This is a genomic window from Streptomyces sp. NPDC103540, assembly GCF_055584445.1.
In genome coordinates, this window is sequence record NZ_JBVJMA010000021.1 from 1 (window position 1) to 55,316 (window position 55,316).

Below are 55,316 nucleotides of genomic sequence, written 5' to 3' on the forward strand. Positions count from 1 at the left end.
TACCACGCGCATCCAGTGACAGAAAGCGCTGCGATCCCGCGAGAGCGTCTCTGGTCGGAGGGCATCACCGGTGACAACTATCGCTGCACGTCACAGCAGATGTGCCGGGACACGACAGTTGCCACCTGGACACGGTTTCTGTCACCGCGAGCGGCGGCGCGCGGAGGGCTAGGCCATCGGCGCAGGTCGCCGTCACCGGCTCGGTGACAGATGCGCTGTCCACGAAGCCCGTGGTGCCAAGAACTGCGTCCCGCTGGTGACAAGCATCGTGTCCCGGGCGCAGTCGAGCACCAGGTCGAGGACGTCGCTCGGTGACAACTACCGTGTCCCTGCACACCAGTTCCCGCAGCGCGCCGGACAGGCCTGCTCCTACCTACCGCCGGCGGTGGTAGCAAAGGTCGTGGCGGCCGGGCAGGCGAGGCCGAGCAAGGCGATCATCCAGTCCCCGATCGCGACGGTCGTCCCGCAGTTCCCGAAGTGGTCAACGACGAGCAACAGCGTGCCGTGGGCACCTCGACCACGGCGCCGTGGCCCACTTCAGGGCCGGCCAGGGCCCCGGTGGCCCTCGGCCGCGGTGTCCAGGTCGGCGAGGTGCTCGCGGGCCGGTACAAGATGGCGCTGCGGGACATGCGCGCGTCCACCGGGTTCCTCGCCAACGTCGACATGGGTTCGGGGTGCCGCAGGACGTGGCCGGCTGGGCAACGATCCTGCACGCTCCGCACAGCGCCTGACCGTTCGCCGCCGCCGGGGTCCCGCCGGATCAGGGCCCGGCCCGTATGTCCGCCGAACCCCCGCTCTGTGCTGCGGGCAGGCCTCCTGAGCTGGTGTTTCACAGACTGGGCAAGCCTGGCTGCCTCATGGGCAAGCCATGGGTGGACCGTCCTGGGCAAGCCTGCGGGTGCGGTGGGCAAGCCACGTTCGGTGGGCTGGGAGCCGGTCGGTCCTGGGACGGGGCCTGCGGGGAGAAAGCAGGTGTTGGTGGGCATGCCGGATCCGTGGCCTGGACTGTCCTCGGAGGGGGCCGGTGGGCGCGCGCAGGGCTCAGGGGTCGGTGATGCCGAGCTCCTGGGCGGCGGGGCAGATCGAGCAGGTTTCGACCTGGGGCTGGCGGAGCGCGTCGAGTGCCTGCTCGCGGGTTGTGGGCCGCGTCCGGCCGGAGGCGAGGCGGCAGTCGGCGGTGTGGAGGAGCATGCGCCCTTCCCTGCCGATGGGGTGCTCCAGCTTCCATTCGTTCAGCGGGGTGACGGCCGGCCGGTTGCGGGCCGCCTCGGTGACGCGGTCCCGGCGTTCGATCTCGGCGATGCGGCCGCGGATCAACTCCAGCAGCACCAGGCACCAGCGCTCCAGCGTCCGCAGTCGCTCGACGTCGGGCGGCAGAAGCCAGTCCAGGTCGCGTCCGGCGGACATCGCTACGCCTCCCCGTGGGGCCGGAGGCCTTCCGCGGGAATGCCGGTCCCCGCGGCCGCCGACTCTGTGCGGCCCTCGGTGCGTCCGGGGCACAGGCTGGGCAGGGTTCTGTAGATCACCTCAGCATCGTACCTCTGTTCGAATCTCTCGTTCCGCTTCCCGAGGTGCTTGTTCGAATAAGTTTTCGATACGGTGGCTATGGGAGGTGTCGCCGTGGACGACGAGCAGAGGGAACCGGCAGGCGCCGGCTCCTCCATGCTGCATCTGCGCTGCCCCGTGGACGTGGACCCGGTGATCTACCGGATGCTCTGCGGCCTGGTGGCAGAGGTGACCCCCGTGGTCCAGGCGATCCCGCCATCGGTGCTCGTGGCGGACGTGTCGGGGAGCATCCGCTTCTTCGACCGGAACCCGGCCGAGCTCGGGCGGATGATCAGGACCCGGGCCATGGCGCTGTACGGGCTGCCGGTGGTGATCGGCGTCGGCCCCACCTGGTCGGTGGCCGCGATGGCCTCCCGGGACGCCCTGCGCACCGGGTTGGTCGCCGTCGGGGCCTCGCCGGAGCAGGTGGCCGCCTTTCTGCACCACCGGCCGGTCGGGGAGCTCTACGGCATCGGGCGTACCCAGGAGCAGCGCCTGGTGCAGTTCGGGGTGCACACGATCGGTCTGCTGGCGCAGCTGCCGGAGGCGACCGTGCAGCGGGTCCTCGGCGGGCGGGCGGGCCGGGAGCTGCGCGAGGTGGCCCGCGGCATCGACCGCCGGGTGGTGGTGCCGACCGAGCTCCCGCACAGCACGGCCGCGCAGCGGCGGTTCGCCCTCGACACCCTCTCCCCCGAGGCGGTCCGTGCCGCGCTGCTGTCACTGGCGGTCGAGCTCGGCGACCGGCTGCGCACCCGGCGCCAGGCGGCGAGAACGATCACGATGACCGTCACCCTGGCCGACCGGTCCCAGGTCCACCGAAGCCGTCAGCTGCCCGGCGGCCCGAGCGCGCACACCGAGGACCTCCGCGACACCGCGTACGAGATGTTCCGGGCGCTGGGGTTCCAGCGGGCGCGGGTGCGCGGCATCGCGCTGCGCTGCGAGCAGTTGGTCGACGCAGCCGCGGTTGCCGAGCAGCTGTCCTTCGACCAGGGCCGCGAGCGCAGGCTGCGGGCGGAGAAGGCGATCGACTTGCTCAATGCCCGGTTCGGGTCCGGCACAGTGGGGCCCGCGGCCAGCTACCGGCAGGCCGGCTGACGCCCTCGTCCCTCCGTGCCGTCCAGGCGCACACCGCCGTCGCGCTCGGGGAAGTACTTCTCGTACATCCTGAGGTGCCGGCAGTGACCGTGGAGGGTGACCTGGAGCGCCTCGGGTTCCTCTTCGTGCGGCATGGCCTTCCCTCAGCCCTCGCTGTTGACCTCGTCCGTGCCGGCCTTGGGGCGCTTGGCGCCCTTGCGGCCGTCGCGCAGTGCGGCGAGGAGTTCCTCGGGCTCGGGCCGCAGTCCGCTGCCCAGGTAGCGGATTCCTTCGCCTTCGGGTGCGGTGTCGGTGTCCTTGCCGATGGGGTGCCGGCGGCTGGTCGAGGTGCGCCATCCGTAGCGGGAGTCCCACACTGCGGCGGCGGCCGACTGGTCGGTTTCGAGCATCACGGCGGCGGCCACGGCGCCTCCGTCGAGCTGGCGCATCTCGACCTGGGCCTGCTGGGCGATGCCGGCGGCGGCCAGGACATCGGCCGTGTGCTGCAGGTAGGGCTGGGCGCCGCGGGCGCGGAGCTCGCGCTCGGCGAACGTGATGGCGGCGCGGTGGGTGATGGCGGGGTAGCCCAGTTGGAGGGCGGCGTCCTTCAGGTCGAGGCCGCGCTGCTGCTCGACGAGGTCGGCGATGCGTCGGCCGCGGAGGGTGGCCAGGCCGGACTGCGCGGTGGGGAACTTGGTGATGCCGAGGGTGTCGGAGACGGTCTCGACGGTGACGGCGGGGTCGGCCTCCAGGAGCTCGGCGATCCGCGGCAGGATCTGGTCGCGGGGGATCATGTCGCCGCTGCCCGAGGGGCGGCCGCCGCCGGCGCCTCGACCGGGGCGCTTGTCCTTGTAGGCGAGCACGAGGTGCAGGGGCCAGTGCTCGGTGCCCTTGGGGCCTTCGGGCACGAGGACCATGCCGTCGACAAGTTCTTGGTCGCGCTTGTAGGTGTTCCAAGTCACGGGTTCGATGCCGAGTACCTCCGCGGCTTCGTGGCGGTCCAGCAGGTCCTGCGGGTCGACCTTCGCGGGGAGCGTGGGTACCGGTTGGCCGGCGTGGAAGGCCTTGACCTGTTCGCTGTCCCACAGGAGGTTGCGAGCGGAGGGTGAGCTGATGGGCCTGGGGTGGCCCTCGACCCGGTGCATCTGTCGGCTCCGGAAGTAGCCCTCCGACTTGCCTGCCGCCTTGGCCAGGTCGGAGATGGTCCAGACGTACTGCAGGCGTCCGGCGCGGATCATGTTCTTCTCCTTGATCATGGGGCGGGGCGCGCGGGCGCCCCGCCGATCGGGGTGGTCAGTCGTTCGAGGGGTCGGACAGGCAGTTCGGGTTGCACGGCCTGTGGGCCTCGGCACCACATCCGTCGCAGGGACGGGCGGCCGCCTCGATGAGCGGGCGGAGGTAGGCGAAGGCGCTGTCGGCACCGGTGTGCGCCGTGATGCTGCCCGCGCCGATGACATACAGGGCGTGCGGCGGGCGGCTGGTGGTGCGGACTCGGATGCCGGTGGTGTCGCCCGGGCCGGGGGCGAGTCCGGGGATCGCGAGGGTACCGGTGGCAGGGACGGTGGTGATGCCGGCTTCTGCCAGGAGCCCGGCGAGGCGGACCAGTTCGGCTTCGGCGGCCGCCGCGGTGACCGGCCATTCGAATGCGGCGCCCGCGGTCTGCGTCGGGCTGCTGGCGGGGTGTGTCAGGGAGAGGGACACGGGGCCTCCAGGATGCTAAGGGGTGTGCGTTCGGTGCTGCGGGCTGCCACCACCCGCGAAGCAAGAAAACATTACCTAGCTTACATAACTTCTGGCAAGTGCGTTGTTTCCGCAACGCCGCGGCGTGCGGATACACTCAGAGACGAGATACGCCTCTCGGGTCTCCCGGAGTGTGTGTTTTCGGTAGGCCGGCGCCCTTGCCACCCGCTTCGGCGGAAGTGGGCGCCGGCCGCTTTCGTTTCCGCCGGCTTTGCCCACGCACCGGCCAGGCCGCCCTCCCGTGTCCGGCTTCCTGGCTCCGACGCAGTGCTCCTGCGCTAGCCTCGTTGCAGCGTCTACGACTTGGAGACCACGATGCGGATCGTCTTCGAACCGGCCGAACAGGAGGCCCTGCGGGCCGACGCGCGCGAGATGGCTGACAGCGACCCGCGGATGGCCTACGTCCTGGAGCGCCTGGCCGGCGAGGGCGTCGACCTGAACAGCGTCACCTCCTGGGATGACCTGCGCGAGAACCTCGGGCAGCCCCCGCTCGACGACTCCTCCCCCACCTCCAGCGTCGCCTGATGGGGCGGCACGGTGGCCCCAGGCGCGCCCGCATCGTCTTCTACGACGTGGCGCAGGAGCAGATCGAGCGAATGACGGAGGCCGAGCGCCTCCGACTGGACCCCGCTCTGATGACCATCTCCAGGAATCCCGAGATCGGCATCCCGTCGAAGCACGGTGCCATCCGCGAGCACAGCGAGGACGGTGTTCGGATCGTGTACGTGCCGACGGTCTTGGGCACGTTGATCCTGGTCGCCTACGTCGAAACGGACTGACTCCCCAGATACCGAATCGACGACCGCAGCAGAGCCCCGGACTCCCACACCTGCCTGTTTCTGATCTTCGAGCCAGGGCTTCAGCGGGCCGCCCCACCCCATCGGTCAGTCGTCAGGGAGGTGGGGACATGATGGCCTCGTGACCAAAAGCTCGCAGACGCCTCCGGACCGGATCCCGGGCTATGACGGTGGCCCGTTCCGCCACCAGCCCGAACTCCTGGACGAGCACCTGTTCTGGCAGGTCCACCTGCCTCTAGGAGCCACACAGGACCAGGAAATGGGAGCGTTGCTGTCCCAGCTGCTGGGAGGCGATACCTGGCCCGTGTTCACCGTGCCGCTCGCCGGTGACCACCACCTGCATGTGGTCTACCGCGCCTTGGAGGGGGAAGCCGGCATCGACTACCTCGTGCACCACCCTGACTGGGTCGAGGCCGAGACCTTGGCTCAAGACGATGGGCACTTCATGGGACCGGGCCTGTCCTGGGCCGAGCTGACCACCGCGGCCGACAACGGCCTACCCGGCGGCAGCACCACTGACCCAAACGCCCGACTCCTGCTCCTGCTCCCGGCATTCGGCGACGATGCCATACCGGATGACGCTGCCGAGCGCCTGACCGCCGCACTGCGTTCCCGCACCCGCGTTGAGGAGCCCGAGCGGCTTGCTGCGACACTCCTTGAGCATCAGGGGCAGTGTGGCCCCGCACGATGGACGACGGCCGAGGGCGGCTACCTGATCAACGACGGTGGCTACTCCTTCCGTAACCCTGCCAACCACTTTGCCTGGCCGACCGCCCGCCTGACCCAGGTCGCATCGGCACTGACAACTCCCTACCCTTAGGTGTCAAGGGGGGAGGGTATGGCTGCGCGCGGCCCGGCGGTGCGCAACGCTGCGGACTGCTGACGACCGAACCGCAGAACGGGAGCACCCCATGCCGCGCACCTTCCCCGTGTCCCTCGCCGAGGCGTTCCCGACGGTGGCCGCGACCTGGCACCCCACCCGGAACGGCTCTCTCACTCCGGACCGTGTCGGCACGGGCGGCCCGATGATGTGGTGGCTGTGCCCGGCCGGTCACGAGTGGGAGGAGACTGTGATCAGCCGGCGGTCCATGCCGAAGTGGAAGGCCGGCGACATCGCCGCGTGCAAGGAATGTGTCGGGTTCAAGACGCGGCGGGTGTTCCCGGGGTGCGGGTGCGTGAAGACGGTCCGGATCGGCACCCGGGAGGCCGAACACGCCAAGTGCTTCAACTGCCGGAGCCGGGAGTTCGAGGAGAGCGCGCCGCGCGTCAAGGCGGAGTTGTCCGCCGCCGCGAAGGCCTCCGCCAGCCGGGCCGGGGAGCTGCTCGACGCGGTGCGACTACCGGACGGCATGCCGGAGGGCCTGGTCTTGGAGTGGCGCTACTGGGCGGCGAAGCACCTGCAGTACGCCATCGCCGGTGAGCAGGTCCTCGGGAAGGCCGGCGAGACCGACCGGACCGTGGAGCGGGTCACCGCAGCCGCCGGGCGTGCCGTCCCGACCCTGAACGCCTGCGCGGAGGCGGGGCTCCGGGACGGGGTACTGAAGATCTTCGGTCGCGCCCACTGGGCCGACGGCTGGTGGCACGCCCTCGGCGGGGAGCCCGGCCCCGTCGCGTCGGCCGAGGAGCTGAAGGAGTTCACCGGGGTGTTCTTGACCGTCCTGAAGTTGTGGGCGGAGCGCTGGCCGGCCGGCCGGCCGGTGCCGGGCACCACGGCCGAGGTGACTCGGGCCCTGACCCTGGAACTGCGCGGCCTGCTCCAGAAGCTGACGGGAGAGGGTGGGGCGGTCTACGCCGAGTTGCAGGTACCGGTCATCCCCGAGGGTGCGGGCCGGTACGGGCGCGTGGACCTGTTGGGGCGGGCGGGCACCGGATGGTCGGTCGTGGTGGAGATCGACTCCCGGCCGAACTCGGCATCGGCGCAGAAGCTGGAGTTCGTCCGGGACGCGGGCGCGGTACCGGTGTGGGTGCGGTTCGGGGCCGGGCCGGTGCAGGATGTCGACGGGGTGGCCGTCGTGGACGCCCGAGCGCTCGTCCGGTCCCTGACGGAGCACGGCTGACATCAGCAACGGGGGGGCTGCCCGTGATCCTGGCGCTCCGCGACGCAGCGCGGGCCGCGGCGAACGTGCCCGCCGACGCCCGTAAATGTCGGCTCGATGCCCGCTCCTGGTACCGGGGGTTGAGCGGACATCGGTGTCGGATCGTGCGGCAGCGGTCCGGCGGGGCGGGGCGACAGGCCATCACGCCGCGCGGGCGGGGCGGAGGCTCGTGGAAGATGTCACCCCTGGCGACGTGGCTCGTTCTCCGGGGGGAATGGAGATTCGCATGGGCCTGGTGCCGGAGTACGTACAAGGGGTCGATCCCGAGCGCGCGTTGAAGTTCGCGATCAGCCGGATCCGGGGATCCCGGGTGGAGATCATCGAGGGCGACATCGTGCCGGTGACGCCCGGTTGGGGTCATGAGCTGGTGGTGGACGCGGTTCGTGACCGGATCCGTCCCCGTGTGCGTGAGATGGCATGCGTGCTGGGGTCCGGGGACCTCGACCTGCCGGGATCGCCGAACTGGTACTCGCCGGACCTCGCGGTCGTACCCGCCGCGCTGGCGAGAGGCGCCGGCGCCCTGCGCCCCGACCAGACCCTGTTGATCGTGGAGGTCACCGTCCCCGGCGATGGGGAACCCGACCGGATCATCAAGATCGCGCGGTACGCCGAGCACGCAGCTCCGCTCTACCTGCTGGTCGACTCCGAGGAGCGTGTCGTCACGCTGTATTCCGAGCCCCGGCCGCACGGGTATGGCCGTGTCGAAGGCCCTCACCCGTTCGGCTCGTCGATTCGACTGCCCAGGCCGTTCGACTGCTTCTTCGACAGCGTCGACCTCGATCGCCTCATGCCGTGACGCACCGCGGGTCCGGCGGTGATCTGTGGGTCGTCCCACGAAGGGTTCCGCCGCCGGGACCGGCGCGCCGCAGGCATCGCGCAGCTTCGGGGCGGGGGTCACGGTGGGGTCGGGTCGGACGGGATCCGCGGGGGCTGCCGCGCGGCGTACACGTCCGTGGGGGACCATCGGTAGGCGTCCAGGTCGGCTTCCAAGGTGTTCGCGGGGTTCAGGGCGGTCACCGCCTGTGCGGCGGCGCGGAAGTCGTTGTTCATCCGGTACTGGCGGACCACCCATTGGGGTGTGGTGTTCACCTTCTTCGCGGCCTCGGCGAGGTTTCCGCCGGCGGCCAGGACGGACAGGACGATCTGCCGGGCCCGTGCGTCGCGGTCGACGATCGGCATCGGCGTTCGGGGCGCCCGCTTGGGTCGGCCGATCTCGGCGGCTGCCTTGATGCGGTCGGTGCTCTTGGGTACCAGCCTCGCCGCGGCCGCGAGGCTTTTGCGGTCCAGGCGCAGTTGCCGTAGCGCCGCTTTCTGGGTCTGTCCTTCCTCAAGGAGGCGGCAGAAGTCGTCCAGGTGGCGTTGTGCCTGTTCGATCCGCTCGGCCCGTGTCCTGCGCCATTCCTCCAGGGCCCGTTCCTGGGCCTCATCCACGGTGGCTTTGGGTGTTTCGCGCTTGAGACTGCCGGCCTTTCGGGCGTCATTGAGCGACCGGTTGAAGGCCCGTTTCTGTTGCAGGTGTTGGACCCACTCGTAGTTGTGGCCCAGGGCCTTGGCCGCGTCGATGATGCTCTGGCCGTCGGCGACCGCTTCAAGGAGCGCCTGGCCGTCGAGGTCCGTCCGGGTCGGCTGGGCGGGTTTGCGGGCGGTGGGCCGCGCGGGGGTGTCGGCCGGGGCCGGTTTGGGGCGGTTGGTGGCCGTGGGGGCCCAGTCGATGCCGATGCGTTCCAGCAGGGCGATCTGTTCGTCGGTGAGCTGTCCCCGGCGGTGGGCGGTCCGTTGCCGCGAGATCCAGTTGACGAGGCTGTCCCACTCGTCGGTCCGTCGGCGGGGGACGTTGAGGTGTCCGTGTGCTTCGGCGTAGCGGGCGGCCTCGGCGAACCGGGCGTGCCAGCGCGGTGGGGTTCGGTGGCCGCCGGTGTTGCCGCGCGGGACCTGCCACTGCATGTCGAGGGCGTCGAGGTCGGCGATCTGGGCCTTGGTGAGGTTCCCCTCGCGCCACAGGGCGCGCTGGCGGGTGACCCAGGCTGCCAGGTCCACGCCGTCGATCGTCTCTCGGCCGGTGGGGCGCAGGTGGCCGTGTCGGGCGTGGTAGGCGCGTGCGGCCGCCAGGCAGCGGGCCCAGCGCGGGTTGGTTTGCCAGTCGATGCCCAGGGCCTCCAGGGCGGCGGCGATGTCCGAGGGGAGTTTGCCGGCCCTGTGCTTCACGCGGCAGCGGGTGATCCACTGGCCGAGGGTGTGTCCGTCGGGGGTGACGTAGTCGCCCGGGACCGCGAGGTGGCCGTGTTCGCGCCGAAACGCCTGGGCGGCTTCCAGGCGTGCGGGGATCGTGTCGGGGGCCTGCCAGCGGATGCCGAGGGCGTCCAGGGCGGCGGTCCGGTCTGCGGGCAGGGCGGCGCGGCGGCGCATTTGGCGGCAGGTGTGAAGCCATCGGTGCAGGTCGACGCCGTTGACGGTTGTGCCGGGCGTGGTGTCGAGGTGGCCGTGCTCGGCGTGGAAGGCGCGGGCGGCGGCCAAGGCCCGCACGAAGGGGTTCGGTACCTTCCACAGCATGCCTGCGGCTTCCAGGCGTCGGATGTGCTCGGCGGGCAGCTTCCCGGCACTGTACTTGGCGCGCATCTGGCCGACCCACGCGCCCAGCCGGGTTCCGTCCGCGGTGATGTGGCTCTGGGGTACGAGGGTGTCGCCGTGTGCGGCCCGGTAGGCGTCCAGCTGTTTCAGGTGCCGGTCGAGGGAGGTCGAGCGGTGTGCTTCCCACAGCATGCCCAGGGCGTCGAGCGCGGCTTTGCGGGTGTCGGGGAGCGTGCCGGCGCGGTGGGCGGCGCGCTGCTTGCCGATCCAGGAGCCGAGCGCGATGTCGGCTTCGGTGGTGTTCGAGGGGATGTCGAGGTGGCCGTGACGGCGCTGCCAGTCGGCGGCCACGGCGAGGGTCTCCCTCCAGCGGGCCTCGGCCGGGTCCCAGACGATGCCCAGGGCCTCCAGGGCCGCGGCCTGCGAGGCCGGCAGGACACCCTGGCGGCGGTACTGACGCTGTTTGACCAGCCAGTGCCCGAGACGGAATCCGTGCTCGGCGATGTGGCGCAGGGGGATGTCGAGGTGGCCGTGGGCTGCGTGGAAGGCGCGGGCGGCGGCCAGCGCCTCCCACCACGGTGAGGTGCTCTGGCGTACCAGCATCAGTTCGACCTGGTGCAGGACGGCATCGGAGGTGCCCTCGGGCATCTCCACGATGATCTTCTGCGGAAGTTGCGGGGCGGGGCTTGCGCCCGGGGTGGCGCGTTGGGTGTCCAGGGCCAGGCCGAGGGGTTCGTCGTGGGCGCGCAGGGCCCTCACGACGTGCCACAGGGTGGCGTAGTCGCCGGGGTCGAGGTCGCCGATCTCGCCGTCCTCGTCCGGCACGATCAGGGGGACGATGACGAGGGAGGGGCCGGGGTTGTCGGGGGCCAGGCGCAGGGCGCGGCCGACGGCCTGGACGATGTCGACGACGCTGGTCTTGGCGTGGGCGAACAGGACGGCGCCCAGGCCCGGCACGTCCACGCCCTCGCCCATGCAGCGGGCGTTGGAGACGCAGGCCCAGGTGCCGGCGGGCGGGTGGCGCAGGGTGTCGAGGACGCTCGCGCGTGTGGCGTGGTCCATTCGGCCGTGGACGTGGGCGGCGGCCGGTGGGGGCATGTCGGGGGCGATGCGGCGGGCCGTGTCGGGGAGGGTGGCGGCGAACTCCTGCGCGGCCTGGACCCGGTGGTGGAAGGTGACGGCGCGGCGTACTCCGTGTTCGCGTGCGGCGCGCAGCAGGGCGGCCTGCGCGACGAGGGTTTGCAGGGTGGGGGTGCCGGGCCGGCGCTCGATGTACTCGTGTTCGGCGTCGGCGAGCATGGCGCGGGCCTGGCTGTCGCGGATGCCGACCACGTAGAGGCGGTAGTCCTCCAGGTAGCCCTCGGCGATGCCGCGGCTGAGGGGGTAGTCGTACAGGACGGGGCCGAAGACGCTGGTGTCGTCCATGGAGAGGTGGCCGTGGCGGGCCGCGGCGGTCGCGTCGACGCGGGGGGTCGCCGTCATGTAGAGGCGGCGTCGGGCGGGCAGGACGTTCGGATCGACGAGTTGCGCGTTTTGGCCGTCGGGGCGGCCGCTGAGGTGATGGGCCTCGTCGATGATCAGCAGGTCCAGGGGGGTGCCGTGGGCGGTCAGGGCCGCGCCCAGGCGCAGGGCCGACTGGTGGGTGGAGACGATGATGCGGTGGCCGGGGCGGGGGTGGGCCAGCCAGTCGCCGATGACCTGGGGGTCGGTGGTGGTGGGGGCGGGGACGTCGGCTTCGCGGATCGCCTCGTCGTCGCCGATCACCGAATCGTCCGAGCACACCGCCAGAACCGACACCTCGGGGTCCCGCTCGCGCCAGGTGGTGATGATCTGCGCCACCAGTGCCAGCGACGGCGCCAGGATGGCCACGGTGCCCTCGGGGACGAGTTCGTAGGCGGCCTGGCGGGCCATGAAGGATTTCCCGGATCCGCACGCGGCGTGCAGTTGGCCGATGCCGCCGTCGGTGAGGCCTTGGGTGATGGCGGTGATGGCCTCGACCTGGTAGGGGCGGGGGGTGAACGCGACCGGGCTTGCGGGTCCCGGCCCGGGGTGCCGCGGCCTGGGCAGCACGCTGTCGGCGGGACGGACCGGTGTCATCGCGGTGTTGCCTTTCGTCGAAGCAGTCGGGTGTGGATCCGGTGGGTGCACGCTTACCAGCGCAGCCCCAGCAGGTCCAGCAACCGGATGCGGTCGGCGCTGATGCCGCCCTTCTTCACCCGGTTGCGCAGTTGCCGTTGGTGCAGGACCCAGGAACCGAGCCTGCTCCCGTCCTCGGTCCTGTAGGCGTGCGGTACGCGCAGGTGGCCGTGGACGCGATGGTAGGCCTGGGCGTGGGCGTACATCTGGCGCCAGCGGGCGTCGTCGCGTTCCCACACGATCCCCAGTTCTGCGAGCTCGGTCGTGAGCGCGAGCGGCAGTGCGCCCTTTCGGTGTTTGACCCGTTGGGTGTTGAGCCAGTCGCCGAGCCGGTGCCCGTCCTTGGTGCGGTACTCGCGCGGCACGTTCAGGTGCCCGTGCTCGCGGTGGTATCGGCGGGATGCCTCGATGCCGGCCCGCCACGCTTCCACGGCCGGTGTGAGCTCCCACAGCATGCCGAGCCTGTCCAGGGCCGCGACCCGGTCGGCCGGCAACCGTCCGGTGCGGCGCAGGGATCGCTGCCGTATCACCCAGGCGCCCAGGCCCACTCCGTCGGTGCTCCGGAAGGAGTACGGCACCCGCAGGTCGCCGTGCTCGGCACGGTAGCGGGCGGCGGCGGCGAGGTTCACGGCGAAGGCCTCGCCCGACGGGTCCCACGGCATGTCGAGCGCATCGAGCTGCCGGATGCGGTCCTGGTGCAGCAGGCCGCGCCGGTGCTCGTAGCGCCGTTGGGCAAGCCATCCTCCGAGGCGAAACCCGGTGGCGGTTCGATGGTCGGCGGGCACCGAGAGGTGGGAGTGCTCCTCGTGGTAGCGGACGGCCTCGCGATACCCCTCCCACCAGACACTGGTGGTCTGGCGCACCAGCAGCAGCTTCAGATCGGTCAGGAACCGGCTGGTGCCGGGCGGCATCACGACCGTGATCTTCGAGGGCAGCCGCGGGTCTTCTGCCGAGCCGGTGTGGCGGTGGTTGTCCAGGGCCACGCCCAGCGACTCGTCGTGAGCGCGCAGGGCCCTCACGACCCGCCACAGCGTGGCGTAGTCCCCGGGATCGAGGTCGCCGATCTCGCCGTCCTCCTCGGGTACCACCAGCGGCACGATGATCGTGGACGGCCCCGGCACCCGGGGATCACGACGCAGGGCCCGCCCGACCGCCTGGGTGATATCGACGGCCGACCGTTTCGGGTGCCCGAACAGCAGCCCGTCCAACGCCGGCAGGTCGACGCCCTCGCCCAGACAGCGGGCGTTGCTGACGACGGTCCACCCTTCGTCACCGCGCTCCAGGTGGCTCAGGACCTGATCCCGAAACCTATGCTCCATCTCCCCGTGCACATGGGCGGCGTGAAGATGTTCCACTTCGGCCGGCGCCGTACGGGCGAGGGTGCGGTGCAGGGTCCGCGCGAACTCGGCGGCCGTCTCGACCCGGGCATGGAACGTCAGGACCCGACGGATCCCGAACTGCTCGCGGGCCCGCCCCAGAGCGACCTGGGCGACGACGGTCTGGAGGCTGGGCGCCCCGAGCGCGTCCACGTACTCGGTGCCCGTCTCGGCCAACAGCCGGCGCGCCTCGCTGTCGCGAACGCCGATCACCGCGATGCGGTAGTCCTCCAGGTAGCCCTCGGCGATGCCCTGCGCGAAGCGATAGGCGGCGAGGACCGGACCGAACACGTCGACGTCGTCCATGCCCACCGTCAATGCCGCGTCGTCGTCCGCGTGGAAGCGGGCTCCGATCCGCGGGGTGGCCGTCATGAACAGGCGCCGGTGCGCGGGCAGGTACGCGTCGTCGAGCACGCGGCGGATCACCGCGTCGACGGATCCCGCCAGATGATGTGCCTCGTCGAGGATGGCCAGGTCCGCCGTGCGGCCGGCCTCACGCAGTGCCTCGGCGAGACGGCGGGCGGACGCGTAGGTCCCCACGATCAGGTTGCGCCCGCCTCCGATCGCGAGCCGCGCTCGGATCACGGCGACGTCGGTGGTGGTCGCGGCGTCGATGTCGGCGAGATGGGCGGGTGCGTCCTCGACCACCGTCTCGTCGCCACACACGGCCAGCACCGAGTCCAGGCGGGCGTGGGCCCGCCAAGTGGCAAGGGTCTGCGCGACCAGCGACAGGGAAGGCGTGAGGACGACCAGCAGCCCGTCCCCGGGCACCAACCGATTCGCCGCGATCACCCCCATCACCGTCTTGCCCGACCCGCACGCGGCATGCAGCTGCCCGCGGCCGCCGTCCACGAGCCCTTCGTGGATGGCCGCGACGGCTTCCTCCTGGTAGGGCCGTAACGCGATGGTCGCCGTGCTCATGTGCGAGATCCTCCGAAACGCGGGCTGGGACAAGGCAAGCGGGAAGCGCGGCGGCCCGACCCCGGGCACGCCGCGCACCCCTTCTCTACGGGCGGGTCGGCAGGTTTGCCTCGTCCTGTCCTCGGCGCAGCGCCTCCAGGACGGCAATCGTCTGGACGCGGCTCCACGAGCGGATCGCTCGGGCCAGTTCGGCTCGGTCGACGTCGCCGTCGTCGAGGTCGCAGTCCTCCACCTCGCCCGCCAGGAGTCCGGCCGGGTCGTTCAGCCAGGTGACGTCCACGATCGTGCCGCGCACCAGCCATCCCACCGCCTGCCACTGACGTTCCGTCAACGGCGTGATCTCCGCCAACTCCATCTCCAGGAGACGCTCGCCGAGGTCGAGGGGCAGGTAGCCGGGGCGCTCGGCGCCGCGGGCGCGGGCGATGGCTTTGTCGACGGCTCCGACCCGAGTGCCCAACACGGCGGCGACCGCGTCGCGGCCTCCTCGGCCGGCCGCCTTCACGCCGCGGTCGATGGCCAGGGCCCGCCGGTCGGCGATCTGTTCCGACTCGCGGTGCAGCCGGCCCAGCGCCCGGTCCGCGTCGTGGACCTCCCGCAACCAGTCGGGCATCTCGTCGGGTGTCGTGGTCATCTGTGTCGCTCCGAAAGGTAGGGGTCAAGGGGGCGCCGACCCGTCCGAGCCGGCGCCACGTCGGCAGGGGCGGTCAGTCCTCGTCGCGGGCGAGCTCGTCGCGCAGGGTGCGCAGGTAGGACGTCAGCCCGTGGATCTCGACGTGCGGGTACTCCCCCGTCGCCTCGTCGGGGTCGTACTGGCCCTCGGTGAACTCGCGGATCAGGACGGCCTCGATCCCCACGAGCTCCTCGTCCGTGGTCTCGGCGGTGACGCCCGCGTCCTCGGCGCTCCACAGGTCCCCGATGCTGTCGGTGGACCACACCTTGAGGCGGTCCTCGTCGTCGTCCTGACCCTCGTTCAGCAGGTCGCAGCGCGCGCTGATCTGGTCGAACGCGTCCATCGCGTCGTCGGAGAGGATGCGCCCGACCTTGTTCCTGCCGTCCCACTCGATGTCGGAACCGTCCAGGACACGCTGGGCCAGCGGGACGAGTTCCTCCAGCAGGTCGTTGGCGGCCGCCTGGGTCAGGACCGGGATCGCCCACCGCCGGTCGATGCCGTGGTAGACGCTCCCCGGGGTGGAGCGGATCATCGAGTCGTAGGAGGCGAGCAGGACGCCGTCCTCCAGCCCCAGCTCGACGTAGGCGGGCTGGGCCTCGCTCTGCCCCTGGAAGTGGCAGTACAGCCCGTCGGGCTCGTCGACGAGACGCAGGTTGACCTTGAGGTTCTCGGACATGTCGGTACCCTCTCGACGTGGCCCCTCCGGCGCTCCAACGCCGGTAGAGACGGGGCTCGCTGTGCCGGATGACCCCGGCACGAAAGACACTACCCCCCGGGGGATAGTTTTTCTATCCCCCGGGGGGTAGTTGTCGAATCGAACCTTCGTTCATCACGTCGTTCGAGCGGGCGGGCGACCGGTGTTGGGACAGGCCAGGGGGTTCAAGGGCTGGGCGTGGTGCCCGGCGACGTCTTCCGGTGCTGGGTTTTGGAGAGCCGTACGGGGGTCAGCCCCATGTTCCGCGCGCGCAGGTGCAGGCCGAAGTCGTTGCTCAGCACCAGAGTCGAAACGCCGAGCCGGTCCAGCTCGGCAGCGCACAGCAGGATCTCCATGTCCGGGTCGCCGCGGCGGTGCCCCGGCTGGTCGAGGCGGACCTCCAGGGTGGCATCGTCCCGCACGTCCGCCGCCTCGCCCGGAGCAATACCGTCGAGTGTCTTCTCCAGGAAGCGGATGGCGTTGCCGGCCTTTTCGCTCAGGGCGTTCTTGCCCCCCTTCTGGAGGTCGAGCTCGTCGATCACCACGAGCGGGACGACGAGTCGGGCGGTTCGACGACCGAACCCCTGCTCGCGCAGGAACTGGGACCAAATCACCTGATCCGGGCGCTCCCAGTGGTTGAGGGCGTTGGTGTCGTACACGATCGCCACACCGGGCCGCTCCGCGTATCGACGGAGCTCCGCTATGCCCTCCTGGGCCCGCTCGATCGCGGTGATTTGTCGCCTCACCTCACGCACCAGCGTGCCGTGGAGCAACGGAGAATTGCCCGCAGGCGTCGCCAGCTGCCAGTAGTGGCCCGCGTAGAGGCCCTCGCCGAGGTCGGGCTCGGCCAGCGACTGGGCGAGCTGATTGTGGGTATCGGTGACCGTTCGCAGGTAGCGCTCCCACAACCCCTCCTGGTTGTCGATGAGGTTGCGCCACTTCCCCAGCGCGAGAGCGAGGTCCTTCTCGGCGACGTCCAGCGTGTAGCCCGGCTTCAGTCTCATGCCGGCGATCCTCGCAGGGCCGGCCTTCAAGCGGGGGCCCCTTTCCGGCAGGACGGCCGACGTCCTCTTCTCCGTGCTCCGCGACGGAACCTTCTACGACTCCCGGCCAGCCGCAGCAGCCTGACCCTCAGCAGCCTCGCCGCACACAGGGCAGTCACGCTCGTCAACCGAGTCGATCACGACCGGATGACCACAGAAGTCGCACGGACGCATGCCCTCACCCACCGACTCCCCAACAGGCACGTCATCACTCGTGACAGCCACACTGCCACCGACCACCTTGACCAAAGACATGGGGGCCCCGGGCGCGCAGGGATTCCTTCCGGTCGGTTCGACGGGGATCAGTGGTCGTCGGCGACGAGGGCGAGGGCGGCGGCGGCCGTGGCGGTCAGGGTGGTGCACACCGGCACGCCGTGGCGGCGGGCCACGTAGATCAGGTACCGGTTCCGCTCGGGGTTGGGGCAGTCGGGCGGGCAGCCCAGCACCGCCCGGCCCGTCGACACGTCCAGACCGAACTCCACGTTGGTGGTCATGGCGGGCATGGTTCTGAGGTCGCGGGGGATCCAGAAGAGGATCGCGCTCGCCGCGGCGCGGGCGTCGGTCTCCCAGTCGACCTGGGTCTCGTAGCGGTCGGCGCGCCGGCCGTGCCGGGACTCGGGGCTCAGGACGGTCAGCGGCTGGGCGCCGGTCCACTGGGCGGCCAGGGCTTCGACGGCGGCCGGCCGCCAGGACGGGACAGGTGCACTCTTGTCCGGGGTGGGGCCGGCGAGGAAGACGGACGGGCCGGCAGGGATGGGCTCGCGGGCCATGACGAGGCTGATGCCGATCACGAGGACGCTCCGTTCTGCGCGGCGGCGCGGGCGGTGTGCTGCGGGGTCCAGGGCAGGGGCAGGTCGTCGCCGTCCTGGCGCGGCACGACGTGGACGTGGAGGTGGAAGACGGACTGGGTCGCCGCGGCGCCCCTGGAGGTGATGAGGTTGGCGGCGGGGAGCTCGGCCATCAGCTCGGCGGCGCGGCGCATCACCGCGGCGGTCACCTCCGGGTCGGTGCCGGCGTCGGCGACGTGGACGCGCGACAGGACCATGACGTGGCCCTCGGTCACCCCGCCGGTGCGGGGGCGGATGGCGAGGGCGTCGGGCCATTCCCGGACGATGGCGGCCGGGGCCTTGCCGGCGGCGATGGAGCAGAAGGCACAGTTCTGCACGGCGGGCCTCTCCTGGTGGGTGGTCGATCGGGTCTCGTGCGAGGTGGTCAGATCCAGCGGAAGATGCCGCGGATCTCGCTGGCCGCTCCGCTGAGGTTGTCGGCGGGGAGGCTGTAGTCGATGTCGTAGGGGTCCTCGCTCTCCCCCATCACGGCCTGGGCGGCGGCCGCCAGGACGTCGGCGAAGGCGTCGTGGACTCCCGCGTCCTTTAGGGCCTGGACGATGTCGTCCTGGTTGGCGTGGCCGCGGGTGATGGCGTCGGCGAGCAGCCGGAGCGCGGCCGCTGCGGCCGGGGCGAGGTCGGCGAGGTCTCCCCCGTCGGCGGTGAGGCTGGTGCGGGTGGGGGTCTCGATGCCGGTGATCTGGGCGAGGCGGTGCGAAGCGGGGATCTTCTCGGTCACTGCGACTCCTCGGAGTTGGGGGCGGTGCTGAACTGGAGGGTGCCGGGACCGGTGTGCAGACCCGGGTGGCCCGACCCCACAAGAACGCCAACTTCGAGTTGGCGCGTCAGCATGAACTTGGCCAACTAATCATTTGCATGATCGGCTGGTGGTAGACAGCCGCCCCGGACCTGCGGTTACGCGGTCGGGGGCGGTGAGGGGTTCGGCCGGGCCGGCCGCTGGGGTGATACGGGTCCGGCCCAGCCGTGTAGCACCCGGGTGCCGGCCTGCCTCAGGAGTTCGGAGTCACGGCAGCGCCGATGATGTCGGCGTGGTCGAAGGCCAGCTTCTCCGGCAGGTTCGTCACCGGCCACCAGCAGGCGGTGCGGGCGTCGCCCCCGGCAACGACTGCCGTGCCGTCGGGGACGATGACCATGTACGCGAAGGTCACGTACGCGCCGCGGCCAGTTCGCGGGCGGCGGCCACGAACGGCGCTTCTTTGGCTTCGACTCGGCCGCCGGGGAGCGCCCAGGCCCTTTCGAAGGGCGGCCTGCTGCGCTCGACGAGCAGAACATCCCCTCCGGGCGTCAGGGCCACCACGTCGGCGGTGTAGATGGGCTCGGTCTCGCTGTCGGTGGCGGCGGCGAAGGTCGAGGCGCGGTGGTCCATGATGAGTGTTCTCCTCGGTTCCGCTCTGGACGGGGAGCCCCGGGGGCGGCCGTGCCTCTTGGCCGATGCTGCGGCCGTCCCCGGGATCTGCGGCGCCGGCCTACTGGTCGGCGGTGTAGCGGTTGACCTGGTTGCGGACGTGCTCGCGGCTGAAGTCGAGGTGCTCGGCAACGGCTTTCTGGGTCAGGTTCTTGGCGTCCATCTCGGCCTTGACCGCGGCCCAGTAGGCGCGGTGGGTGGTCTCGATGGCCTTGTCGCGGGCCTCGGCGGCCTTGTCGAGGCGGGCCTTGGCGGCGGTGGCCTCGGGGGTGTCGGGTCTGGTGGGGGTCATGGTGATCAGCTCCGTGACGGTTGAGGGACGATGTAGCTGCCCCGTGCTCCGGTTGAGAACGGGTTGGGCTGGCCCGGGGCGGGGCGGCCTGGTTGGTAGCCGGCGTGCCGCCCGTCCCGGGGGGTCAGAGCGCCTTGGGCCGGGGCTTGCAGGCGTGCGCGAGGGCGATGTCGAGGATGGGTCCGACGCGGTCGGGGTGCTGAAGGGCGAGGGGGAGGCTGAGGACGGTCAGGAGCGCCGACGCCTTGGCGTCGGTCCTGCCCATCTCGGCGAGCACCTCGGTGGGGGCGGCCTGCGGTAACCGCTGGGTCAGCTCCATGGTTCGATGCCTCCGGTCGTCGGTGCGGGTCTTGCCCACACCCAAGAATGCCAAGTCCGAATTGGCACGTCAATACAAACTTGGCCAACTAAAAATTGCCAACCGTGGGTGCCGCCCGCCCGGTATGGAGCAGGCGGCCCAGGGGCCTACTCGTCGTCGAGGCCGGCCCGCAGCATGTCGTCGTATGCCGAACAGGCCCTCTTCCACAGGTCGCTCGCGTGCGCCTCCGACTCCTGGGCGCACAGGCGGGCGAAGAGGTCGGGAAAGTTGCGGCCGGTGCCGTCGCCGTCGGGGTCGTCGTCCATGGCGGCGGCCAGCGCGTACGGGTCCCTCGGGACCTTCGGGTCGAGGTGGTCGAGGTCGGGGCGGAAGGCGCCGGTGGTAATGACGGTGCCCTTCACGTGCGATGTGTGGTGCAGCTGCCGGCGCAGGCCCGCGGCGATCTCCTCGGCTCGGCTCTCGTGTTCGTACGGGCCGATCCGTACCGGGTCCAGTCCGGGCCGGTCAAGGACGACGGCGTGGCCGACCGGGTCGGTGTAGCGGACGGGCCGGCCGAGCTGGTGCGCGTACGCGATTTCGGCGCGGGTGGAGTCGCCGACGTAGCCGTCGACGTTGACGACCAGGATCTCGTCGCAGGCCCGGATCTTCCAGCGGTGCAGCGCGTCGAGCGCCGTCTTGAGCTCCTCGGCGGCCGCGGGCTCCTCCCACAGCGGATGGGCCTTCTTCATGTCGCAGCCAGGGGCCAGAACGGCGTGACCGGCGACCGTCTCACGGAAGTTGGCCTCGGCGAGCTCGCGCCAGAAGCGGGTGGAACCGCAGAGGGTGACGACCTTGGGCCGGTCGGTGGAGGTGTCGAAGGGGTTGAGCAGCCGGTCGGAGGCGGCCGCGATGAGGCCAGCGGCCTGGAGGTCTCGGTGGTGTTCGGGGTTCATCGGCATTTTCTGCTCCTTCAAGATGGGCGGGCGCGGTCGGCGCCGGGCGGGTGGGATGGCGGGCCCGGGGGTGCATGCCCGCAGTTCAGGTGATCGCTCCGAGGACGGCTGGAGCTTGGTGTGAGGGGTGTTCAGGCGTCGACCTGGCCGGAGTGGAGGCAGGCTCGGAGGCGGGTGCCGATCCATTCGCCGACCTGCGGGGAGACGGCGTTGCCGTACCCGTCGACCTGGTCGCGGGCGGAGCCCCAGACCTTGAAGGTGCCGTGGCGGTCGGCGAAGGGGACGTCGAAGCCGCAGCCGCGGCCGACTTCGTAGTCACGCATCATGCGGAAGAAGCACTGTTCCAAGGGCAGTTCGGCGAGTGCGGCGCGCCACTCGGCCATGAGCAGCGCGGTGGTGTCGAGCGCGGTGAGAGCACCGAGTGGGTCGGTCGGCGGGGGCGGCACGGTCCGTGTCGCAGCCGGCCGCTTCTGCCTGTCCCAGGCAGCCGTGAGCAGCCCGGGGATCTGGTCGGAGGTCACGGTCGGCATCGCTTCGCCGTGCACGGTGGGCACGGTGTGCTGCCGGAAGGGGATGATCCCGGAGGACACGATGGCGAGGGTCTCCGAGCCGACCTGGGTGGGCAGCGGGGTGGTGGCACCGCGCGGGCCGCCCTGGTAGTTGTCGATCGCGAGGGCGATCGGCGCGGTGGTCGGGCTCGTGGTGTCGGTGGCCGGCGCCCACAGCGTCTGACCGAGGCCGTGGGGGGTCCGGCAGCTGGACGTGGGCCGCTCGGTGGCGTTCCACATGGTGGCCATGCTGGCGCCGGAATTCGTGTTCGGTCGGACGTGCTGATCGGCCTGCGTGACCATCGACGGCCAGGGATGCCGCCCGAATCCGTGCGCGGCCTTGGTTGGAGTCAGCACTGCGGGGAATTCCGCGAACCGCTGACGGCAGCGCTCGGCGCGCGCCATCGTCGATGCGGCGAGCGGCCTGGCGCGGTCTCCGATTCGCGTGCCGAGGTCGGTGAGGTCGAGTGCAGCCAGCGAGGGTGTCATCGGCGGGACGACCGCCCGGTGGCAGGAGGGGCACCGGTACTCGTACTGCTTGCCGTAGCGCACCGACCCGGTCGGCGGGATGCCGGTGCGCCACGTCCACACCGCCTTGACGTCACGGTCGCAGTGGTGGCAGCGGGAGACGGGCCGGTGTTCCAGGTCGGGGGCGGGCAGGGACCGGTCCCAGAGGGCGATGTAGAGCCGGTCGCGGGACTGCGGAACGCCGAAGAACTGACTGTTCAGGTAGAGCACCTTGTGGTCGTAGTTCAGCAGGTCGAACTGCTTGAGCCACCACCGGTAGGTGGTGCCGTCGCCGACCTTGGCACGGCCCGGCACGGCGTGGCCCCAGGAGGTGAGCTCGGTGGTGCACTCGACGAGGATGAGGCGGGGGTGGTGTTGGGCGGCGTAGTGCAGGACGCAGTTCGCGGTCGCACGGTCCCGCTCCGAGCGGGTTACGCGCGCCTCGTAGTCGGGGTCCGCGAGCTCGAAGAGGGTCATGCCGTGCTCGTAGGCCCTGACCGTGTTGGCCTGCGAGTGGTTGACGCAGCTCACCCCTGCGGCCAGGAGGTCGGCCGGCGGGAGGTCGCGAGCGGAGTGGTAGTCGGCCGCCGCGGGGTCGACCAGGTCGGCGATCCAGTGCTCGGCATCGGGGTGGTTCGCCTCGTGGACCTCGACCTTGTAAGGGTTGTGGTTCGCCGCCATGATCGTGGTGAATCCGGCGCGCTTGATGCCTTCGGTCAGACCTCCGAAGCCGGAGAACAGGTCGACGGCGACGTACTCGTCGTGCCGGAACCGGCGCCGCCGCGTGGCTGGCCGGTGTGTGGCGGTGCGGGGGAGCTTCCGGGACGGCTGAGCCATCAGGCAGCGCTCCCTTCCGCGCGGCTCGCGCCGGCGCCGCACCGGGCGCGCTCCTCGCGGAGCTGGCGTCGGTCGCGGAGGGTGATGCCGGCCCAGATCGCGGCTCCGGCGCGGCTCGGGTGGTCCAGGGCCCAGGCGAGGCACTGCTCGCGCACGAACTCGGGGCACTGGCTGAGGCAGGCCTCCGGGCCCTTCCTGCGCCGAGTAGGGGTGTTCCCGGTCCAGTCCTCGGGGTCGGCCCCGGGCGCCCGGCACGGCTCGTCGCCGGTCAGCCGCGGCCAGGGGGCGAGGTCGGTGGTGCTCACTCCCCCACCCCCGTGGTCCCGGCCGCCGGGACGGCGGCGGTGGGCAGCAGGTGTTCGAACGGCTTCCAGGCCGTCAGGGCGTACAGGTTCAGCAGGTCGACGCCCACCACGGCACCCTGCTCCTCGTCTCCGAGGCGAGAGTGCTGCGGTTGCAGGCCGCCGGTCTGGTTGGCCTGGGGGTCCTCGTCGAGGTCGAGGTCGGCGACCACGATGGTGTCCCCGGTGCGCTCCAGGACGTAGAGGCGCCGGACGGGGGCGTCGTTTTCGTCGGTGTCCGCTCGGCGCTCCCAGGTCTGGCGGGTGGCGGCAACGGCCCAGGCTTCGCCGGCGTCGGCGGCGTCGGTGACCGCGGCGCAGGCCTGCGCGTACTCGGTTCCGGCATCGACGAGTTCTTTGACGTGGGCCACGATGTGGTCGCTGAGGGCCTGGGTGCCGATCAGCCAGGTCAGGGAGGCGAGGCAGGTCACGACGCCGCTCCCGTCGGGGCGAGGGTGCGGGAGATCTTGGTGGGGGCGAGGTGGTGGTGGAGGGCGGAGCCGTGGTGGTGGGAGGAGAAGGTGGCGGGCAGGCCGCAGCTCCCGCAGTCGGCCTCGTCGCCGCGCCAGGCGACGGCGCAGCGGCCGCAGACGAACGCGTGGTCGGCGAGCAGGGGGTTGGCCTTGGCCACGGGCTTGAGGATGCGGCCGGCGATGGTCAGCCTGCGGGGAGTGGAGGTGTGGTGCTGCTTGTGGCGGGTGGCGTGCATGATGGTGGTCTCTCTTCCGTCTTGGCGGGTGAGGGGCCCGGGGCGGCCGGCGGTTTCTCAGGCCTTGACGGCCGTCCCGGGGTGGAGCTATCGGTCGATGCCCTTGTGCGTGGCCTGGTCCCAGCGCAGGTACCAGCCGGGGCGCAGTCCGCGGGCGGACCAGTCGGTGCGGTGGGCGGCGGCGGGGACGTCCCGGCCGGCCAGGGTGTGGAGGAGGGCCGTCTCCCAGGCGCGCTGCGCGGCCTTTCGGGCGTCGCGGCCGCTCTCGGCCAGGCCCGTGAAGATGTGCACGCCCCGCTCACCGGTGCCAGCGCGCTCTATCGGGACGTCGACCTCCCACATGACCTGGTGCATCGTCAGCCCTCGGCTTCCGGGTCGTAGTCGACGAGGACGGTCTGCACGGTGATGCGGATGCTGGTGACGGACTCGTCGTCCGGGCCGGGGCCGAAGGTCATCAGGTCCTCGGGGGCGTGCTCGTCGCCGTTGTCCGGCGCCCAGGTGGTGTGGATGTCCTCGGGGAGGGGGCAGCGCTTCAGGGCGGCCTCGCCCTTGGCCCGGGCCGCCTCCCGGGTGGCGTAGGTGCCGAGGGAGACGCCGTGGCGGGTGACGTTGTAGACGGCGAGGGTGGCCGGCTTGTCGTCCGTGATGTGGGTGATGCCGGGGAAAAGGGCCTCGGCGGCGGCCAGGCGCGCTTCGATCACCATGGTGGCGCCGATGATCTGGAGCGTCGGGACGGTGAGCGGAAGCGTGCCGGCGGCGGCGCGGCGCCTGATGTCGGCGAGCACGGCGGTGGGGTCGGGGACGGTGGTGGAGGTCATCGGTTCTCCGTCTCGTGGTGGGCCGGCTGGTCCGGTCCTCGGCGGTGCCCGGTCCTCGGAAGGTGGGGCCGGGCGCCGCGGGGGCCCGTCAGCGGTGGGCTGTGCTCGGCTGGTGCAGGGCTTCTTCGAGGAAGTCGACGAGGCGGGGGTCGGCGACGAATCCGGTGACGGCGGCGCGCTGCTCCCAGCGGTTGCCGGCGTAGTCGGCGGCGTCGTGGCCGGGCTGGGAGTCGTCGGTGAGGAATCCGGCCCGGTTGGCGGCGGCCAGGCGGCCGATGAGGGGAAGGACCTCCTCGTTCGGCCCGTAGTTCGGCATGTTCCCGGCGCAGGAGCGGATGTCGCCTTCGAGCCAGCGGGCGGTCAGCTCGCCGAGGTCGGAGAAAGTGGTGGCGGCGCGCCAGAGGCGACGGTCCGCCCGACTCGGCCAGGGCAGTCGGTTCTTCATGGCGGTCCTCCTATGGGGATCTGAGCTGGTCGGCCAGGTTTTCGGCGTCGTAGGCCTCGATCTCGCGCTGCTCGATCAGCAGCTCGTAGGCGGTGAGGGTGGTGGGCTTCATGGGCTGCTGGCCCCAGACGTGCCCCAGGTACTTGTGGTGAAGCCCGCGGGCGGAGCGGTCGCCGAGCTGGTGGGCGTGAACGAGCTCGTGCACGAGGGTTTCGCGGACGTCGCGCTCATGGCGCATGTTGGGGATCTGGAGGACGATCAGCACGCCGTCGCGGTCAAGGGTCGTCTGGCCGAACGCACTGCGGGAGTGGCGGTCGGGGCGGCTGACGGCGTTGACCTGCGTGGGGTTGATGCCGGTGAGGAGCTGGGCCTCGATGGTGTTCACCAGGTGGTCCACTCGGCTGGTGTCACCGTTGAGGACCAGGTGGACGGCCGGCAGGGCGCCGAACTTACCGCGGACGATCTTCTCGGCGTCGGGGGCGATGGCCTTGGCGTAGTTGCTGAGGCGGCCACCTCCGAAGAGGAAGTGCTTGGTGGAGATGCGCAGCATGGCGGTCCCTTCAGGGGAGAGTTCGGGGGGTGAGGAGAGCAACCCGACCCCCACAACAAAACTATAACCACGATTCATCACTTCGTCTAGTGGGTTCCCTCACCTGCCGTCAGTCCCCGGCGAGGTCGGCGGCCCGCTGGAGGAGGTCGAGGACGGCGCCGACGGTCGGGGCGGCGATGTTGTCGTGCACGGCGATGTCGAACTGGCGGCGCAGGGACCGGGGATCGCGGCCTTCGCTGCGCCACTGCGCCTCCAGGCGGGCGCGGTAGGCGGGCGCCGGCTCGGCGCACACGGCCGGTTCGGTCATCGCGGAGCGGATGTAGATGTGGGAGCGGCCGGCGGTATCGGCGTCGGCCGGGGCAGCCATGAGGGCGCCGAGGATGCAGTGGCGGCCGGTGGTGTCCCGCAGTTCCCCGCGGCACCAGCCGGCGGTGGCCAGCGCGGCCGCGGCACGCCGAAGGTGGACGCTGGCCCGGGTGATCGGCCGCTGATGGCGGCGGGTGATCCGGTCGAACAGGAAGGACCGGGCGGCGGCCTGGGCGGCGGCAGCCCGTTCGTTGCGCTCGACCTCGTCGAGGCCTGCGGCGACCAGGGCCGGGATGTCGAACGCGGCCTCGGGCGTGGGGGTCTCGGGCGTGGCCGCCGCGGGCGGGGTGGTCCTCTTGAGCCAGGCTTCGACCTCGTCGGCCAGGAGGCGGGTGCTCGTGTCGGGAGCCTGGGTGCCGAAGGTGGCGGTGCTGCGGTTGCGGGCATGGCGAAGCCTTCCTGCCTGCTGCGGGACGGGCGGTTGGGGAGCTCCGGGGGCGGCCTGCTGAGTGTTGGCGACCTGGCGGCCGGCCCCGGAGACGGTGGATCAGGTGGTGTACTTGCGCACGTTCTTGTAGACGTAGTCGCGCTTGCGCCCCACGGCGTCGGCGACGTCCTGCTGGGCGCCGTGGTAGCTCTTGCTGAGCTCGCCCATCCGCTGCCAGAAATCCGTCTCGGCGGCGAGTACGGCGTTGTCGCGTTCGGCCTGGGCAATCCTTACGGCGGCTCTGAGTTCTGCCGGCGTGCTGGGCTGCGTAGCGCGGCGGGGTGTCATTTGGGCTCCTCGCGGTCGTGAGGGACGATTGGTCCGGCCCTCCTGCTCCGGTTGGAGCTGATTGGGAGACCCGGGGACGGCGGGCTGAGTTTGGCGACCTGGCCGCCGTCCCCGGGGTGCCTCTACTGCAGATCCTCGCGGGTGTCGCCGGCCGCCTCGTCGCCGGCCCGGCCGTGCCCGATGACCTGGTCGGCCTTGCGCAGGTGAAGGGTGGACGCGATCAGGCGCTGGGCCTGGTCCTCCTGGCCCTGCTCGGCGAAGGCGACGGCGAGCCTGCACGTGAGGGTGCCGGCCGTCTCCAGCAGTCCGCTGCTGGTCAGGCTGTGCTGGATCTCCTCCGGGTTGGCGCCGGAGTCGAGGTCGTCGCGGATCAGGCCGAGCTCCTCCGCCAGGGCGTAGGTGCTGTCGCCGTCCCAGCGGTCCGGGTTGATCCAGTCGATGAGTTCCTTGGCGGCGGCGTCGATGACATAGAGGGCACCGATCAGGGCGAGCGCGGTGAGAACGGCACCCGGGGCGCTCAGGTTCGCGAGCGGACCCTCGTTGTTGACGATCGCGTCGAAGCCGACGATGGCCAGGCCAGCGACGATCACGATGCCGTCGTACCGGATGACGGCGGACAGGGCCTTGACGCCGGCGCGCCGGGCGCGTGCGGCCCGGACCGGGCGGTTCTCCAGGGACTTCGGGCGGGCGGTCTCGACGGGGTGGACCAGGATGTGGGTCACGGTGGGGCTCCTTCGGGGCGGGTGTGGATGTCCGGGGTTTGCCGCCCGGGATCTTGCGTGACTCCACTATGCATCTTCAGTGAATGCATTTCAAGGGAATGCATTCAGGTTTGCGGCCTCTCCCCGCCTACGCGTCGGCGCTGGTCACGCCGCCGGAGCTGAACTTGCCGGGCGGCCGTCCGGCGCGGGCCCAGGCGGCCTTGCGCTCGGCGGTGGCCAGGGCAGCGGCGTCCGGGCCCGCGCACTCAGTGCACGTGATGTCCAGGCCCGGGGCGACGATCCGCCCCTTGTCCTCGCAGGCCAGGCACGCCGGTCCCTTGGCCGGGGCGGGCATGCCGTACGCGGCGCGGTACTTGGCGAAGGACGGGACCTTCGGCGCCGGGACCGCCTCGCCCTTCTCCTCGGGCGGGAAGCGCGCCGGCGGGTCAGGAGGCCTGGCCGCTCGACCCGTCCGGCCGGGCGCCCAGGGCCACCTTCGAGGTCTTGCCTTCCTTGACCCGGTGGATCCTTCCTGCCTTCTCCAGCTTGTTCAGGACGTTCGCGAAGGTCGACTCGCCGACCCCGCAGGCAGCCTGCAGCTGGCCCCGCTCCACGTAGTCGATGTCGTCGGGGTCGATCTCGTCGCCCTCGTCGAGCATGTCGACGTACATGGGGTCGGACTCGTCACGGAGGGCGGCCAGGACCTTCTCCTCGGACGTCAGCTCCTTCGGCTTGGGGAGGTCGACGCCGGCGAACGACGTCCCGACCTCGCCGGTGCCGCCTTCGCCGTCCGTCTCCTCGAAGCCGGGGATGGGGCTCTCGGCCAGCATCTCCATGTGCGACTGGTCGCCCCACCAGGGGACGTCGACCGGGGCCATGATGGTCTCCGGCCGGATGTGCTCGGTGGCGTCCTCCAGGGTGTCGATGCGCATCATGCCCGCGCGACCGCCCGGCGCGGCGACGTAGCCCAGGCCGAAGGTGCGGCGCGGGTCCGACTCCGTCATGGTCGGGTCGTACACCAACGAGTCGTCCTCCTCCACCCACACCGGCGGGATCAGGGAGGGGTCGATCCCCTCGAAACCGGGGGGCAGGTCGCCCAGGTTCACCTGGTCGCTGTCGGTGCGCAGGATGATCCAGGTGCCTCCGGCCAGGAGGTTGGCGCGGATCGCCTGCTCGCCGCCCAGCTGGTCGAGGTTGACGGTCTGGTTGATCAGAACCCAGGGCATGCCCAGGGAGCGGGTCAGGGATGCGCCGTCCTTGACGATCTTCACCGCTTCCTTGCGGTTGGGTGCGCCCGGGGCCAGCATCTGAGCGGCCTCGTCCAGCAGGGTGGCGCAGTAGGGCCTCATGTCGGAGGGCTCGAAGTTCTTCAGGTCCAGGCGGGCGGCCTCCTCGATCCGGTGCTGGAGGACCCACCAGGAGATCCGCATGGCGCCCAGGGCGCCGTACTTCGTCAAGCCTGCGTACGCGGCCATCTTCGGGATCGCGGGGTTGCTGGCGCCCTTGGGGTCGCCGTAGATCTGGGCCATCTTGTTGGCGTGGTAGGCCAGGCTAATCATCTGGCCCGTGCCGCCCTTGCCGGATCCGGTGGTACCGGCGATCACGACGTGGAGGGCACCCAGCTTCGGGTCGAAGAGCTGGATCCTGGCGGGGAACCCGGAGACGATCTTCCCGATGTTGACCCAGCCGCCCGGAGTGGCCTTCAGGGAGTCCAGGCCCTGGAAGTCGTGGCCGGCCTCCAGCGGGTTGTGGTCCATGACGCGGATGATCGCGCGCCGGGGGTTGCGCCGTCCCGGCTCGTAGGAGACGAGGTCGATGGAGCGGCGTAGCGCTCCGGCCAGCTCACCGAGGTTGACGACGCGGGGGAGTGCGTCCAGGTCGTCGTCGGCCACGACGCGCGCCACCTGGCCGCCGGAGTTCTCGTCCTTGCCGACCTCTTCCAGGTGGGTCTTCGGGAGGACCCGGGCCCGCACGCGCTTCCAGGCGCCTTGGAGGGTAGAGGGGTCCAGCTCCGGGCGCTGGGTGTACCAGACGGTGATGAACGCTTCCCCGGAGTGCGCGCCGTACTTCATGGTGATGTCGTCGACGGAGCGGCCGAAGAGGCTGCTCACGGCCTCCTTGGACACGTTGACGGAGTCGCCCAGGGCGGCGGTGATCCGTCCCTCCCAACGGTCGGCGTAGATCACGACGTCCGAGAGGACCTGGTTGCGGTGGCGGCCGTTCTTGGGGTCGCTGATCACGCGCCCCCAGGCCTCGATCATCTTGTCGGCCAGGGACACCGCAGCCGGGGCGCCGGTGCTGGCGGGGGCGGCCTGCCCGGTCGGCTGCGCCTGCTGCACCACGATCTTCCGTCGGCCGAAGACGCGGCGCAGGCGCCAGCCGGTGAAGACGACCGCGGCCCACCAGCCCAGCGACAGGATCCCGGGCACGGTGGTCGGCTCGAAGACGCCGGCCATCAGCGCCTCGGACGCCTCGACTCCGCCCAACTGGCCCAGGGCCAGGCCCATGCCGGTGGTGATCGTGGCGATCCCCATGGTGTCGCGGTGCGCCCGCGCGATGTCGATCCCGGGCAGCTGGTCCGCCCAGCGGCCCAACCGGCCCATGTAGTTCGCCCCGGCGAACGTCGCACCGGCCGCGAAGCCGGCGCCCACGTAGACCGCGGCGTTCGGGTCCAGGAAGGGGGCCAGGATGCCCACCCCGACGGGGAGGGCTACCTGGAGCGCCGCGGCGGCGCGCTCCGCAGGCTCCGCGTTCGGCACGGTCTTGGTCATGGTGGACATCGGGGCGACTCCTGTCTGGGCATGGGGTGTTCACAAGGGCGCGGCCGGCCCGCAGGGATGCGATCCCCGGGGCCGGCCGCGCCGGTGGTGGTGGGTGGTGCTATTCCTGCTCGAACCAGTCGCGGCTGACCTTCTGCAGGTCCGTCACGTCGGAGCGGTCGAACGCTTCCTGGAACCCGGCGTGGGTGGTGCGAGCCTGCTCCCCGGCCGCCTTCGCGGCCTTCGCGGTGTTGGACGTCTTCGACGCATAGGTGAGCGCGCCCTCCGACACCCCGCGGATGACCTTCGCGAGTTCCTGGCACTCCGCCAGGGAGTCGCGGTCCATGCTCTTGGCGCCCAGCGCGTCCGCGTCGGAGGCGGTGTCGTCGGCCAGCTCCTTGATGTTCTCCGCGGCCTGCTTGACGCCCTCCGCGTTGCGGGCCAGGGCCTTCTCCTTCGCCTGGACCTTCCGGACCAGGACCTTGTACGTCAGCTCCGCCATGATCTTCTGTACCTCCTGGTGCTACGCGGCGGGCGCGTAGGAGCCCTTGTCGTTGTAGAAGCGCAGCTCGGCCGGCTTGGTCTCGTCGCTGTCGACCACGGCCTTGTACAGCGGCGCGTAGCGGGTCGAGATGTTGGTCAGGACGACCTTGCACATCTCCGCCGCCCGCTTCGCGCGCTTGTGGAGCTCGGCGGCTTCCGCCGCCTGGGCCTTCGCGGCGTCGGCCAGCCTCGTCAGCTTCGCGGCCAGCTTCTCCCCGCCTTCGACGGCCTTGGCCTGGTCGGCCAGCTGCTGGCAGTCCTTCGCCTCGTCCTCCGCCGCGGCCTCCAGCGACTTGCACGCATCGGCCACCTTGATCAGGTGGTTCTCCTTGGCCTCCAACTTCCGCTCGTACTGCTTGAAGTTGCGCAGCTCCTTGCGGCTGATCGACCCCCGGGCACCGTCCGTGCCCAGGGTCAGCGTGTTCGCGTCGATCTCCTTGACCAGGAGGGGCTTCACGTCCGTGCTCACTCCGTCGTCTCCGTTCTCCGGCGGGGCGATGACGATCGTCTGGCCGCTGGGACCGGTCACCGCCGTCCCCTGCTGCTTCGGGTCGTCCTGCTTCGGGTCCTGCGTCTTGGCCTTGTGGTCGGTGCGCGCCTGGTCCAGCCGCGCGTGCTCCTTGGCGTTCTCCTCCCGCTTGTCCTGGTAGCCGTCCTTCGCGCCCTGCGCGTACGCCTTCACGTGGTCGACCGCGTTGCGGACCGCGGAGCCGTCGCCGTGGCCGACCTCCCGCGAGCGCTGGAGCGGGGTCCGGTTGGCGGGCCCGTCCGAGCCGTGGCCGGCCCCGCTCGTGCCGGAGCCACCGGCCTTGCCGGAGCCACCGCTCGAACCGGGGCCGCCACCGCTCCCGGAGCCGCCGTTCTTGCCGGAGCCGCCGCTGCTCCCGGAGGAGCCTCCCGGGCCCTGGCCGCCGCCCTTCGTCAGGTTGGCCTTCTCGCCCTTTCCCTTGTCGGCCTTGTCGTTCGAGCTGCCGGAATTCCCGCCGGATGAGCCGACCGACGCCGATCCGCCGCCACTTCCGGAGGCACCCGGCTTTCCGTCTTTGCCAGCTTTCCCGGCAGATCCCGCGTTTCCCGAGGAGCCGTCCTTGCCTTTGCCCCCAGAGTCCTTCGGTCCCCTGGGGCTGGTGTCCTTCGGCGAACCGCCGCCACCGTTTCCGCTGGTGCCGCGCCCGCCGCCGGATCCGCCGCTCCCATTCGAGCCGGACGAGCCGCGCCCGCCGCCTCCGGTACCGCCGCCGCTTCCGCTGCGACCGGTACCCGTGGAACCGTTCGCGGTGGAATTGCGGCCCGAATTCCCGCCGCTGCTTCCGCCGGAATTATGACCGCTTCCACCGGCCCCTGCGGAGCCGTTTCGGGTGGTAAGTCCGGGCGATTTCATGACCGTGGTGGTCCGCGCCTCTTTCACCTGGTGTGCACTGACCTTGGCCTTCTCCAGGTCCAGGCGCTTGTTCGCGGTCCCGCCGCCCTTTGCCCAGCGGGTCGCGCCCGCCCGGATCAGGGTTTTGAGAACGCCTTCCTTGTACTGGGCACCGGCCGCGTCGGATCCGGCCCCGGTCAGGTCCTGCGGGGCCTTAAACGCCTCGCTGGTGACGCCCGGGGAGGAGCGGTCGACCACTCCGTCGGGGTCCGCCTTCGCTGCCGGATCGTCCCCGTCCGGCCGGGCTCCGGCGCCGGCCGCGGTGACCGGTCGGGCGGGTTCCACCGCGGCCATCAGGGCGGCCATGATGCCGGTGTCCGCGCCGGTGGCCAGCGCGGCGGGGGCGGCCGTCGCAGTGGGCGGATCGGGGGGTCCCCCGGGGACCGGGGGCGCCGTATCGGTCGCCATGACTTCCTCACTCTCCGTGTCACCGATGGTTCCTTACTCCTTACCTCCCAAAGCGGAGAGCAGCCGATCAGGGTCCACGGGGGTCTGATTGCGGCGCTCTCCGCCGGGAGGTAGGGAGTAAGTAGTCACCGTGCGTGGCTACGCGTCGGTCTTCTTGCCCTTGCGTGCGAACACCGCGACGGCCAAGGCGCCGCCGGCGAAGAGACCCAGCAGGGCGGAGGTGTTGATCACGCCGCCGCCCCCCGCGTTCCCGGCGTCCAGGGTGCTGCCGGCAGCCTGCATGCCGAAGTCGGCGGTCTCGTACTGCTGCTTGCAGTCCGCCACGACGGCGCTCCTGGGCGGCGAGCCGTACCCCTTGTCGAACTGGGTGGAGGAGTCCTCCACGCATTTGTCGACGGCGGCCTGGATCTTCTCGGCGGAGTCGGTGGCGGCCTTCTTGGCGCTGGTCGCCTGCTCGTTGCGGATCCTCATTTCCTCCAGCTCCAGCTTCTTCATCTGGATCTGGAGGGCGGCGGCCTCCTTCTCGTCTTTCGCGACGGCCGCCGAATGGGCCTGAAGCCAGATGGTTCCGCCGCCGACGATCGCCACTCCGGCCACCGCGATGGCGACCCTTCCCCGGCGGGTCAGACCGGCCTTCTTGTAGACGACCGGGGTTCCGTACGGTCCTTCGTCGGCATACGGGGAGGCGTCCGGATTGCTGTTCCCAAAGGACATTCCGGCCGCCATTCCGGCCTGAATTCCTTCGAATGCCTTCTCTTCGTCCGGTGTCATTTCAATCTCCGTTCTTACGTGCCATGTCGGAGGCCGCCGAAATTGTGGCCTCTACACCCCGGAAGGTGTTGCTGGAAAGGTCGTTCCACTCCCAGAACCGCAGGTTCACGCCCTGGCGGGCAAGTTGGGACTGGAGGTAATTCACGGCCTTTCCCCGGTCGATCGTGGTGACGTGCCCGGTGGATTCCAGAAACGTCTGGGCACCTCTGATGCACATCCGTCCGGTGGGAGAGAAGTCGAAAGCCTGGCACCAGCCGTAGCGGGTGAGGACTTCGATCACCTGGGCCAGGTGGAACGACGGCTTCAAGGGGCGCGGCTCCTGCCAGAGCCCTAGGTCAGCCATCGCGAACCGGACTCCCTTGGGGATCAGTCGCTGGCCCCAGGTCGGGGGGTCGGGCGCCCAGATCTCCAGGGCCGGCGGGATCACCGCGGGGGGTACCAGCGCGGGCGCCGGCGGGGTCGTCGTACAGGGGAAGCGCCCGGCCTTCGGGGCGGGCCCGGTCGTCGTGGGTGCCATGCTGTGCTCCCTTCTTGCGTGAGTCGACAAGGCGAGGCCTCCCGCTGATCACGCTTCAGCGGGGGGCCTTCGTGCGCCTGAACGCGCGTCGGGGATCTCCAGCCGCTCGGGGCGGTGCCCGAGCTGGGTGTAGGGGAGACGGATGCGGTGGTGGCGCGGGACGGGTGGTGCTCGGTTGTGCCTGGCCCGCTGTGCCGCGCTCGGGGCGCGGTGCGGGCGAGCGGCCTGCCGGCCGTGGCCGTCACCGGTCCGCGCTCGGGGGACGAGCGCGGACCGGGGGCGACGATGAGCGGCAGGACGGTGGTGCGGGCGGTCCGGTCAGCGGACCGTGTGCTGCTTGAGGGCGACGGCGATCTGTCCGGCGCGGTCCGTGGCGATGGTGCCGCCCTCGGTCCGGACCGCCTTGGCGATGTTGGTCCGGTTCAGCGGCGCCCCCTCGGTCCGGAGCCGGTCCAGCGCGGTCCGCTCCTGGTCCGTGAGCGTGATGACCGTGAGGTCCGGACCGCCGTCCTCTCCCCGGCCCGGATCAAAGTCGCCCTCCGGGGCCTCCTGGTCGGCCGGTCCGGTGCGGTCCGGCTCCTGCGGTCCGGGAGCGGCATCGACGGTCCGGACCGTCACGCCCCTGCTGGCCGCCGGGCCCTGGGCCGCGGGCACGACCCGAGACCCATGGTCCGGACCGGGTGCGGTCAGCAGGTCAGCGCCCTGCGGACCGGCCGGACCGGCCTCCAGCGCGAGCGCCGGTCCGCCGGTCCGGTCCGTGGCCCCGGCGGTCCGGACCGGACCGTGGACCGCGTTCCGGTAGCCCGGACCGGACCGGACCGGATACCCGCCGGGCTGGACCGGGCGGACCGGCGCCAGGCTGTCCAGCGGTCCGGACCGGTCCATGCGGGTCAGGGTCAGGACGGACGGGATGGCGGCCGGTCCGTGATCGTCGGCCGCAAGGCGGGGGACGACGACCCGGTGCAGGGCCAGACCGGTCCGGGCCGCCTTGCGGTCCGCGAGCTCCACGCCCGCTGCGGTCCAGGCCCGGTCCAGCGTGGTCAGGCGCGGGTCCGTGATCGCGAGCGACCAAGCGGTCCAGCTGTGGACCGGGTAGCGGAACCAGCGGACCGCCCCGATCGACGGGCGGGCCTTGGCGACCTTGCCGTCCTCACGGAGCTTGCGGCGGTGGATCAGCGAGGCGTACAGCTCCCACAGCACCATGCCCACGATGGACATGGCGGCGAAGGCAACCGCCTTCGGCGTGAAGTGCCAGTAGGTGATCTGCTCCGACCAGATCAGCTTCTTCGCGTCCCACACCCGGCTGCCGGGCACCGGCTCACCGGAGGCGTGCCAGAAGTTCATGACCGCCGCCCCAAGGGCGAAGATCCACGTGGAGACGCGGTAGAGGGTTCCGGCGTCGCCGCCCTGGCGGGCCTGGTGGTACATCCAGCCCACGAACGCCGTGCTGAGTTCCCACGCGGCTGCGAACAGGATGGTGAACGGGACGACCCAGCCGAGGATGTCCTCGGCGAACCCGGCCTGGCCCGTCCACGCGACGGCCATCGGCGCGGTGATCGGGCCGATCACCATCAACCGCTCCGCGTTGACCTTCACGAACTGCTTCACGCGGTCGGCCGCGGACGGCTTCCCGGCGCGGTCCGCGGCCCGCAGCTCCCGCAGCTTCGCCCTGCGGGCCTCCTTCGCGTCCCGGCGCTGCCCCTTGGCCTCAAGCTTGAGGCGCTTGCGCTCCAGCGCCCGCTCCGTGCGGTCCATGGCGCGCGCCATCCGGGCGCCGGCCTCAGCGACCAAGTCGTCGGCGGCCTTCAGCGTGACCTCCGCGTCCGCTTCCCTCAGCCGGGCCCGCGCCAGGGCCTGCTCGGCTTCCTTGAGGTCCGCGTCCCGCTTGGTGCGAGCGGCGGCCAGAATGCGGTCGGCCTCCTCGCGGGCGATGCGGGTCAGCCGGTCCGCGTCCTCGGCCGCCGTCGCCCGCAGCCGGCCGATGTCCTCCCTGGCCAGCGCCCGCGTACGCGCCGCGTCCGCACGGGACGCCTCCCGCTCGCGGGCGGCGTCCTCACGCAGCTCGGAAGCCGCCTTCTCCGCCCCGGCCTTCACCTGCGCGGCCTGGGCGCCCGCGCTCTCACGCAGCCGCTCCGCCTCGCCGCGCGCCTGCTCCAGGAGCTCGTCGGCGTCGGTGGTGGCTCGGGTGCGGGTGTCCGCCGCGGTGCGCTCCGCAGCCGTCAGCAGCTCGGTGCGCACCGTCTCCGCGTCGGCGAGGTCCTTCGCGGCACTCTGCGCGGCCTCGGTGCGGACCTGCTCCGCCCGCGCGGCCGCCGTGGCGGCGGCCTCCTGCGCCTGGCGGTGGGCGGCGGCGAGCAGCTGCTCGGCAGCCGCGTTGGCGTCGGCGAGGACCTGGTCGGCCTCCCCGGCCGCCGCCGCCGTGACGGCGTCGGCCGCCGTGCGCGCGTCGGCGAGCAGCTGCTGCGCCGTGGCGTCGGCCTGGGCGCGGACCTGGTCGGCGGCGGCGGCCGCGGTGGTGGCGGCCTCCGTACGGACCTGGTCGGCGTCCGTCGCGGCGGCGGCCAGGAGACGGGATCGCTCGCCGTGGGCGGCCTCGGTGATCGAGGCCGCCTCGGTGCGCGCCCCGTCCAGCAGCTCGGTGGCGAGTGCCTGCCCGTCGGCGAGGATCCGCGCGACGTCGTCGGCGGCCAGGTCCCGGAGGTCGGCGGCGCGGTCGGCGGCGTCGGCCACGACCGGGTCGGCCTCCGGGAAGACCAGCGGCGCCGTCTCCTCGGAGGCGGCGGCCTGGGCGGGAACGGAGGCCGGCGTCGCCGGGGCCTTGGCGCGCCCGTTGCGGGGCTTCGGGTTCGCCGCGGGGCGCCGGCGGCGGGTGGCGGGCTTGGTGGCCACGGAATGTCCTTTCTCTTCCGGGCGCCTCCGCGAAGGGGCACCGTGGATCTGCGGCGGTGGGTAAGGTCGTCGCCAGGCCCTCCGGGACCCCGGCAGCTCAAATGCCGGGGACTCGGGGGGCCGTCTGCGTGGAACAGGTGGTCAGCGCTGGGCGGGCAGTTCCGGTCGGCGGTTGGCCGTCGCGGCCTGCTGGGTGAGCCAGGCCATGGCGGCCGCCGTCATGTCGTCGGCCGAGTCGGTGTTCAGCGGGGCGGTGTCGATGTCGCGCATCGCGTCGACGGCCGGCAGCGGCCTCATGTAGTCGGGGCTCGCGGCGGCGATCTGACGCCCCGACGGCAGCGGGGTCAGGTCGTAGGTGGCGCCGCCCACGCAGATCCGCTCGACGCGGCAGACGAAGGTGTGGCCCTCCTGGCCGGTCCAGAACATCTCCGGGTTGCGGTAGAGGACGTACTGGCCCCGCTTGTAGCCGATGACGGGGGTGGTGCTCTGGGCGGTGTCGCGCACGGCAACTCCTCGGTCCTGGTGGTCCGGGCTGTCCGGCTCCCCTTCACCTCCCGCACCGGCCACCGTCGAAAGGGCGGCCGGTGCGGGAGGATCAGGCAGCCGTCAGACCGTGGCGGCCAGGGGCCGGTGCGGGGCGACGACCTGGCCGTCGGGGAGCAGCTCACCGGTGTCGTCGAAGGTCAGGACGGCGTTGCAGAGCAGGCTCCAGCCCTGTTCCGGGTGGGCGGCCACGACGCGGGCGGCCTCGCGGTCCGGGCTGGCGGCGGTCGGGCAGGTCGGGTTGTGCGTGCACAGCCACGTCGGCAGCCGGCTGGCGGCGGTCGTCGCGGTGTCGGGCGGGGTGCTGGTACGCATGGGCTCTCCTGCGGGGATGCGGGCCCGAGACTCTCCCGGGCTGGAGGCGTGCGGAAGACCGGCCGCCCGCGGGGCGGGCGACCGGCCTGGTGAAGCGGCGCGGTGCGGGATCGGAGTTGGGTGTCCGTCCCGCACCACGGTCAGTCGTATGGGGCCTCAGCCGTGCAGGCGCCGGCCGAGGTCGTGGTCCTCGTTCGTGCGGCGGAGGTTGTCCTCCAGGCGCTTCTGGTCGGCGTCCGTCATCCCGCCGCGCCCGCCGCGTTCCTGGCCCGGTTGCGGGCAGCGCGGCGCTTCATCGCCCGCCGCTCGTCCTCGGACAGCCCGCCCCAAACGCCGGTGTCCTCACCGGACTCCAGCGCCCACTGCAGGCACGCCTCCATGACGGGGCAGCGACGACAGACGGCCTTGGCCTCCTCGATCTGCAGGAGCGCCGGGCCGGTGTTACCGAGAGGGAAGAAGAGGTTCGGGTCTTCGTCGCGGCAGACCGCGTTGTGGCGCCAGTCCATGGCCGGTCACCGTCCCTGTCCGCTGGAGACCGTCTCGGTCGTGCGGGTGAGGAGCGAGGGCCGGGTGTAACCGGGGGCCACCATGTCGGTGAGGACCCGGCGCGCACGGCGGCCGGCCTGGAGGGCGCGGCGGTCGCCGTCGGCGACGAGGTGCCGCACGAGCGAGTGGAAGGAGTCGGTCTCGTCGCGCTCGGGGCCGAGGTCGGTGTCCTCGCGCTCCAAGTCGTCGTACTTTCCGGCCCGCGGGGCGGGAGGCGTCAGTGAGCGTGCCATGCTGGTCTGCATGTGGGTCGTCCTCTCCAGAAGGTGACCTGGCAAGACAGCGCCGGGATTAGGCCCCCGGTGCTTGTCGCGATCACTCCCCCGTGGGGGAGTCGACTGCTGTACGAGCAGCCACGGCCCCGGCCGCCCCCTGGTGAAGCGGGGCGGCCGGGGCCGTGGTCGTTCGTCTCCGGGTGCGAGTCAGAACTGGGTTCGCATCCAGGCCGGGAAGCGGCCGGCGCACCGACCGCAGTGGGTCCGGCGGAGGACCTGACGCCATCCGGCAGCGGCTGCGCGAACGAAGTTCAGCTCGGTGGTCCCGCAGTGCACACACTCGGGCTGCGCGGGAGCCCCCTCTGCCAGATGACCGTTACTGGCGTGCCTGCCCAGCTCGGCCTGGCGCTGGTCGTGCCTCTCCGGGTGTTGCGGCGCCTCGGGAACCTGGGGGCCGCGGAACTCGGAGAGGGAGCCCGCGATGCGCTCGGCACAGCGGTTGTTCGCCGTCTCGACCGCCTCGCCGCCGTGCTTGGTCCACTGCGCCCTGCGGACAGCCGGCGCCGTGAGCTTCCGCGCGGTGCGGCGCTCCTGGCGTTCCTGCTCGTCGCGGGCGGCGCGGCGGGCGGGCTCCTGGTCGAGGGCGAGGACGTACCGGCGGGCCAGGAGGCCGCCGTCCGCGCAGTGCTGGCCCTTGACGCAGAGCGTGCAGCCCTTGCGGTGGGCGAGGTAGGACTGGCGGGCCGTCTCCAGCGTGACCTCGGCGTTGATCCGGGAGACCGGAACGGCAGGGGCCGAAAGGGGCTTGTGGTGTTGGCGGGCCGAACGGCGGGACGAGGGCGCCAGGCCCGCACGGGCGAGGAGCTGCTTCTGCCTTTCCGGCGTGACATCGAGGATGACCAGCCGGTAGTTGCCCGGGCAGCGAACCGGTACGCCGTTGCGGACGGTTCGCGCGTCGTGGGGGACGATCTTCGGCTTCTTGCTGTTGACGCCGGTGATCGGTACCCATGTGACGCAGTCCGGGCAGACCAGGGACGTGCAGAGCGGCGTCATGTCGTACTCATGCGGCTTGAGCTGGGAGAAGGCGAGTGCGGGGCGGGGGCTGACGTTGCGGGAGCGGGCCCGGCTCCGGCGAGGGCGCCCGGTGGGTTCGGCAGGCACGGAAACTCCTTTGAGGCGGAGTGGCATGAGGGCGCATGGCAGTGCTCTCTCCGCGCTTCAGGTCCGTGGATGACACCCGGTGTTCCCGAAGCGCGGACAGCGCACAGCGCTGCGTCGTGCGGCAGAGGTTGAGAATCCCGGGGGAGTTTGATGGAGCTCTCTGAAACCCCGGCAGCCCCAAGGGGCCGACGACCTACTGCTGTTCTACGGCTGATGCGCCTTGGGTTATGCGCTGCTGGCAGCGGAAGCCGGGCAGGCGGCGCTGGTCGGGCCGCCGGTGTAAGGGGCCTGCGGCGCGAGGAACGCGGAAGGCGCCGGCCAGACGGCCCAGGCGTTGAGCGCGGCACTCGACTTCGCGGTGTTCACGGGGGTGATGCTGTTCCACAGATCGGGAACCGGCATGATGTTGCGCACGGTGGTCTTCCTCTCGGTTCGGTCGAGACGGAGCCGCCCAGCTGCGGGCCCGGGGATGCGACCCCCGAGCCCGCAGCGTCGTTTCCGGGGATGCGACCCCCAGTCCGGACAGGGCAGTGATATGCCAGCCAGTACCTCTTCGGGATGCGACCCCGGTTCGGCTGGCGACGTAACGACGATGACACTCAGCGTGGACTCTGTCAACAACCCGACTTAATGCAGTACTCTGGAGTCATCGACCTCAGAGAGGAGGGATCGCAATGCCCGCTCACCAGCAGTGGAAAGACCTCGCCGATCGCCTCGCGGCCCGCATCGACGCCGGAGAATTTCCACCCGGCGCGAAGATGCCGACCAACAGGGAACTGATCGAATTGGGGGAGCAGAAGACCACCGTTGATCGGGCATACCGGGAGCTCGTCGAACGCGGATACGTCGTACGCCGCCCGAGGCACGGCACTGTGGTCCGGGACCGAACACCGATCCGCGTCCCCCTCTCCCGATACCAGGGGGTGAACCGACCCGACAGCCCCCTCGGGCCTTGGCAGTCCGCCACCGCCGCGCAAGGGCTGGACGGCCGCATGGAGGCGATCAGCGTCGATCGCACCACCGCACCGAGGGATGTCGCCGCGGCGCTCGGGATCGCACACGGCGCCCCTGTCGTGCGGCGTACCCGCCACGCCTCGATCGGTGACGACGTCATCCAGGTGCAGACCGCCTGGTACGAGGCAGACCTGGCCGCCGAACTCGGCCTGGACGGACCGCAGACGATCGCCGGCGGGATATACGGCGCCATGAAGCGCGGCGGCTTGACCCCTCGCTGGGCCGACGAGCACGTCACGGCCCGCATGCCAACACGGGACGAGTCATCCGTCCTGGCAGTCGGAGCGGCCGTGCCCCTGCTGCTCGTACAGCGCGTGACTCGGGACGCGGGCCGCCGCCCAGTCGAAGTTCTCCAGGTCGTCGGCGCGGCCGACCGCCTGGAGTTGATCTACGACGACCTCCCTCTCGGCGAGCACGCCTCCTGATCCAGCCAGTAAGCGGACCTACGGCTGGCGCGCCACGATAACCACCCCGCAGAAACGAGGACGGCCGCCCTGGTGACACAGGACGGCCGTCGAGCGACTCCCCTGCCGGCAAGCAATCCGGAGTCGTGGTTCAGCGCGGTGACCGCGCTGGGTGCCTGGACCGCCAGGGGCCCGCTGGTCACCTACCCAACAGAATAGACAACGATCCCTGGGCAAGCCCAGCACACCCCTGCCCAGGTGGTCCGCGTCACAGTTGATCAGCTGATCCATGGCTCCCTGAACAAGGGATCTTTGCGTGTCAAACCAGTACAACGCCGCCCGCGCGGCCGTACCACCCCCGGGCCCACAGCCGCGGGGGCCGGGCTTGCCCAGGCCTCGCCGAAATGGGCAAGCCCCCCACCTGGGCCTTTCGAGGCGTGGGCAAGCCTTCGGGCAAGCCCCCATGTGGAGAGTTCACGGCACAACTTCCGTCAGGAGGAGTGCAGTGAACCCGATCTACCCTCCGGCCGCCACCACGTGGGTGGAGGTCGGCCTCCGTACCGTGCAGCCCACCGTCCGCTGCCGTCGCGAGTCGGTGACGGCATGAGCGAGCGCCCCGAGTTCGACCTCGCGGCCACCATCGTCCGGGGCCAGGCCCCGGCGCGCGCGGTCACCGTCCAGCGAGCCGTGGCCTTCAGCGGCCGGCTGACGCACCAGCTCGACTACGCCGTCTACCTCCACGTGCTCTTCGCGATCAACAGCGGCGCCCAGGTCACGGTGCCCGGGATCGTGGCCTCGGTGCGCGAGGCCGGCGTGCGGTCGGCCAAGAGCGGCACCGAGCTCGTGGGCCGCGACGCCGTCTACGAGTCCTTCGCCCGGCTCATCGAGGCCCGCTTCATCCGCCGCACGACCATCCCCAACCCGAAGGGCAAGGGTTACCGGGGCCTGACGTCGTACGAGGTGTACGAGCACTTCGAGGACAATCCGGACTACTCCCCCGAGGGCCCCGCCGAGGAGTCCGGGACCAAACTTCCGGTGTTCGCGGAAACAGGTGTTTCCGCAGGTCGACCCACTTCCGGTGTTCGCGGAAGTAAGGGTGTTTCCGGTGTTCGCGGAAGCGGTGTTCGCGGACGTGGAGGATCGTTCGTTTCCGCAGGTCAGCCCACGTCCGCGAACACCGGAAGTGGAACGGGCTCCCCCCCACACCCCCCGGAGGAGGTAAATACCTCCTCCCCCTACCCCCTCGGGACAGGTGCGGATGGTGTGGCGCCTGCGGCGCGGGAGGAGGAGGGGGAGAGCACGACGAACCCCACCCCGTCCGCCAAGCAGATCGAGGCAGCGTCCCAGTTCCTCCAGGAGCTCCCCCGCCCCTGGACCGCAGGACGGGTGACGGTGCGCAGCCTCGCTCCGCTGCTTGCTGCGGTTGTCGCGGATCAGGGCTGGGAGCTGGACGACGCCCTCGTCAAGGAGCTCACTTCGAACCCCGAGGGTGTCAAGCGTCCGATGCGGGTGCTGAAGAGCCGCATCGAGGACCTCCCCCGTCGGCTGGCCCGCAAGGACGTTCCGAGGCAGCGCCCCGCCGTTGTCGAGGACCCCGACTTCGTACCGGTCCCGATGCCGGACAAGGTCGCCACGCTGCTTGACAGCCTGCGTCGGCCGGCTGTCTGACCCAGGCGCAAACATGACGGCGGCGGCCGCTCCCGCTAAGAACCGGCCGCCGCTCCAGACCCCTACCTGACAGGAAGAGATCCATGACCAGTGTCCCACCCCCCGCGTCGCCGGTGGAGGAGGAGCCGTACATCGAGCCCACCTTCCGCTCCGCCCGGCAGCAGCCCGACCGGCAGGCGTTCGAGAGAGTTCCTCCTCAGGACCTCGACGCGGAGCAGTCGGTTCTCGGCAGCATGGTTCTGTCGAAGATCGCCATCACCGAGGTTTCCAACCTGCTGGCCGCCGACGACTTCTATCGTCCCGTGCACCAGGTGATCTACCGGGCGATCCTTGACCTGGCGGCCAAGGGCGACCCTGTCGATCCACTCACCCTCGGTGATGCCCTGAAGAAGTCCGGCGAGCTCGCGCGGGTCGGTGGGGCTTCCTACCTGCACACCCTGGTCCAGTCCGTCCCCACCGCCGCGAACGCCGAGCATTACGCCGAGATCGTCCGCGAGCGAGCCGTCCTGCGCAGGCTCGTGGCCGCGGGCACCAAGATCGTCCAGATGGGGTACGAGGGCGTCGGCGAACTCGACGAGATCACCGCGGCCGCCGCTGCGGAGATCGGCGCAGTGACCGAAGGCCGCGACCGCAAGGACGACTTCCTCACCCCGAGTGAGACGCTCGAAGGCACGCTCGACATGATCCAGGCCGCCGAGAAGGGCGGCGAGCTCAGCGGTGTGACAACCGGATTCACCGACCTCGACTCGCTGACGAACGGCTTCCAGCCGGGCCAGGTCATCGTGGTGGCCGCCCGGCCTGCCATGGGCAAGTCCACCCTCGCCATGGACTTCGCGCGCGCCTGCACCATGCCGCGGGGGAAGAACCGCCAGCCCATCCCCGGAGCCGGCCGCCCGGCTGCCTTCATCACGCTGGAGATGAGCATCGACGAACTCAACATGCGGTGCCTGTCAGCTGAAGGCGACGTCGCCCTCCACCACATCCGCTCCGGGACGCTCGACGAGGCAGGTTGGGGCCGCCTTGCAGTCGCTGCCAAGCGGTACAGCGAAGCACCGCTCCAGATCAACGAGAGCGCGCGATCCCTGGCCGAGATCCAGGCGAAGTGCCGTCGGCTCAAGACCCGCATCCCCGACCTCGCCGAGATCATCATCGACTACGCGCAGCTGATCGAGAGCGGTGGCAAGCGGCACGACAACCGAGAGCAGGAGGTCAGCCACATCTCGCGGAGCCTCAAGCTGCTGGCGAAGGAACTCCACCTCCCGATCATCCTGCTCTCGCAGCTCAACCGCGGGCCGGAGATGCGGGCCGACAAGAAGCCTCAGGTCTCGGACCTGCGGGAGTCCGGCTCGATCGAGCAGGACGCGGACATGGTGATCCTGCTGTACCGGGACGACGCCTACGAGAAGGAAAGCCCGCGGGCGGGCGAGGTCGACATCATCGTGGGCAAGCACCGCAACGGGCCGACCGCAACGATCACATGTGCGCAGCAGCTCTACATGTCGCGTTTCGTCGACATGGCCAACACCTGAGGGGGACCAGATGGACAACAAGGAGTACTCGGCCAGCCTCAGTGCGCTGCGGGCCGTACGCGACGAACTCAAGCCGCTGGAGCGCGAGCTGGTCCAGCTCCAGGCCAAGGTCGACAAACTGCACGACCGCCGGGCCGAGCAGATCCGGCAGCTCGGCGGGTACGCGAAGGCCACCTCGGACCGGATCGCGACCGCCGCCGGCCTCAGCGTGATCGACATCGTGGCCCTGGTGCCCTCTCTGGCCCCTCAGGGCGCCCCTGAGGCGCCTGCGGAGCCTCCCGCGACGGAAACCGCCACGGAAGATCAGTCGGCCGCTCAGACGCCCGCAGAGCCGATCAAGGAAACGTCCGCGGCACCGGACCCGGACAGCGGGTCCACCGACGGGGCGGGTGCCGTTGCTCGGCTGCGCGCGGCGACCGCCTACGGCGCCTTCGACCTGGAGGTGCTCGGCGAGCCCCGGCAGGCCGAGAACATCCCGGCCCCGGCAGCTGCCGACCCCGAAGAGGCCGAACGTGTCCTGCCGTCGATTCCTGCCGGTGCCGAGGGCGACGGCTGGTTCCGCGCCGAGCCCGGCCTGGCGTCGAAGCGGCCGAATTTCAAGCAGGCCACCCGGGGGATGGCGTTCCTCGACGCCTCGACCGGCGTCCTGGTGTGGCAGGGCGGCACGACGCGCCTCGACCTCGGCCAGTCCTCCGTGGCCGAGATCCTCACCGCCGTCTACGCGGTGGCCCCGGCCACCATCGAGCGGATCTACATCACCGCGGGCGACCCCTGGCACCAGGGCAGCGAGCGGCACGAGTTCCTCAAGGACGCCGTCGCCGCCTGGCTGAACTCCCCGCTGCCGGAGGGCTGGACGGTGGAGTCCTCGCGCGGCAAGGACCGGCAGGCCGGCCACCTGGTTCACCCGCGCAACCCGGTCGGCCGGTGGCAGCGCGGCGACCAGCACACCGAAATCCGCTCGGTCGGTGAGTGGTTCGACCCTGAGGGTGCCGACCCGGCGACGGTGCGCGCCGCGTTCGTCGAGCTGTGGAAGGCGCTGCGGCCGCACTTCGAGGACGTCGTCCTCATGGGCGCGCCGTCGCAGACCGGCCGGGACCTGTGGTCGCGGACCATCCCGGCCAAGGCCGGAGCGAAGTGGGCGGACGGCTTCCCGGTCATGTCCGAGGAGATCCGCGGGCTGCTCCACGCCACCGCCGGTCAGGGCCGGACCGAGCTGATCACGCCGCCCCGCGTTCCGGAGCGGGTGCCCGGATGGTTCGAGCTCGACCGGACCTTCGCGTACGCCAAGCACACCTGGGCGTCCGGTGTCGGCGTGCCGAGGCGGATCACGGCGGCCGCCTTCGCGGCGATGACGGAGAAGGAGCAGACGAACGCGCTGTTCGCGCCGTCGCACTGGCAGGTGCGGGTGACCATCCCGAAGGGCTGGACCCACGTCGGGCTGCTCCCGGCGCCGGCGCCCGGGGAGCGGGCCTGGCACTACCCGTACGAGGGCGGCCGGACCTTCACCACCTGGGCGGGCGGCGCCGAGGTCAACCTGGCGCTGCGCAACCCGATCGCGCCGTGGCGGATCGAGATCCTCGACGGCCTGCTGTGGGAGTCCGGGGACCCCCTCAAGAGCTGGAGCACCAAGCTGCAGAAGGCCTGGCGGTCCCTGCGGGCCATCTCCGAGATGCACGGCGACGAGCAGCAGAAGCAGGCCTGCCGCCTGGCCTCCCGCGCGGTGCGCAGCATCCTGCTGTACGGCATCGGCACGTTCGCGCAGCGGCCCCGGATCACGACCGGCTCCCTGGAGCTGGGCGCCGGCGGCGAGGTGCCCGATCTGCCGGACGGCGCGCGGCTGACCGGCATCACCGACACCCACGTCACCTGGGAGCGCAACGCCGGCTTCGCCCGGGACCAGTACGCCCACCCGGAGTGGGCGGCTGGGGTGTGGTCGGCGGCCCGGGCGGCCCTGCTGTCGGTAAGCACCAGCGCGAAGGACCCGCAGACCGGGAAGCCGGTGAAGGCCGGTGCGCTGCACCTGCCCGGGAAAAGCATCCTGGCCTTCCGGACTGACGCCATCTACACCTCGGCGCCGGTCGACTGGGAGTACGGCGGCGAGCCGGGCGACTACCTACTCAAGGGCCGCATGCCCTGGGAGCAGACCACCCCGCGCAACGACGAGGAGTTCTACTACCTGCAAGGCCTGGGACGCCAGGCGTACGAATCGGAGGGCATGTGAGCAGCGCCGACGTGGTCTGGGGCGGGCAGTGGGAGCACCCCGCCTGTGGCGCCTCGGGCGAGGCGATGTGGGACGACGAGGACACCGTCAACTCCGAGCACGACTGCAGCCGTGAAGGTGCGGTCGTGTGGAGCGCGGAGTGGAGCTGTCACGGCTGCGGCGACGAGGGCGACGCCCTGTTCGAGGACGACCGCCCGGTGTACTCCGACCACGAGTGTGACGACGAGGACGAGGAGGTGGCGGCGTGACACCGCGCAGGAGGAGGCCGGCGGGCGGCCGGGGCGCGCAGCGCAACGAGGCCGCCCGGCTCACCGACGAGTTGGCCAGGGAGGGGTTCAGCCGGAAGCAGGTCGGCGAGATCCTCGGCCGCAACCCCAGCCTGGTCTCCCAGTTCTTCACCAAGAACAAGGGCGCGTCGATGGTGGAGGCGCTGCGGGCCGTGGTCCAGGAGGTGCAGGCCGGCGGTCCCCGGGACCTCGCGAGCCTGAAGGCCCTGGCCGCCGGGCACGTCCAGCCGCGGCTCAACAGGGAGGGCTACAAGGCCCGCGTACGCGGGAAGGCCCGGGTACGGGCGGAGCGGACGGTCAAGGACGCCAAGGGCAAGGCGGTCATCGGCGCCGACGGGAAGCTGGTCAGGGCCTGGTCCTCGTCTCTGGCCAAGGCGGGTAAGCAGCACATCGCCTCGGGCGCCGGTCGCCTGCGGCCTGTGGTCGACGACGCGGCCGCCAACGGCGGGAAGATCGCGTTCACTGTCCGGGCCCGCAGGGGCTCCTTCAAGCACGACGCCGGCCGCCGGGCCGACTCCCCCGGCGTCCGCCGCAACGTGGTCCAGCGCCGCGATGGCACCGAGGAGCGGGCCTACGCCGACAACCGCGGCGGCCCGGGCTCGGGCGAGGAGGGCTTCGACGGGGCCGAGTTCAAGGCCATGGTCGACGCCTCCGGCGGGGACGTCGCGGCCGCGGTGCAGAAGTGGCTGGTCGACACCGACAAGATCGAGCCCGGCACCCCGATCATCGGCCTGGAAATCCGAGCCTGGAAGCCCCAGGACTAGAAGCGCTTGCCCTCGAAGCAGCGGCTTCGAGGGGAACGCTGCTTGAGAACCGGAACTCTCCGTGGACACGGCGCGGGTGCACGGCCTTTTGGCATGCTTGCGGCCTACAGAGCGGCCAGAGCGGTCGTCGAGCACACAGGGGAGTTGCGTTGGAGTTCCGGGTGCTGGAGTGGCAAGCCACGATCCCCCAGGCACGCGGTGCCTACCTGGTGAAGGACAGCTGGGATGACCACGGGTTCGTCACCACCTTCAATCTCCTGGTACGCCTTCAGGATGCCTCTGTGGTCACGGTCGGCTTCCTTCGAATCGGGCACGCTGAGATGACGAGATCCGGATGGAACCGCACAACAGATCGACTTCCGGACCGCTTTGAGTCGCTGGACGACGGCTACTTCAGCCTGGGGATGGAGGACGACTACTACGAGGTCCTGCGAGTCCACCTGGGCAGATCCATGGCCAACGAGATCCTTCACGCGTTGAAGGATGTGGCCTACACCGAGCTGCCGGATCAGGCGATGGTCGGCCTTCAGGTGTTCTCCTCGTCTCTGCTTCGCGGGCGGACCTACAAGGACCTGCTACGCACCCGGCAGGTGGCCCTCGGGGTACGCGCCCGCATCGTCCCTTTCCAGTGGTCGTATACGCCGGAGCAGAAGGGGTTGCTCTCTGCTCCCAGGCTGGACTTCGAGTCGACGCCGGGGAGCCTGCCGCCGACCAACCTGCACGCGCTGATCGGCCGTAACGGGGTCGGGAAGTCGAGCCTGCTCCACGCCATGTCGGCCGCGGCCGCGAACGTACGACTCGACGTCGAGGACGACCCAGATCCCGGGGGTGACGCCGGCCGCTTCGCCAGCTGCGTCGTCATCGGATTCAGCCCCTTCGACCGCCACTCGTACGCCTTCGCGGACGATGCGGGAATCCCGTTCCACTTCATCCGCCTCCGGCACCAGCACCAAGACCGCCTCAAGTCCGACGAGGAGCTGAGGGACGAGTTCGTCCGCAGCTTCGCCATTGCGCGAGTCGGGGCACGGGGCGTCCGCTGGCGTGAGGCCATCGGGACCCTCAACTACGGGGCGAGTGGCTTCCTCGACGGGGACATGGACGTGATCGAGGCCATGATCAGGGAAGGCCGCCCTTCCACGCTCGAACGGGAGATGGGCAAGGTCTTCGACAACCTGAGCTCTGGTCACAAGGTGGTGTTGCTGATGGTGACCCGGCTCATTGAAGTGGTCAGCGAGCGCACCCTGGTCCTGATCGACGAGCCGGAAACACACCTGCACCCTCCCTTGCTCGCCGCCCTGACCAACGCGCTGTCCAACCTGCTCGCCGACCGCAACGGCATGGCGGTCGTCGCCACCCACTCCCCCGTCGTGCTGCAGGAAGTTCCGGCCTCGTGCGTCCACGCACTGGAACGCCACGGAGACGAGCTCACCGCCCGCCGTCCTGATCTTGAAACATACGGCGAGAGCGTCGGCGAGCTCACCTACGACGTGTTCGGCCTGGAAGTGACCTCGACGGGCTTTCACGCCGCGATCGCTGCGGAGGTCGCGAACGGCGGAACCTACGCGGAGATCACCCGCCGATTTACAGGCCTGGGCGCTGAAGCCCGCGCTCTCCTGCGCGCTATGACGTTCTCGCAGACACGAGGGGAACGCTGATGCGGTGGCCGGAGAAGCCGACGATCACCGTCGAAGACGTGCTGAAGGCCTGCACGCCCTGGTTGGAGAAGCAGGGGTGGGACAAGGAGATGGCCGCTCGGCTTCCAGAGCTCATAGTGCAGGAGCGGCGGTACCAGGCTGAGGGCGAAGCGGGCGCCCTGTTCACGCTGCTGCACTCCGGGTCTGGAGGCCAGTTCACGGAAGAGGTGAAGAGCCGCTTCTCCGCCACCTACGAGAAGGCGTTCGTCGGTGGCGGAGGGAAGCAGCTCTACAACGCGCTGAAAGCGGCGGCGATCCACGGATGCACCGTCTGCGGGGTCGCGAAACCGGAACAGATCGACCACCACGCCCCGCAGAACACCTTCCCCCTCCTGGCGCTCACGCCCTTGAACCTTGTCCCTGCCTGCGGTCCCTGCAACCAGAGCAAGGGGAAACACTTCTCAACTGATCCGGCCAAGGAGCCGTTCCACCCGTACTTCGACGACCTCGGAACGGAACGGTGGCTCTTCGCCCGCATCCTCCGAGCCGACCAGGGCGCTGTTGCAGAGTTCTCCGTCCGCCCCCCAGAAGACTGGCCGCGGCTCAAGGCCCAACGACTGGAGTACCACTTCAGTCGCTACAAGTTGGACCCCAAGTTTCGGTTCGAAGCGGCGCGCCGTCTCGCCGCCCGGCGCAGAAGAGACGCGCGCACCCACGCAGCCTCAGGGCGTGAGGCTCTGCGGCTCGTACTCGTAGAAGACGCCGAGAGCGTTGCGGACGTAGACCCGAACGGCTGGGAAACGGCCTGGCTGTACGCCCTCGCTGAATGCGACTGGTACCTCGACGGCGGCATGAACGAGATCTGACCGCCCGCGACCTGGCTGGGCGGAGCTGATCCGCAGTACTTGTCAGGTCGACCGACCGGACACGCATGCGGACCGCTAGACCTTAATGCATTCTCTTGAAATGCATTTCAAGAGAATGCATACTGGTGGTGTGTTCGCATTCCGCGGACCACGGAAACCCGCACGCCCTGGCGGGACTCCCCGACGAAACGGACCAGCCGATGAACAGCCTCCCGCCCGTCCACGGCGCCTACGTCAATGCCCCCCTGATCCAGGAGGAGAGCGAGGAGCTCATGCGCCTGCGACGCGCGGGCCGGATCAGCGAGCGAGACTGGCTGCTGCGCCACGCGGCCCTCACCGACCGGCAGACCATGGGTGCCGACCCCGCCGACGGCAAAGTGCAGACGGCACTCCGGACGAGCATCGACAAGCTCACCCTTTTCGACACCGCGAACGGCACGACGGCCGGCCCCCTCGCCACCGACCACCCCACCTGGGCGGCCGACCCCTGCGGCTACGTTCGTCAGGAGTACGCGATCTGGGCCACCGGGAACCTGCGGCCGTGACCGCCGGAATCATCCCAACCATCAGGTGCGACTGGACCGGCCCGGGCGCCAGCAACGACGAATGTGATCAGGAGTGGTTCGCTCCCGTCACGATGCCCCACCACCGAGCGCTGCGCGCCTGGCTGCGCGCACGCGGATGGCGCAGGCTGCGCGACGGCCGCGACCTCTGCCCCGACCACGCACACCTCTCCACCCCGACCGCCGCCCAGCCCCACGGCCCCGAGAGCAAGGCGAGCACATGACCGACACCCGCACCGCTCCCCCGCTGCGCCCCCACCAGAGCGAGGCCCTGGCCCGAGCCATCGAAGAACTCACCCCCCGCTCCCCCACCGAGCTTCCCGCCGCCGGCCTGCGGACCCAGGTCATCATGGCTACGGGCAGCGGCAAGACCCTTGTCGCCGTCCGCGCCGCCGAACAGCTCGGCGGCGCGCGCGTCCTGGTTCTGGTCCCCTCCCTGGACCTCCTGGACCAGACGGCCCGCGCCTGGCGGGACGGCGGCCGCACCGGCGTCTTCCTCGGGGTGTCCTCCCTCGACCACGGGACCGGTTTCCCGCACACCACCGACCCGCACACCCTGGTGCGGCTCATGACGACCGCGCACGAGAGCGTCACCGTCTTCGCGACGTATGCCTCCCTCGGCAACGGAATCCTGGAGGCCGCCCACGAAGCCGGCCTGGACCCCTGGGGTCTGATCGTCGTGGACGAGGCGCACCGCACCAGCGGCCGGGCCGGCAAGCCCTGGGCCGTCGTTCACGACAACGCGCGCATCCCGGCCGCCGCCCGCCTCTACATGACCGCCACCCCCCGCATCTGGACCGCAGGCGAGGACGAGGACGGCGAGGAGCTCGTCGCCTCCATGACCGACGACCCCGAAGGCCCGTTCGGCCGCGTCGCCTACCGCCTGCCCCTGGACGCCGCGATCGAGGCCGGAATCGTCGCGCCGTACCAGGTGGTGATCGTGGACGTGCAGGACCACCAGCTCAACGCCGCCCTGCTGGCCGCCGGCCAGGACTCCGAAGCCGTCCGCGGCCTCCGCCTCGGCGCCCTCCAGGCGGCCACCCTCAAGGCCGCCGAGGAAGAGGGCCTGCGCCGGGTGCTCTCCTTCCACCAGCGGGTATGCGAGGCCGAGGCCTTCGCCGTCGGGCTGCCCGGCAAGGCCCGCGAGCTCCGCCACCAGGACGGCGAGCAGGAGTCGGAGGAGGACACCGGCGTCTGGGCGCAGTGGCTGCACGGCGAGCACAAGCCGGCCCACCGGCGCAACGTCCTGACCCAGTTCGCGGCCGGCCTGACTGACAGCGGGCAGGACGCGCGGCTCTCCCTCATCGCCAGCGTGAAGGTTCTCGGCGAGGGCGTCGACACCCGGGAGTGCGAGGGCGTGATCTTCTGCGACGTGCGCGGCTCGATGCCGGACCTGGTCCAGGCCGTCGGCCGCGCCCTGCGGATGCACCCCGGCGAAGGCAAGATGGCCACCCTCCTCGTGCCGGCCTTCCTCGCCACCGGTGAGAGCACGGAGTCGCTGCTCACCTCCCCCGCGTACGCGGGCCTGGCCAAACTCCTTGCCGCACTGCGCGCCCACGACACCCGCATTGAGCAGCTCACCAACCCGGGCAACCTGACCTCCGCACGCACCGACAGCCGCGACCCGGAACCCGCCGACCGTGACGATGCCCCGGACGACGTCCAGGCCACGGTGAGCGCCCCGGCCCGCGGGCTCCTGCGGTTCTCGAAGCCACGCGACGCGCACCAGCTGGCCAGCTTCGTCCAGCTGCGGGTCCTCAACCCCGAGCGAGTGCAGTGGCGCCGCGGCCTCCAGGCCGCCCAGCGCTACCGCGCCGAACACGACGACCTCCGCGTCCCGTACGGCTTCCGGACCTCCGACACCTGGTCCCCCGCCGGCTTCCCGCTCGGCGTCTGGATCGCCGACTGCCGCCGCCACTACAAGGCCGGCAACCTCGACGGCGACCGGATCGTGCAGCTGGAGAAGCTCGGCATCCTGTGGAGCCTCTTCGACGCACGCTTCGACGAGGGCCTGGCCGCGGCCACCGCCTGGGCCGCCGATTCCGGCGTCGGACTGGCCGCCCCCGTGGACGCAGCCCTCGACGGCTACCCGGTCGGCCGCTGGCTGAAGAACCAGCGCGCGGCCGCCCGCAGGGCGAAGACCCCGCTGTCCCCGGAGCGCCGCGCCGCCCTCGCCGAGATCGACCCCGGCTGGTGCCCGGAGTGGAGCATCGACTGGCAGCGAGCCTTCCGTCTCACCCAGCGGCACGTGAACGCCAGCGGTGCGCTCCCGGCCGATCCCGAACTCCTCATCGAGGACGGCGAGGACCTCGGCCGGTGGATCGCCGCGCAGCGCCAGGGATTCGGGAAGCTGACGGGGGAGCAGCAGGAGCTGCTCGCCGAGCTCGGCATCTCGCCGGCGCCCGCGCCCGCCAAGCGGACCCGGGAGGAGATGTGGGCGCACAACCTGCGGGCTGCTGCGCAGTACCGGGCCCGAGTCGGCAACCTCGACGTACCGCGCAGTCACACCGAACCGGTCGACGGCGAAGAGGTGCGGCTCGGCGCCTGGATCAGCCAACAGCGTGTCAAGGCCGGGAAACTTTCGGGGCAGCGGGTCGAGGAACTGTCCGCCCTCGACATGCGCTGGGCGTAGCGGGCCACCGCGCAGCTCCCCAATTGGGGAGCCCACAGGCAAGATCACCCAACCCGGGGACTCAATCCGGCATATTTGGCAATCAGCGCCGAAAACCGACACCCAGAATGGGCCCTAGGGTCGACGAACTCGGCATGCCTGGTATGGATCGACCTTTGATCACCTGGGGGGTCCGTAGACGGCCCCTCGTGGCGTTTCCGCCTCTTGGAGGGGCCGTCGATTACGGCAAATGGGTGTTCTGGCGCCGCAGGAGCACCTGCGCGCGGATCTGGCCGGCTGAACCCCTCGCCGTGCTCCTTGTTGGGCAAGCCTCCCCTGCGTCTCTTCGCGATGAGGGCAAGCCTTTGGGCAAGCCGCGCTGAGGAGGCTGGTCAAAGACTCCCGCCGTCCGGTGGGAGGCGGCCGCTCGCCCACCGGCGCTCCCGGGGGCCGGGCGCCGTGCCCCGCTCCAGGAAGGCCGGCCATGACCGGACGTCGCTACCCGACGCGCACCGCTGCTCCACGACGACCAGGACGAGGGCGCCGAACCGCGCGCCGAGGGAAGGGAAGCCGGGGCATGGACGCGGCCGGCCTTCTGGCGGCGGCCGCGCTCGTGTCCGTCTTCGTTCCGCAGGCTCGGCAGTGGCTGGAGCTCCATGGCTCCGGGATTGCCGTGGTCGCCGCCTCGGCCCTCGCTGCCGGGGTGCTGATCCTCCCCCTCGTCAAAGCCGTACGGCGCGGCTCCTCGGCCTGGATCGGACGGCGCCGTCGGCCAGAAGGCTGGGACATCCGATTCCTGGACGGCCTGCATCACACCGAGTTCGAGGAAGCCGTACGGGACCTGATGCGCCGCGACGGCGCCCGTGATGCCATCCGCGTCGGTGGCGCCGGCGACAACGGAGCCGACGTCAAGGGCACCGACCCAGCAGGCCGGCGCTGGGTCATTCAGTGCAAGCACCGCCGTGATGGAACGGCAGGGGCCGCAGTCGGCACGCCGGACCTCCATGTCCTCAACGGGACCGGTCGCCCTGTCCACGGGGGTGATGTCGTCGTCCTCGTAACCAACGGTCGGATCACCGCGCCTGCGGTCAGGTTCGCCCAGAGCCAGCGACTCCACCTGGTCGACCGCGCCCTTTTGAGTCGGTGGGCCGCAGGACCGACACCCCTGTGGTCACTCCTCCCCCAGCTTCCCGCGCCCAGACGGCGGGATCCGTTGTTTCGGCGCGAGCGGCGATCCCTACCAAACGAGTTCTGACCCGATCCGCGTGAGCGGTCCGAAACGGGCGGCGCCGGCGCGAACAGCGGCTGGATCAGCCGGCTGACCAGGCGGTACTGCGGGGCGCTCCCCCGGTCTGAGTCCAGCGCTCCGACCTACCTCGCCGCAGCGCGCTGGCGACGTACCGGCCGGCAGCCGATACCGATCAGAGTTCCTGGCGGGAGGGGAGGGCACGCCGCCTGAACAGTGCGGCCCTCCCCTCCCTGGGATCAGATCCGTTCGTGAGGCTCTTCGACGAGCTCCATGAGCTCGGTCTGCGAAAGCACCCGAACGATGTTCTCTGCCTGTTCGGCTGCTGTACCGCCGAGGTGCTGTCGAAGAAGCAGGTCTGCTTCAGCGGTTGGTCGCGGGACGATCGCGCCCGACTCGTAGCTGGAATTGTTGACCGCGGTCAACAATTCCAGCTACGAGTCGGGCGGTGTCGGCGCCGGTTCGACGAGACTGACCCGCCTTCACCGAGACCGGACACCCGCGCCGCGCCGTGACATGCCGGTCTTCGTCCCAGACACCCTTGGAGTTAGTATGCTTGCTCAATGGTCACTCAGAACCCCCCCGGAGACAGGGAGAAGGTAGTCTCCAAACTACCGGCGGTCGTCCGACAAGAGCTGAAGATCCGAGCAGCGGAGCACGGCGTCAGCATCCAGGATGCCGTCGAAGAGGCCATCGGGCAGTGGATGTCTGCGGACGTCTCGCGTGCTCCTGTCCACGCACCGGGCGCCGTCGGCTTCGCCACGTGGCTGCAACCGGGCACCTGGGACTCGCTCCGTGCCTTCTGTGCGGAGTCCAAGCTTCCCTTGGTACAGGGGCTGGTGCAGTCGATCCAGCTCTGGCTCGCCGAACACCCCTCCCCCCGCGAGCGGGCGGCTACCGGCATCCCACAGCGCAAGATCATCTGCAATCAGAAGGGCGGCGTCGGCAAGACGGCCATCTCGGCCGGTATCGCTCAGGCCTACGCCGAGCTCGGCCTGCGGACCCTCCTGATCGACTATGACCCACAGGGCCACCTCACGGACCAGCTGGGGATGTCGACGATACTGCCGAGCAAGGACCAGGACACACTCTCCAAGCACATGTGTGGTGACGCAGACGCCGACATCACCGAGCTTCTGACCCCTGTGAGCGACCCTCGCTTCGGTGATCGACTCCACCTTCTCCCGGCATGCCAGGACGCCTTCCTCCTCGACACTCGACTGGCTCTGTCCAAACTGAGGACCAAGGAGTCGGCCCTGGAGAAGGCGTTGCGGCCGCTGGAGCACCTCTTCGACCGCATCGTGGTGGACTGCCCGCCCGCACTCGGAACCGCGATGGACGCCGCCCTTTACTACGGCCGCCGACGCGACGGAGAGTCGGCCGGAGTCTCCGGCGTCGTGATTCCGGTGCAGGCTGAAGATTCGTCGGC

At 70.9% G+C, this 55,316-nt stretch carries 61 protein-coding genes (1 of these 61 running past the window's edge); 19 read left to right on the forward strand and 42 right to left on the reverse strand.

Features of this window, described 5'->3' with window-relative positions; genetic code table 11:
- Positions 1-1,041: 1,041 nt before the first annotated feature.
- Complete coding sequence (locus ACZ6ZI_RS35350) at positions 1,042-1,407, reverse strand: DUF6233 domain-containing protein (protein WP_469528081.1); 366 nt, start codon at positions 1,405-1,407, stop codon at positions 1,042-1,044.
- Positions 1,408-1,620: 213 nt separating this feature from the next.
- Here ACZ6ZI_RS35350 and ACZ6ZI_RS35355 point away from each other — a divergent pair, with 213 nt between their 5' ends.
- Positions 1,621-2,640, forward strand: coding sequence for a DNA polymerase Y family protein (locus ACZ6ZI_RS35355; RefSeq protein ID WP_469528083.1), 1,020 nt, complete (start codon positions 1,621-1,623; stop codon positions 2,638-2,640).
- Here ACZ6ZI_RS35355 and ACZ6ZI_RS35360 read toward each other — a convergent pair.
- Genes ACZ6ZI_RS35360 through ACZ6ZI_RS35370 form a run of 3 tightly spaced genes read right to left on the reverse strand, consistent with a single transcriptional unit; the run spans position 2,622 to position 4,320 of the window.
- Positions 2,622-2,774, reverse strand: a complete 153-nt coding sequence (locus tag ACZ6ZI_RS35360) for a hypothetical protein (protein WP_469528085.1) — start codon at positions 2,772-2,774, stop codon at positions 2,622-2,624. The genes ACZ6ZI_RS35355 and ACZ6ZI_RS35360 overlap by 19 nt on opposite strands.
- 9 nt (positions 2,775-2,783) lie before the next feature.
- On the reverse strand, positions 2,784-3,857 hold the full coding sequence (locus tag ACZ6ZI_RS35365) for a DUF6292 family protein (protein WP_469528087.1): 1,074 nt from the start codon (positions 3,855-3,857) through the stop codon (positions 2,784-2,786).
- A 55-nt stretch (positions 3,858-3,912) separates the two neighbouring features.
- A complete protein-coding gene (locus ACZ6ZI_RS35370; protein WP_469528089.1) occupies positions 3,913-4,320 on the reverse strand; it encodes a hypothetical protein in 408 nt (135 codons plus the stop codon).
- A gap of 342 nt (positions 4,321-4,662) precedes the next feature.
- Between ACZ6ZI_RS35370 and ACZ6ZI_RS35375 the strand changes: the two genes are divergently transcribed.
- The 5 genes from ACZ6ZI_RS35375 to ACZ6ZI_RS35395 all read left to right on the forward strand — a co-directional run bounded on the left by ACZ6ZI_RS35375 (position 4,663) and on the right by ACZ6ZI_RS35395 (position 8,048).
- The gene (locus ACZ6ZI_RS35375; RefSeq protein WP_469528091.1) at positions 4,663-4,884 is read left to right on the forward strand and encodes a hypothetical protein; all 222 of its coding nucleotides are present in this window, start codon (positions 4,663-4,665) and stop codon (positions 4,882-4,884) included.
- Complete coding sequence (locus ACZ6ZI_RS35380) at positions 4,884-5,138, forward strand: hypothetical protein (RefSeq protein ID WP_469528092.1); 255 nt, start codon at positions 4,884-4,886, stop codon at positions 5,136-5,138. Before ACZ6ZI_RS35375 ends, ACZ6ZI_RS35380 begins: the two co-directional genes overlap by 1 nt.
- Before the next feature lie 139 nt (positions 5,139-5,277).
- Positions 5,278-5,976: a hypothetical protein gene (locus ACZ6ZI_RS35385; protein WP_469528094.1), complete on the forward strand. Its 699-nt coding sequence runs from the start codon at positions 5,278-5,280 to the stop codon at positions 5,974-5,976.
- A 91-nt stretch (positions 5,977-6,067) separates the two neighbouring features.
- The gene (locus ACZ6ZI_RS35390) at positions 6,068-7,213 is read left to right on the forward strand and encodes a zinc-ribbon domain-containing protein (protein WP_469528096.1); all 1,146 of its coding nucleotides are present in this window, start codon (positions 6,068-6,070) and stop codon (positions 7,211-7,213) included.
- Between the two features lie 265 nt (positions 7,214-7,478).
- Positions 7,479-8,048: a Uma2 family endonuclease gene (locus ACZ6ZI_RS35395; protein ID WP_469528099.1), complete on the forward strand. Its 570-nt coding sequence runs from the start codon at positions 7,479-7,481 to the stop codon at positions 8,046-8,048.
- 98 nt (positions 8,049-8,146) lie between these two features.
- Here the strand turns inward: ACZ6ZI_RS35395 and ACZ6ZI_RS35400 are convergent, their stop codons facing one another.
- The 37 genes from ACZ6ZI_RS35400 to ACZ6ZI_RS35580 all read right to left on the reverse strand — a co-directional run bounded on the left by ACZ6ZI_RS35400 (position 8,147) and on the right by ACZ6ZI_RS35580 (position 39,494).
- Positions 8,147-11,917, reverse strand: coding sequence for a Helicase associated domain protein (locus ACZ6ZI_RS35400; protein ID WP_469528101.1), 3,771 nt, complete (start codon positions 11,915-11,917; stop codon positions 8,147-8,149).
- A gap of 53 nt (positions 11,918-11,970) precedes the next feature.
- On the reverse strand, positions 11,971-14,253 hold the full coding sequence (locus ACZ6ZI_RS35405) for a helicase associated domain-containing protein (RefSeq protein ID WP_469528104.1): 2,283 nt from the start codon (positions 14,251-14,253) through the stop codon (positions 11,971-11,973).
- Positions 14,254-14,338: 85 nt separating this feature from the next.
- Entirely contained in the window at positions 14,339-14,884 is a 546-nt protein-coding gene (locus tag ACZ6ZI_RS35410) for a hypothetical protein (protein ID WP_469528106.1), read from the reverse strand.
- Positions 14,885-14,957: 73 nt separating this feature from the next.
- A complete protein-coding gene (locus tag ACZ6ZI_RS35415; RefSeq protein WP_469528108.1) occupies positions 14,958-15,599 on the reverse strand; it encodes a hypothetical protein in 642 nt (213 codons plus the stop codon).
- 203 nt (positions 15,600-15,802) lie between these two features.
- Positions 15,803-16,621, reverse strand: coding sequence for a PIN domain-containing protein (locus ACZ6ZI_RS35420; protein WP_469528110.1), 819 nt, complete (start codon positions 16,619-16,621; stop codon positions 15,803-15,805).
- A 341-nt stretch (positions 16,622-16,962) separates the two neighbouring features.
- The gene (locus ACZ6ZI_RS35425; protein WP_469528112.1) at positions 16,963-17,451 is read right to left on the reverse strand and encodes a nucleoside 2-deoxyribosyltransferase domain-containing protein; all 489 of its coding nucleotides are present in this window, start codon (positions 17,449-17,451) and stop codon (positions 16,963-16,965) included.
- Positions 17,448-17,825 (reverse strand): HIT family protein, encoded by a 378-nt coding sequence (locus ACZ6ZI_RS35430; protein WP_469528114.1) that lies wholly within the window; start codon positions 17,823-17,825, stop codon positions 17,448-17,450. The genes ACZ6ZI_RS35425 and ACZ6ZI_RS35430 overlap by 4 nt, the downstream gene beginning before the upstream one ends.
- Before the next feature lie 47 nt (positions 17,826-17,872).
- A complete protein-coding gene (locus ACZ6ZI_RS35435; RefSeq protein WP_469528116.1) occupies positions 17,873-18,226 on the reverse strand; it encodes a hypothetical protein in 354 nt (117 codons plus the stop codon).
- Positions 18,223-18,351 (reverse strand): hypothetical protein, encoded by a 129-nt coding sequence (locus ACZ6ZI_RS35440; RefSeq protein WP_469528118.1) that lies wholly within the window; start codon positions 18,349-18,351, stop codon positions 18,223-18,225. Before ACZ6ZI_RS35440 ends, ACZ6ZI_RS35435 begins: the two co-directional genes overlap by 4 nt.
- Positions 18,352-18,497: 146 nt before the next feature.
- Positions 18,498-18,641, reverse strand: a complete 144-nt coding sequence (locus ACZ6ZI_RS35445) for a hypothetical protein (RefSeq protein WP_469528120.1) — start codon at positions 18,639-18,641, stop codon at positions 18,498-18,500.
- Positions 18,642-18,652: 11 nt separating this feature from the next.
- Positions 18,653-18,874, reverse strand: a complete 222-nt coding sequence (locus ACZ6ZI_RS35450; RefSeq protein ID WP_469528122.1) for an NUDIX domain-containing protein — start codon at positions 18,872-18,874, stop codon at positions 18,653-18,655.
- Between the two features lie 100 nt (positions 18,875-18,974).
- Positions 18,975-19,205, reverse strand: coding sequence for a hypothetical protein (locus ACZ6ZI_RS35455; protein ID WP_469528124.1), 231 nt, complete (start codon positions 19,203-19,205; stop codon positions 18,975-18,977).
- A gap of 124 nt (positions 19,206-19,329) precedes the next feature.
- Positions 19,330-19,524 (reverse strand): hypothetical protein, encoded by a 195-nt coding sequence (locus ACZ6ZI_RS35460; RefSeq protein WP_469528125.1) that lies wholly within the window; start codon positions 19,522-19,524, stop codon positions 19,330-19,332.
- Positions 19,525-19,670: 146 nt separating this feature from the next.
- Positions 19,671-20,462, reverse strand: coding sequence for a hypothetical protein (locus ACZ6ZI_RS35465; protein WP_469528127.1), 792 nt, complete (start codon positions 20,460-20,462; stop codon positions 19,671-19,673).
- A gap of 125 nt (positions 20,463-20,587) precedes the next feature.
- Positions 20,588-22,348, reverse strand: a complete 1,761-nt coding sequence (locus ACZ6ZI_RS35470; RefSeq protein WP_469528129.1) for a DNA cytosine methyltransferase — start codon at positions 22,346-22,348, stop codon at positions 20,588-20,590.
- A complete protein-coding gene (locus ACZ6ZI_RS35475) occupies positions 22,348-22,653 on the reverse strand; it encodes a WhiB family transcriptional regulator (RefSeq protein WP_469528133.1) in 306 nt (101 codons plus the stop codon). The genes ACZ6ZI_RS35470 and ACZ6ZI_RS35475 overlap by 1 nt, the downstream gene beginning before the upstream one ends.
- Positions 22,650-23,120: a hypothetical protein gene (locus ACZ6ZI_RS35480; RefSeq protein ID WP_469528136.1), complete on the reverse strand. Its 471-nt coding sequence runs from the start codon at positions 23,118-23,120 to the stop codon at positions 22,650-22,652. Before ACZ6ZI_RS35480 ends, ACZ6ZI_RS35475 begins: the two co-directional genes overlap by 4 nt.
- Entirely contained in the window at positions 23,117-23,398 is a 282-nt protein-coding gene (locus tag ACZ6ZI_RS35485) for a hypothetical protein (RefSeq protein ID WP_469528137.1), read from the reverse strand. Before ACZ6ZI_RS35485 ends, ACZ6ZI_RS35480 begins: the two co-directional genes overlap by 4 nt.
- An 87-nt stretch (positions 23,399-23,485) precedes the next feature.
- A complete protein-coding gene (locus tag ACZ6ZI_RS35490) occupies positions 23,486-23,752 on the reverse strand; it encodes a hypothetical protein (protein ID WP_469528140.1) in 267 nt (88 codons plus the stop codon).
- Positions 23,753-23,754: 2 nt separating this feature from the next.
- The gene (locus ACZ6ZI_RS35495) at positions 23,755-24,216 is read right to left on the reverse strand and encodes a hypothetical protein (protein WP_469528142.1); all 462 of its coding nucleotides are present in this window, start codon (positions 24,214-24,216) and stop codon (positions 23,755-23,757) included.
- A gap of 88 nt (positions 24,217-24,304) precedes the next feature.
- Complete coding sequence (locus tag ACZ6ZI_RS35500; RefSeq protein WP_469528145.1) at positions 24,305-24,661, reverse strand: DUF6919 domain-containing protein; 357 nt, start codon at positions 24,659-24,661, stop codon at positions 24,305-24,307.
- 10 nt (positions 24,662-24,671) lie between these two features.
- Positions 24,672-25,211: a hypothetical protein gene (locus ACZ6ZI_RS35505; protein ID WP_469528147.1), complete on the reverse strand. Its 540-nt coding sequence runs from the start codon at positions 25,209-25,211 to the stop codon at positions 24,672-24,674.
- Positions 25,212-25,320: 109 nt separating this feature from the next.
- Complete coding sequence (locus ACZ6ZI_RS35510) at positions 25,321-25,902, reverse strand: DUF6197 family protein (RefSeq protein ID WP_469528342.1); 582 nt, start codon at positions 25,900-25,902, stop codon at positions 25,321-25,323.
- Positions 25,903-26,414: 512 nt separating this feature from the next.
- Positions 26,415-27,014, reverse strand: a complete 600-nt coding sequence (locus ACZ6ZI_RS35515) for a hypothetical protein (RefSeq protein WP_469528150.1) — start codon at positions 27,012-27,014, stop codon at positions 26,415-26,417.
- Between the two features lie 127 nt (positions 27,015-27,141).
- On the reverse strand, positions 27,142-27,348 hold the full coding sequence (locus ACZ6ZI_RS35520; RefSeq protein ID WP_469528153.1) for a hypothetical protein: 207 nt from the start codon (positions 27,346-27,348) through the stop codon (positions 27,142-27,144).
- Positions 27,349-27,439: 91 nt separating this feature from the next.
- A complete protein-coding gene (locus ACZ6ZI_RS35525) occupies positions 27,440-29,773 on the reverse strand; it encodes a hypothetical protein (protein WP_469528155.1) in 2,334 nt (777 codons plus the stop codon).
- Positions 29,774-29,873: 100 nt separating this feature from the next.
- Entirely contained in the window at positions 29,874-30,254 is a 381-nt protein-coding gene (locus ACZ6ZI_RS35530) for a hypothetical protein (RefSeq protein ID WP_469528157.1), read from the reverse strand.
- A 21-nt stretch (positions 30,255-30,275) separates the two neighbouring features.
- The gene (locus ACZ6ZI_RS35535) at positions 30,276-32,123 is read right to left on the reverse strand and encodes a hypothetical protein (RefSeq protein ID WP_469528159.1); all 1,848 of its coding nucleotides are present in this window, start codon (positions 32,121-32,123) and stop codon (positions 30,276-30,278) included.
- Between the two features lie 138 nt (positions 32,124-32,261).
- The gene (locus tag ACZ6ZI_RS35540) at positions 32,262-32,837 is read right to left on the reverse strand and encodes a hypothetical protein (RefSeq protein WP_469528162.1); all 576 of its coding nucleotides are present in this window, start codon (positions 32,835-32,837) and stop codon (positions 32,262-32,264) included.
- A 58-nt stretch (positions 32,838-32,895) separates the two neighbouring features.
- Positions 32,896-33,411 (reverse strand): DUF6197 family protein, encoded by a 516-nt coding sequence (locus ACZ6ZI_RS35545; protein WP_469528164.1) that lies wholly within the window; start codon positions 33,409-33,411, stop codon positions 32,896-32,898.
- Positions 33,412-33,729: 318 nt separating this feature from the next.
- Entirely contained in the window at positions 33,730-36,300 is a 2,571-nt protein-coding gene (locus ACZ6ZI_RS35550; protein ID WP_469528167.1) for a hypothetical protein, read from the reverse strand.
- Between the two features lie 141 nt (positions 36,301-36,441).
- Positions 36,442-36,804, reverse strand: coding sequence for a hypothetical protein (locus ACZ6ZI_RS35555; RefSeq protein ID WP_469528169.1), 363 nt, complete (start codon positions 36,802-36,804; stop codon positions 36,442-36,444).
- A gap of 102 nt (positions 36,805-36,906) precedes the next feature.
- Complete coding sequence (locus ACZ6ZI_RS35560) at positions 36,907-37,098, reverse strand: DUF5999 family protein (protein WP_469528345.1); 192 nt, start codon at positions 37,096-37,098, stop codon at positions 36,907-36,909.
- 299 nt (positions 37,099-37,397) lie between these two features.
- Positions 37,398-37,664 (reverse strand): WhiB family transcriptional regulator, encoded by a 267-nt coding sequence (locus ACZ6ZI_RS35565; RefSeq protein WP_469528171.1) that lies wholly within the window; start codon positions 37,662-37,664, stop codon positions 37,398-37,400.
- A 6-nt stretch (positions 37,665-37,670) separates the two neighbouring features.
- Positions 37,671-37,949, reverse strand: a complete 279-nt coding sequence (locus tag ACZ6ZI_RS35570; RefSeq protein WP_469528172.1) for a hypothetical protein — start codon at positions 37,947-37,949, stop codon at positions 37,671-37,673.
- Between the two features lie 177 nt (positions 37,950-38,126).
- Positions 38,127-39,080 (reverse strand): hypothetical protein, encoded by a 954-nt coding sequence (locus tag ACZ6ZI_RS35575; RefSeq protein ID WP_469528175.1) that lies wholly within the window; start codon positions 39,078-39,080, stop codon positions 38,127-38,129.
- 225 nt (positions 39,081-39,305) lie between these two features.
- Complete coding sequence (locus tag ACZ6ZI_RS35580; RefSeq protein WP_469528177.1) at positions 39,306-39,494, reverse strand: hypothetical protein; 189 nt, start codon at positions 39,492-39,494, stop codon at positions 39,306-39,308.
- A 260-nt stretch (positions 39,495-39,754) separates the two neighbouring features.
- Here ACZ6ZI_RS35580 and ACZ6ZI_RS35585 point away from each other — a divergent pair, with 260 nt between their 5' ends.
- The 12 genes from ACZ6ZI_RS35585 to ACZ6ZI_RS35640 all read left to right on the forward strand — a co-directional run bounded on the left by ACZ6ZI_RS35585 (position 39,755) and on the right by ACZ6ZI_RS35640 (position 53,896).
- Positions 39,755-40,519 (forward strand): GntR family transcriptional regulator, encoded by a 765-nt coding sequence (locus tag ACZ6ZI_RS35585; RefSeq protein WP_469528178.1) that lies wholly within the window; start codon positions 39,755-39,757, stop codon positions 40,517-40,519.
- Positions 40,520-41,101: 582 nt separating this feature from the next.
- The gene (locus ACZ6ZI_RS35590) at positions 41,102-42,166 is read left to right on the forward strand and encodes a hypothetical protein (protein ID WP_469528180.1); all 1,065 of its coding nucleotides are present in this window, start codon (positions 41,102-41,104) and stop codon (positions 42,164-42,166) included.
- Positions 42,167-42,249: 83 nt separating this feature from the next.
- The gene (dnaB, locus tag ACZ6ZI_RS35595; protein ID WP_469528182.1) at positions 42,250-43,695 is read left to right on the forward strand and encodes a replicative DNA helicase; all 1,446 of its coding nucleotides are present in this window, start codon (positions 42,250-42,252) and stop codon (positions 43,693-43,695) included.
- Between the two features lie 10 nt (positions 43,696-43,705).
- Positions 43,706-45,916, forward strand: coding sequence for a Mucin-19 (locus ACZ6ZI_RS35600; RefSeq protein ID WP_469528183.1), 2,211 nt, complete (start codon positions 43,706-43,708; stop codon positions 45,914-45,916).
- The gene (locus ACZ6ZI_RS35605) at positions 45,913-46,164 is read left to right on the forward strand and encodes a hypothetical protein (protein ID WP_469528185.1); all 252 of its coding nucleotides are present in this window, start codon (positions 45,913-45,915) and stop codon (positions 46,162-46,164) included. Before ACZ6ZI_RS35600 ends, ACZ6ZI_RS35605 begins: the two co-directional genes overlap by 4 nt.
- A complete protein-coding gene (locus tag ACZ6ZI_RS35610) occupies positions 46,161-46,967 on the forward strand; it encodes a hypothetical protein (protein WP_469528187.1) in 807 nt (268 codons plus the stop codon). The genes ACZ6ZI_RS35605 and ACZ6ZI_RS35610 overlap by 4 nt, the downstream gene beginning before the upstream one ends.
- A 149-nt stretch (positions 46,968-47,116) precedes the next feature.
- Entirely contained in the window at positions 47,117-48,622 is a 1,506-nt protein-coding gene (locus ACZ6ZI_RS35615) for an AAA family ATPase (protein ID WP_469528189.1), read from the forward strand.
- A complete protein-coding gene (locus tag ACZ6ZI_RS35620; RefSeq protein ID WP_469528191.1) occupies positions 48,622-49,467 on the forward strand; it encodes a hypothetical protein in 846 nt (281 codons plus the stop codon). The genes ACZ6ZI_RS35615 and ACZ6ZI_RS35620 overlap by 1 nt, the downstream gene beginning before the upstream one ends.
- 200 nt (positions 49,468-49,667) lie before the next feature.
- Complete coding sequence (locus ACZ6ZI_RS35625; protein ID WP_469528192.1) at positions 49,668-50,012, forward strand: hypothetical protein; 345 nt, start codon at positions 49,668-49,670, stop codon at positions 50,010-50,012.
- Between the two features lie 92 nt (positions 50,013-50,104).
- Positions 50,105-50,254, forward strand: a complete 150-nt coding sequence (locus ACZ6ZI_RS35630; RefSeq protein WP_469528194.1) for a hypothetical protein — start codon at positions 50,105-50,107, stop codon at positions 50,252-50,254.
- Positions 50,251-52,662 (forward strand): helicase associated domain-containing protein, encoded by a 2,412-nt coding sequence (locus tag ACZ6ZI_RS35635; protein WP_469528196.1) that lies wholly within the window; start codon positions 50,251-50,253, stop codon positions 52,660-52,662. Before ACZ6ZI_RS35630 ends, ACZ6ZI_RS35635 begins: the two co-directional genes overlap by 4 nt.
- Before the next feature lie 556 nt (positions 52,663-53,218).
- Positions 53,219-53,896, forward strand: a complete 678-nt coding sequence (locus ACZ6ZI_RS35640; RefSeq protein ID WP_469528198.1) for a restriction endonuclease — start codon at positions 53,219-53,221, stop codon at positions 53,894-53,896.
- A 230-nt stretch (positions 53,897-54,126) separates the two neighbouring features.
- Here the strand turns inward: ACZ6ZI_RS35640 and ACZ6ZI_RS35645 are convergent, their stop codons facing one another.
- Positions 54,127-54,312: a hypothetical protein gene (locus ACZ6ZI_RS35645; protein ID WP_469528199.1), complete on the reverse strand. Its 186-nt coding sequence runs from the start codon at positions 54,310-54,312 to the stop codon at positions 54,127-54,129.
- 138 nt (positions 54,313-54,450) lie between these two features.
- Here ACZ6ZI_RS35645 and ACZ6ZI_RS35650 point away from each other — a divergent pair, with 138 nt between their 5' ends.
- Positions 54,451-55,316, forward strand: partial view of a ParA family protein gene (locus ACZ6ZI_RS35650; protein ID WP_469528201.1) — the 5' portion only. It continues 289 nt past the right edge of the window; only the first 866 of its 1,155 coding nucleotides appear in the window; the start codon lies at positions 54,451-54,453; its stop codon lies beyond the right edge, outside the window.

Coding starts and splice junctions, on each gene's coding strand:
- ACZ6ZI_RS35350 (WP_469528081.1), bottom strand. CDS start 1,407: ATGTCCGCCGGACGCGACCTGGACTGGCTTCTGCCGCCCGACGTCGAG.
- ACZ6ZI_RS35360 (WP_469528085.1), bottom strand. CDS start 2,774: ATGCCGCACGAAGAGGAACCCGAGGCGCTCCAGGTCACCCTCCACGGT.
- ACZ6ZI_RS35365 (WP_469528087.1), bottom strand. CDS start 3,857: ATGATCCGCGCCGGACGCCTGCAGTACGTCTGGACCATCTCCGACCTG.
- ACZ6ZI_RS35380 (WP_469528092.1), top strand. CDS start 4,884: ATGGGGCGGCACGGTGGCCCCAGGCGCGCCCGCATCGTCTTCTACGAC.
- ACZ6ZI_RS35390 (WP_469528096.1), top strand. CDS start 6,068: ATGCCGCGCACCTTCCCCGTGTCCCTCGCCGAGGCGTTCCCGACGGTG.
- ACZ6ZI_RS35395 (WP_469528099.1), top strand. CDS start 7,479: ATGGGCCTGGTGCCGGAGTACGTACAAGGGGTCGATCCCGAGCGCGCG.
- ACZ6ZI_RS35400 (WP_469528101.1), bottom strand. CDS start 11,917: ATGACACCGGTCCGTCCCGCCGACAGCGTGCTGCCCAGGCCGCGGCAC.
- ACZ6ZI_RS35405 (WP_469528104.1), bottom strand. CDS start 14,253: ATGAGCACGGCGACCATCGCGTTACGGCCCTACCAGGAGGAAGCCGTC.
- ACZ6ZI_RS35410 (WP_469528106.1), bottom strand. CDS start 14,884: ATGACCACGACACCCGACGAGATGCCCGACTGGTTGCGGGAGGTCCAC.
- ACZ6ZI_RS35415 (WP_469528108.1), bottom strand. CDS start 15,599: ATGTCCGAGAACCTCAAGGTCAACCTGCGTCTCGTCGACGAGCCCGAC.
- ACZ6ZI_RS35420 (WP_469528110.1), bottom strand. CDS start 16,621: ATGAGACTGAAGCCGGGCTACACGCTGGACGTCGCCGAGAAGGACCTC.
- ACZ6ZI_RS35445 (WP_469528120.1), bottom strand. CDS start 18,641: ATGGTCATCGTCCCCGACGGCACGGCAGTCGTTGCCGGGGGCGACGCC.
- ACZ6ZI_RS35450 (WP_469528122.1), bottom strand. CDS start 18,874: ATGGACCACCGCGCCTCGACCTTCGCCGCCGCCACCGACAGCGAGACC.
- ACZ6ZI_RS35455 (WP_469528124.1), bottom strand. CDS start 19,205: ATGACCCCCACCAGACCCGACACCCCCGAGGCCACCGCCGCCAAGGCC.
- ACZ6ZI_RS35460 (WP_469528125.1), bottom strand. CDS start 19,524: ATGGAGCTGACCCAGCGGTTACCGCAGGCCGCCCCCACCGAGGTGCTC.
- ACZ6ZI_RS35465 (WP_469528127.1), bottom strand. CDS start 20,462: ATGCCGATGAACCCCGAACACCACCGAGACCTCCAGGCCGCTGGCCTC.
- ACZ6ZI_RS35470 (WP_469528129.1), bottom strand. CDS start 22,348: ATGGCTCAGCCGTCCCGGAAGCTCCCCCGCACCGCCACACACCGGCCA.
- ACZ6ZI_RS35485 (WP_469528137.1), bottom strand. CDS start 23,398: ATGCACGCCACCCGCCACAAGCAGCACCACACCTCCACTCCCCGCAGG.
- ACZ6ZI_RS35490 (WP_469528140.1), bottom strand. CDS start 23,752: ATGCACCAGGTCATGTGGGAGGTCGACGTCCCGATAGAGCGCGCTGGC.
- ACZ6ZI_RS35495 (WP_469528142.1), bottom strand. CDS start 24,216: ATGACCTCCACCACCGTCCCCGACCCCACCGCCGTGCTCGCCGACATC.
- ACZ6ZI_RS35500 (WP_469528145.1), bottom strand. CDS start 24,661: ATGAAGAACCGACTGCCCTGGCCGAGTCGGGCGGACCGTCGCCTCTGG.
- ACZ6ZI_RS35505 (WP_469528147.1), bottom strand. CDS start 25,211: ATGCTGCGCATCTCCACCAAGCACTTCCTCTTCGGAGGTGGCCGCCTC.
- ACZ6ZI_RS35520 (WP_469528153.1), bottom strand. CDS start 27,348: ATGCCCGCCCCGGCCAAGGGACCGGCGTGCCTGGCCTGCGAGGACAAG.
- ACZ6ZI_RS35525 (WP_469528155.1), bottom strand. CDS start 29,773: ATGTCCACCATGACCAAGACCGTGCCGAACGCGGAGCCTGCGGAGCGC.
- ACZ6ZI_RS35530 (WP_469528157.1), bottom strand. CDS start 30,254: ATGGCGGAGCTGACGTACAAGGTCCTGGTCCGGAAGGTCCAGGCGAAG.
- ACZ6ZI_RS35535 (WP_469528159.1), bottom strand. CDS start 32,123: ATGGCGACCGATACGGCGCCCCCGGTCCCCGGGGGACCCCCCGATCCG.
- ACZ6ZI_RS35540 (WP_469528162.1), bottom strand. CDS start 32,837: ATGTCCTTTGGGAACAGCAATCCGGACGCCTCCCCGTATGCCGACGAA.
- ACZ6ZI_RS35545 (WP_469528164.1), bottom strand. CDS start 33,411: ATGGCACCCACGACGACCGGGCCCGCCCCGAAGGCCGGGCGCTTCCCC.
- ACZ6ZI_RS35565 (WP_469528171.1), bottom strand. CDS start 37,664: ATGGACTGGCGCCACAACGCGGTCTGCCGCGACGAAGACCCGAACCTC.
- ACZ6ZI_RS35570 (WP_469528172.1), bottom strand. CDS start 37,949: ATGCAGACCAGCATGGCACGCTCACTGACGCCTCCCGCCCCGCGGGCC.
- ACZ6ZI_RS35585 (WP_469528178.1), top strand. CDS start 39,755: ATGCCCGCTCACCAGCAGTGGAAAGACCTCGCCGATCGCCTCGCGGCC.
- ACZ6ZI_RS35590 (WP_469528180.1), top strand. CDS start 41,102: ATGAGCGAGCGCCCCGAGTTCGACCTCGCGGCCACCATCGTCCGGGGC.
- dnaB (WP_469528182.1), top strand. CDS start 42,250: ATGACCAGTGTCCCACCCCCCGCGTCGCCGGTGGAGGAGGAGCCGTAC.
- ACZ6ZI_RS35600 (WP_469528183.1), top strand. CDS start 43,706: ATGGACAACAAGGAGTACTCGGCCAGCCTCAGTGCGCTGCGGGCCGTA.
- ACZ6ZI_RS35620 (WP_469528191.1), top strand. CDS start 48,622: ATGCGGTGGCCGGAGAAGCCGACGATCACCGTCGAAGACGTGCTGAAG.
- ACZ6ZI_RS35625 (WP_469528192.1), top strand. CDS start 49,668: ATGAACAGCCTCCCGCCCGTCCACGGCGCCTACGTCAATGCCCCCCTG.
- ACZ6ZI_RS35630 (WP_469528194.1), top strand. CDS start 50,105: ATGCCCCACCACCGAGCGCTGCGCGCCTGGCTGCGCGCACGCGGATGG.
- ACZ6ZI_RS35635 (WP_469528196.1), top strand. CDS start 50,251: ATGACCGACACCCGCACCGCTCCCCCGCTGCGCCCCCACCAGAGCGAG.
- ACZ6ZI_RS35640 (WP_469528198.1), top strand. CDS start 53,219: ATGGACGCGGCCGGCCTTCTGGCGGCGGCCGCGCTCGTGTCCGTCTTC.